50 protein-coding genes (2 of these 50 cut by a window edge) are annotated in these 57,671 nt (G+C 52.8%); 28 read left to right on the forward strand and 22 right to left on the reverse strand.

Going from position 1 to position 57,671, the window contains the following annotated elements:
- Nucleotides 1-3,715, forward strand: the 3' portion of a protein-coding gene (locus ON072_RS01065) for a calcium-binding protein (RefSeq protein WP_144128456.1). 3,293 nt of this gene lie to the left of the window's left edge; the window shows 3,715 of its 7,008 coding nt (coding positions 3,294-7,008); its start codon lies off the left edge, out of view; it ends in the stop codon at nt 3,713-3,715.
- Between the two features lie 258 nt (nt 3,716-3,973).
- Nucleotides 3,974-5,188, forward strand: a complete 1,215-nt coding sequence (locus tag ON072_RS01070) for an EAL domain-containing response regulator (protein ID WP_274625908.1) — start codon at nt 3,974-3,976, stop codon at nt 5,186-5,188.
- On the opposite strand, the gene menE is transcribed toward ON072_RS01070, so the two are convergent.
- From menE to ON072_RS01095, 5 genes are all read right to left on the reverse strand, one after another.
- Nucleotides 5,171-6,598, reverse strand: coding sequence for an o-succinylbenzoate--CoA ligase (gene menE, locus ON072_RS01075; protein ID WP_274625909.1), 1,428 nt, complete (start codon nt 6,596-6,598; stop codon nt 5,171-5,173). The two genes, ON072_RS01070 and menE, sit on opposite strands and share 18 nt — an antisense overlap.
- A 53-nt stretch (nt 6,599-6,651) precedes the next feature.
- On the reverse strand, nt 6,652-7,695 hold the full coding sequence (gene menC, locus ON072_RS01080) for an o-succinylbenzoate synthase (RefSeq protein WP_446741082.1): 1,044 nt from the start codon (nt 7,693-7,695) through the stop codon (nt 6,652-6,654).
- The gene (menH, locus tag ON072_RS01085; protein WP_274625911.1) at nt 7,695-8,483 is read right to left on the reverse strand and encodes a 2-succinyl-6-hydroxy-2,4-cyclohexadiene-1-carboxylate synthase; all 789 of its coding nucleotides are present in this window, start codon (nt 8,481-8,483) and stop codon (nt 7,695-7,697) included. The genes menC and menH overlap by 1 nt, the downstream gene beginning before the upstream one ends.
- The gene (menD, locus tag ON072_RS01090) at nt 8,483-10,204 is read right to left on the reverse strand and encodes a 2-succinyl-5-enolpyruvyl-6-hydroxy-3-cyclohexene-1-carboxylic-acid synthase (RefSeq protein ID WP_274625912.1); all 1,722 of its coding nucleotides are present in this window, start codon (nt 10,202-10,204) and stop codon (nt 8,483-8,485) included. Before menD ends, menH begins: the two co-directional genes overlap by 1 nt.
- Nucleotides 10,205-10,341: 137 nt before the next feature.
- The gene (locus ON072_RS01095) at nt 10,342-11,022 is read right to left on the reverse strand and encodes a LysR family transcriptional regulator substrate-binding protein (RefSeq protein WP_157771182.1); all 681 of its coding nucleotides are present in this window, start codon (nt 11,020-11,022) and stop codon (nt 10,342-10,344) included.
- 681 nt (nt 11,023-11,703) lie between these two features.
- On the opposite strand from ON072_RS01095, the gene ON072_RS01100 reads away from it, so the two are divergent.
- The 5 genes from ON072_RS01100 to ON072_RS01120 all read left to right on the forward strand — a co-directional run bounded on the left by ON072_RS01100 (nt 11,704) and on the right by ON072_RS01120 (nt 14,653).
- A complete protein-coding gene (locus ON072_RS01100) occupies nt 11,704-12,168 on the forward strand; it encodes a hypothetical protein (protein WP_025010743.1) in 465 nt (154 codons plus the stop codon).
- Between the two features lie 76 nt (nt 12,169-12,244).
- Nucleotides 12,245-12,706 carry a nitrite reductase gene (locus tag ON072_RS01105; protein WP_044735454.1) on the forward strand — a complete coding sequence of 154 codons (462 nt, stop codon included), beginning with the start codon at nt 12,245-12,247 and terminating at the stop codon, nt 12,704-12,706.
- Between the two features lie 12 nt (nt 12,707-12,718).
- Entirely contained in the window at nt 12,719-13,402 is a 684-nt protein-coding gene (locus ON072_RS01110; RefSeq protein WP_025010745.1) for a 4Fe-4S dicluster domain-containing protein, read from the forward strand.
- Nucleotides 13,399-14,340 (forward strand): cytochrome c nitrite reductase subunit NrfD, encoded by a 942-nt coding sequence (nrfD, locus tag ON072_RS01115; RefSeq protein WP_028780006.1) that lies wholly within the window; start codon nt 13,399-13,401, stop codon nt 14,338-14,340. The genes ON072_RS01110 and nrfD overlap by 4 nt, the downstream gene beginning before the upstream one ends.
- Nucleotides 14,341-14,362: 22 nt before the next feature.
- On the forward strand, nt 14,363-14,653 hold the full coding sequence (locus tag ON072_RS01120; protein WP_025010747.1) for a cytochrome c3 family protein: 291 nt from the start codon (nt 14,363-14,365) through the stop codon (nt 14,651-14,653).
- A 194-nt stretch (nt 14,654-14,847) separates the two neighbouring features.
- Here the strand turns inward: ON072_RS01120 and ON072_RS01125 are convergent, their stop codons facing one another.
- Nucleotides 14,848-15,273: an Lrp/AsnC family transcriptional regulator gene (locus ON072_RS01125; protein WP_028780007.1), complete on the reverse strand. Its 426-nt coding sequence runs from the start codon at nt 15,271-15,273 to the stop codon at nt 14,848-14,850.
- Between the two features lie 141 nt (nt 15,274-15,414).
- On the opposite strand from ON072_RS01125, the gene yjeH reads away from it, so the two are divergent.
- Entirely contained in the window at nt 15,415-16,680 is a 1,266-nt protein-coding gene (gene yjeH, locus ON072_RS01130; protein WP_028780008.1) for an L-methionine/branched-chain amino acid transporter, read from the forward strand.
- A gap of 22 nt (nt 16,681-16,702) precedes the next feature.
- Here yjeH and ON072_RS01135 read toward each other — a convergent pair whose 3' ends face one another.
- Complete coding sequence (locus ON072_RS01135) at nt 16,703-17,158, reverse strand: tellurite resistance TerB family protein (RefSeq protein ID WP_028780009.1); 456 nt, start codon at nt 17,156-17,158, stop codon at nt 16,703-16,705.
- Between the two features lie 184 nt (nt 17,159-17,342).
- Nucleotides 17,343-17,873, reverse strand: coding sequence for a DUF2780 domain-containing protein (locus tag ON072_RS01140; protein ID WP_096142126.1), 531 nt, complete (start codon nt 17,871-17,873; stop codon nt 17,343-17,345).
- 187 nt (nt 17,874-18,060) lie between these two features.
- On the opposite strand from ON072_RS01140, the gene ON072_RS01145 reads away from it, so the two are divergent.
- Entirely contained in the window at nt 18,061-18,765 is a 705-nt protein-coding gene (locus ON072_RS01145; protein ID WP_025888906.1) for a hypothetical protein, read from the forward strand.
- Nucleotides 18,766-18,808: 43 nt separating this feature from the next.
- Complete coding sequence (locus ON072_RS01150) at nt 18,809-20,221, forward strand: tetratricopeptide repeat protein (protein WP_045283296.1); 1,413 nt, start codon at nt 18,809-18,811, stop codon at nt 20,219-20,221.
- On the opposite strand, the gene ON072_RS01155 is transcribed toward ON072_RS01150, so the two are convergent.
- On the reverse strand, nt 20,218-20,517 hold the full coding sequence (locus ON072_RS01155; protein ID WP_025010750.1) for a hypothetical protein: 300 nt from the start codon (nt 20,515-20,517) through the stop codon (nt 20,218-20,220). The two genes, ON072_RS01150 and ON072_RS01155, sit on opposite strands and share 4 nt — an antisense overlap.
- 326 nt (nt 20,518-20,843) lie before the next feature.
- Here ON072_RS01155 and ON072_RS01160 point away from each other — a divergent pair, with 326 nt between their 5' ends.
- A complete protein-coding gene (locus ON072_RS01160) occupies nt 20,844-22,715 on the forward strand; it encodes a methyl-accepting chemotaxis protein (protein WP_107005797.1) in 1,872 nt (623 codons plus the stop codon).
- Nucleotides 22,716-22,739: 24 nt separating this feature from the next.
- Here ON072_RS01160 and ON072_RS01165 read toward each other — a convergent pair whose 3' ends face one another.
- Entirely contained in the window at nt 22,740-23,699 is a 960-nt protein-coding gene (locus ON072_RS01165) for a LysR family transcriptional regulator (RefSeq protein ID WP_025888907.1), read from the reverse strand.
- 113 nt (nt 23,700-23,812) lie between these two features.
- Here ON072_RS01165 and ON072_RS01170 point away from each other — a divergent pair, with 113 nt between their 5' ends.
- Both ON072_RS01170 and ON072_RS01175 read left to right on the forward strand, forming a co-directional pair.
- Complete coding sequence (locus ON072_RS01170; RefSeq protein ID WP_274625913.1) at nt 23,813-25,021, forward strand: multidrug effflux MFS transporter; 1,209 nt, start codon at nt 23,813-23,815, stop codon at nt 25,019-25,021.
- A 182-nt stretch (nt 25,022-25,203) separates the two neighbouring features.
- Entirely contained in the window at nt 25,204-25,794 is a 591-nt protein-coding gene (locus tag ON072_RS01175; RefSeq protein WP_025010752.1) for a tRNA-uridine aminocarboxypropyltransferase, read from the forward strand.
- Nucleotides 25,795-25,961: 167 nt separating this feature from the next.
- Here the strand turns inward: ON072_RS01175 and ON072_RS01180 are convergent, their stop codons facing one another.
- Nucleotides 25,962-28,064, reverse strand: a complete 2,103-nt coding sequence (locus ON072_RS01180; protein ID WP_234519127.1) for a putative bifunctional diguanylate cyclase/phosphodiesterase — start codon at nt 28,062-28,064, stop codon at nt 25,962-25,964.
- A 212-nt stretch (nt 28,065-28,276) separates the two neighbouring features.
- Here ON072_RS01180 and ON072_RS01185 point away from each other — a divergent pair, with 212 nt between their 5' ends.
- The 4 genes from ON072_RS01185 (at nt 28,277) to ON072_RS01200 (ending at nt 32,887) form a co-directional block, all read left to right on the forward strand.
- A complete protein-coding gene (locus ON072_RS01185; protein ID WP_025888910.1) occupies nt 28,277-28,630 on the forward strand; it encodes a hypothetical protein in 354 nt (117 codons plus the stop codon).
- Between the two features lie 72 nt (nt 28,631-28,702).
- Nucleotides 28,703-30,001: an amidohydrolase gene (locus ON072_RS01190; protein ID WP_274625914.1), complete on the forward strand. Its 1,299-nt coding sequence runs from the start codon at nt 28,703-28,705 to the stop codon at nt 29,999-30,001.
- A 127-nt stretch (nt 30,002-30,128) separates the two neighbouring features.
- Nucleotides 30,129-31,457 carry a M16 family metallopeptidase gene (locus tag ON072_RS01195; protein WP_274625915.1) on the forward strand — a complete coding sequence of 443 codons (1,329 nt, stop codon included), beginning with the start codon at nt 30,129-30,131 and terminating at the stop codon, nt 31,455-31,457.
- Nucleotides 31,458-31,513: 56 nt separating this feature from the next.
- Nucleotides 31,514-32,887: a M16 family metallopeptidase gene (locus ON072_RS01200; protein WP_446741083.1), complete on the forward strand. Its 1,374-nt coding sequence runs from the start codon at nt 31,514-31,516 to the stop codon at nt 32,885-32,887.
- A gap of 68 nt (nt 32,888-32,955) precedes the next feature.
- Here ON072_RS01200 and ON072_RS01205 read toward each other — a convergent pair whose 3' ends face one another.
- Complete coding sequence (locus tag ON072_RS01205) at nt 32,956-33,933, reverse strand: hypothetical protein (RefSeq protein ID WP_144218609.1); 978 nt, start codon at nt 33,931-33,933, stop codon at nt 32,956-32,958.
- Nucleotides 33,934-34,209: 276 nt separating this feature from the next.
- On the opposite strand from ON072_RS01205, the gene ON072_RS01210 reads away from it, so the two are divergent.
- Together ON072_RS01210 and ON072_RS01215 are read left to right on the forward strand one after the other, a co-directional pair.
- On the forward strand, nt 34,210-34,773 hold the full coding sequence (locus ON072_RS01210) for a hypothetical protein (RefSeq protein ID WP_234555672.1): 564 nt from the start codon (nt 34,210-34,212) through the stop codon (nt 34,771-34,773).
- Complete coding sequence (locus ON072_RS01215) at nt 34,730-35,269, forward strand: hypothetical protein (protein WP_274625917.1); 540 nt, start codon at nt 34,730-34,732, stop codon at nt 35,267-35,269. Before ON072_RS01210 ends, ON072_RS01215 begins: the two co-directional genes overlap by 44 nt.
- A gap of 1 nt (nt 35,270) precedes the next feature.
- Here the strand turns inward: ON072_RS01215 and ON072_RS01220 are convergent, their stop codons facing one another.
- The 3 genes from ON072_RS01220 to exaC all read right to left on the reverse strand — a co-directional run bounded on the left by ON072_RS01220 (nt 35,271) and on the right by exaC (nt 40,448).
- Nucleotides 35,271-35,735, reverse strand: a complete 465-nt coding sequence (locus ON072_RS01220) for a tRNA (cytidine(34)-2'-O)-methyltransferase (protein WP_025010760.1) — start codon at nt 35,733-35,735, stop codon at nt 35,271-35,273.
- Between the two features lie 131 nt (nt 35,736-35,866).
- Nucleotides 35,867-38,731 (reverse strand): TonB-dependent receptor plug domain-containing protein, encoded by a 2,865-nt coding sequence (locus ON072_RS01225; protein WP_025010761.1) that lies wholly within the window; start codon nt 38,729-38,731, stop codon nt 35,867-35,869.
- Nucleotides 38,732-38,927: 196 nt separating this feature from the next.
- Entirely contained in the window at nt 38,928-40,448 is a 1,521-nt protein-coding gene (gene exaC / locus ON072_RS01230; RefSeq protein WP_044735443.1) for an acetaldehyde dehydrogenase ExaC, read from the reverse strand.
- 247 nt (nt 40,449-40,695) lie between these two features.
- Between exaC and ON072_RS01235 the strand changes: the two genes are divergently transcribed.
- From ON072_RS01235 to ON072_RS01255, 5 genes are all read left to right on the forward strand, one after another.
- Nucleotides 40,696-42,498 carry a sigma-54-dependent Fis family transcriptional regulator gene (locus ON072_RS01235; RefSeq protein WP_274625918.1) on the forward strand — a complete coding sequence of 601 codons (1,803 nt, stop codon included), beginning with the start codon at nt 40,696-40,698 and terminating at the stop codon, nt 42,496-42,498.
- Nucleotides 42,499-42,706: 208 nt separating this feature from the next.
- Nucleotides 42,707-43,690: an acrylyl-CoA reductase (NADPH) gene (acuI, locus tag ON072_RS01240; RefSeq protein WP_107005790.1), complete on the forward strand. Its 984-nt coding sequence runs from the start codon at nt 42,707-42,709 to the stop codon at nt 43,688-43,690.
- 425 nt (nt 43,691-44,115) lie between these two features.
- Nucleotides 44,116-45,636 (forward strand): flavocytochrome c, encoded by a 1,521-nt coding sequence (locus ON072_RS01245; RefSeq protein ID WP_044735440.1) that lies wholly within the window; start codon nt 44,116-44,118, stop codon nt 45,634-45,636.
- A 26-nt stretch (nt 45,637-45,662) separates the two neighbouring features.
- Nucleotides 45,663-46,016, forward strand: a complete 354-nt coding sequence (locus ON072_RS01250; RefSeq protein ID WP_107111398.1) for a cytochrome c3 family protein — start codon at nt 45,663-45,665, stop codon at nt 46,014-46,016.
- A 266-nt stretch (nt 46,017-46,282) separates the two neighbouring features.
- Complete coding sequence (locus ON072_RS01255) at nt 46,283-47,527, forward strand: hypothetical protein (protein ID WP_274625919.1); 1,245 nt, start codon at nt 46,283-46,285, stop codon at nt 47,525-47,527.
- Between the two features lie 38 nt (nt 47,528-47,565).
- On the opposite strand, the gene ON072_RS01260 is transcribed toward ON072_RS01255, so the two are convergent.
- A complete protein-coding gene (locus ON072_RS01260; protein ID WP_025010766.1) occupies nt 47,566-48,432 on the reverse strand; it encodes a LysR family transcriptional regulator in 867 nt (288 codons plus the stop codon).
- 281 nt (nt 48,433-48,713) lie between these two features.
- On the opposite strand from ON072_RS01260, the gene ON072_RS01265 reads away from it, so the two are divergent.
- Nucleotides 48,714-49,229 (forward strand): TetR/AcrR family transcriptional regulator, encoded by a 516-nt coding sequence (locus ON072_RS01265; protein ID WP_370628954.1) that lies wholly within the window; start codon nt 48,714-48,716, stop codon nt 49,227-49,229.
- Here ON072_RS01265 and ON072_RS01270 read toward each other — a convergent pair.
- Together ON072_RS01270 and ON072_RS01275 are read right to left on the reverse strand one after the other, a co-directional pair.
- On the reverse strand, nt 49,207-50,574 hold the full coding sequence (locus ON072_RS01270) for an ATP-binding protein (protein ID WP_274625920.1): 1,368 nt from the start codon (nt 50,572-50,574) through the stop codon (nt 49,207-49,209). The genes ON072_RS01265 and ON072_RS01270 overlap by 23 nt on opposite strands.
- Complete coding sequence (locus tag ON072_RS01275) at nt 50,574-51,260, reverse strand: response regulator (protein WP_025010769.1); 687 nt, start codon at nt 51,258-51,260, stop codon at nt 50,574-50,576. The genes ON072_RS01270 and ON072_RS01275 overlap by 1 nt, the downstream gene beginning before the upstream one ends.
- A gap of 208 nt (nt 51,261-51,468) precedes the next feature.
- Between ON072_RS01275 and ON072_RS01280 the strand changes: the two genes are divergently transcribed.
- From ON072_RS01280 to ON072_RS01290, 3 genes are all read left to right on the forward strand, one after another.
- Nucleotides 51,469-51,984, forward strand: a complete 516-nt coding sequence (locus ON072_RS01280) for a Spy/CpxP family protein refolding chaperone (protein WP_101059633.1) — start codon at nt 51,469-51,471, stop codon at nt 51,982-51,984.
- A gap of 45 nt (nt 51,985-52,029) precedes the next feature.
- Nucleotides 52,030-52,899, forward strand: a complete 870-nt coding sequence (gene fieF / locus ON072_RS01285) for a cation efflux pump FieF (RefSeq protein ID WP_025010771.1) — start codon at nt 52,030-52,032, stop codon at nt 52,897-52,899.
- Nucleotides 52,900-53,034: 135 nt separating this feature from the next.
- Nucleotides 53,035-53,586, forward strand: coding sequence for a porin family protein (locus tag ON072_RS01290; protein ID WP_144220891.1), 552 nt, complete (start codon nt 53,035-53,037; stop codon nt 53,584-53,586).
- Nucleotides 53,587-53,658: 72 nt separating this feature from the next.
- On the opposite strand, the gene glnG is transcribed toward ON072_RS01290, so the two are convergent.
- The 4 genes from glnG to ON072_RS01310 all read right to left on the reverse strand — a co-directional run.
- Nucleotides 53,659-55,062: a nitrogen regulation protein NR(I) gene (gene glnG / locus ON072_RS01295; RefSeq protein WP_044735433.1), complete on the reverse strand. Its 1,404-nt coding sequence runs from the start codon at nt 55,060-55,062 to the stop codon at nt 53,659-53,661.
- Nucleotides 55,063-55,078: 16 nt separating this feature from the next.
- Nucleotides 55,079-56,137 (reverse strand): nitrogen regulation protein NR(II), encoded by a 1,059-nt coding sequence (glnL, locus tag ON072_RS01300; protein ID WP_025010772.1) that lies wholly within the window; start codon nt 56,135-56,137, stop codon nt 55,079-55,081.
- A gap of 115 nt (nt 56,138-56,252) precedes the next feature.
- Nucleotides 56,253-56,798 carry a DUF4124 domain-containing protein gene (locus tag ON072_RS01305; protein ID WP_044735432.1) on the reverse strand — a complete coding sequence of 182 codons (546 nt, stop codon included), beginning with the start codon at nt 56,796-56,798 and terminating at the stop codon, nt 56,253-56,255.
- Between the two features lie 71 nt (nt 56,799-56,869).
- Nucleotides 56,870-57,671, reverse strand: partial view of an iron-containing alcohol dehydrogenase gene (locus ON072_RS01310; RefSeq protein WP_208160230.1) — the 3' portion only. 356 nt of this gene lie beyond the right edge of the window; 802 of the gene's 1,158 nt are visible here — the last part of the coding sequence; the start codon falls outside the window, past its right edge — the gene reads right to left on this strand; its stop codon occupies nt 56,870-56,872.

Raw genomic sequence — 57,671 nt, forward strand, 5'->3', positions numbered from 1 at the left:
AGGCGGATCCGGTGATGACATCCTTAAAGGTCAAGGCGGCGATGATAGATTAGATGGTGGTATCGGTAATGATACGTTAGATGGTGGTTATGGCAACGATATTATTACCGGAGGTAAAGGTGATGATATCATTGAAGCTGGTGATGGCATAAATACCATTCATTTTGCTCGCGGAGATGGGCAAGATATAATTTCATATGAGTCAGAATTTAATAATTCTAGCAGGTCAAATCACCTAGTGTTTGCTGATGACATTTCAATTAATGATGTAAAGCTGTCAAGAAATGATGATGATCTGTTGATTGAAATCGTCAATTCGAATGATCAGATAACTGTCGAAAATTATTTCAGAACAATCGAACTTGATTATGGTTCTGTATTAGATGATATAGCCTTCTCCGACGGAACTATTCTTATCAGTACTGATATTCAGTTATTAGTACTCCAAGGCACAGATGGCGACGATAAGTGGCTGGTTGGCAATGAGTTAAATGATGTCATTGATGGTGGATTGGGGGATGATGTCATTGATGGATCATTTGGTCGTGATACATTAACAGGTGGAAAAGGTAATGATGTCGTAGATGGAAGCTTCGGTAACGATACTTATATTTTTTCTTTAGGTGATGGACAAGATGTCTTTAAGGACTCTGTTTATTATTCGGTGTTCGAATTAACGAGTAAATATTCTAGTTTAGAAGATCGAATCAACTTTACCGATATAAATTCTTTCGATGTACATGCAAAACAAGTCGGTGATGACTTGATTTTGACTTTTAATGAATCTAATGACCAGATTACTATTGAAGACCAATTTAGTCGTAGCTATTCAACTACAACTTATATCGAAGAACATGGGATTGAGTATTTTACCTTTTCCGATGGTGTAGAATGGAATATAGATGACCTCATTGTTCATTCATTAAGCGGAACTGAAGCTGATGATACGATTTATGGTTTCAACCGTGCTGACACTGTGAATGCTGGTTTAGGTAATGATATTGTTTATGGTGAATCCGGAGAAGATGTTATCCATGGTGGAGCGGGGAATGATTCCCTATACGGTGGTGATGACAATGATCAAATCTTTGGAGATTCAGGACATGACTCTATACATGGTGGACTTGGTGACGATCAACTATACGGTGGTGAAGGAAACGACACGATAAAAGGTGGCTATGGTCATGATATGCTCGATGGTGGTGCCGGTGATGATACCTTGATTTCCTTCGACGATATTTATGATACAAGTGGTAAGACCCTTATCGGTGGTACCGGGAATGATACAATTTACGGCTCATTTGGTAATGACACCTATCATTTTAATCTTGGGGATGGACAAGACCACATCATCGCCACCAGAAAAGAACAAGCTTATTCTAACTTTGCAGCCACTAACGATACCTTGATTTTCGGTGAAGGGATATCTGTGGAAGATTTAAGTTTTGAGCGACACGGTGAAGACATGGTAATTCAAGTCGGTAATGGTGGCGATAGCATTACTGTCGAGAATTGGTTCTTATCATATACCGATCACTTCTTGGTTAATAACTTCCAATTCAGTGATGGTACAAGCCTAACTGTCGCTGACATTAACAAGCTTGTGGTTCAATTAGGTACGAACGTAGGTGAACAAATCGTTGGTTCAGAAAATGACGATCGTATCTCGGGACTGGGTGGAGACGACCAACTTTTTGGTTTGGGCGGTAACGACACGATCAATGGGGGAGAAGGCTCCGACTACATAGATGGTGGCTCGGGCAACGATAATCTAGTTGGTGGCGTTGGTAACGATACGTTACGTGGCAACAGCGGTGATGACACATTAGTCGGTGGTTTGGGTGATGACGGTTACCTTATATATGCAGGTGATGGTCACGACACATTGGATGTGGGTGACGGTGGTGTAGATAATCTATTTCTTCAAGATATCAATTTTGCAGAATTGACTTTTAGCCAAGACGGTGACGATCTTTTAATACTCATTGGTGATGGTGTGAGTCAATCAATTCGAGTGCTAAATCATTTTGTTGGTGGCGAATTTGCCCTTGATCACCTAAAAAGCGCTGATGGCAGATGGCTAAGCACAATTGATATCAATGACCTAATGAATGTTGACCCAGACCCGACGCCAGACCCAGATCCGACACCAGACCCAGATCCGACACCAGACCCTGACCCGACACCAGACCCTGACCCGACACCAGACCCTGACCCGACACCAAATGTTGGCGGTGATGATGTCATTGTTGGCACAGACAATGGCGATATCATATTTGGTGGTGTTGGTAATGACAAGTTGACTGGAGGTAAAGGTGATGACGTGTTATTTGGTGGAGCAGGCAATGATGTCTTTTGGTTCGCTAAAGGGGACGGCCAGGATGTTATTGAAATTAGCACCGGTGTAAATGTTATTGAGTTTGCAGAAGACATTTCATGGCAAGATGTCGCACAAAACTTGTCTAAGTACGGCGATGATCTAATCTTAAAAATTGCCGGTGGCCCAGATCAAGTAACGATTTCTGATTTCTTTATTTATGGTGCGAATGTACTTAGCGATTTTAAATTTTCGGATGGAAGTAATTTAAGTCCTGCGCAAATTTTTGGCGCTTTTGGATTACCCGTCCCGAATGCAAAACCATCAACTAGTACAGAGACCATTTTTGGTGATTTAGACGACAATACTATCAATGGTACTGATGGTAATGACGTATTAAATGGACAGAATGGGAATGACACATTAGTAGGTGGTCTAGGTAACGACATCTTAATCGGTGGCTTGGGTAATGATACTTTCGTGTTAAGCAAAGGTGATGGACAGGATGTTGTGAATGCATCCGGAGGCGGCACTGATACCATTTTATTCAAGTCAGGCATTAGCTTTAATGACATAGCGTCTTCATTGATGAGAATGGGAGATGATTTGATACTTGGTAGTGGCGATAGCCAGGTTACTATTTCCAATTTCTTTTTAGGTGGAGACTACGCAGTTGATAATTTCGTATTCGAATCGGGTGGAAAGCTAAACGCGGCACAGATCTTTGGTGCTTATGGCTTAACGCTTCCTGATGTAGAAGAGTCTGATCAAAGCTTGAAATTGCCCGATCAACGAGCCTTCGCTCAAGTCATTAAGGGCAATGGAAGTAATCAAGGCCTTTTCGGTTCATCTGATGATGAATTGTTGTTAGGCGAAGGTGGTGATGATGTTCTCTCGGGAGGAGCTGGGAATGATACACTTATCGGCGGAAGTGGTAATGATAATTACTTATTTACATTAGGTGATGGTCAAGATGTGATTATAAACCAACACTCTGATACCGAAAGCGTTGATATATTGTCTTTTGGTACAGAAATCACCAGTTCACAGGTTAGCGTCTCTCGTCTAAATGATAACTTAGTTCTTCATATCGATGGAACTGATGACCAAGTTACAGTACAGGACTACTTTGTGAGTAACGGTGACAATATTCACAGTTTAGACTCCATAGTTTTTGCAGACGGCAATACCTGGAGCGTAGATGATGTATCACAAATGGTATCTCTCTCAAAGACCCTTAGTTCCGAAGTAAATGGTGTTTCCGAGGCTGCATCTCTCGATCAATCATTCAATTTGCTAGTTCAGTCTTATGCTGCATTTGATGGTGAAGCTGATTCTGACTTGAGTAATATTAAGGGGGATCACATGAACGTGTTACCTATAGTTGAACGCTACTAAAATTTAACATAGCTCTATAGACAAAAAGCCGTGCTGTTTTTCTCAGTACGGCTTTTTAATTTTTAATAGTGAAATTTAGCTCCTAGGACCACAATGGTTGTTGGTCGCGATTCAGCATAAATGATTTTTATGAGTTTTGGCGTCACTTTTTCTTGATATTTGTAACTCTGAATGCCTTATTGCATGCAAGTTTTCCGTTGGCCGACTTAACCTAAATAAGTAGTTGCCTGAACCATTATTACTTCTATAGGCAGACTCATGAATAAACTCAGGGTACTGATTCTTGAGGATCATCCGTTTCAACGCACTGTGCTGGAGCATAATCTCAAGTCGTTGGCCTGTGTGGATGTTGTTAGTTTCGGCAGTGCAACTGCAGCCTTCTCTTGGTTAACTCAGAATCGCGAAGTCGACATAGTCATCTGCGACCTGATGATGGCCGGAACCGATGGACTGTCATTTCTGCGTCAGGCAAGGACTAGGTTTAAAATTCGTGCCGTAGCGCTCTATAGCGATGTGGACAGAGAGTTGCGCCGGGCAGTATCGCAGATGGTCAAACTGTTGGGGTTTCAATATATGGGAGACTTGGCCAAGTCTCCCACAATTGAAAACCTGAGCTCAATGATTTGCCGTTATCGCGAGTTGAACGAACCTCGTCAGCAAACGCTTGAGCCTGAAAGACAAACCGACTGGGTATCTTTGAATTTCAAAGACTTCAAGGATGCAGTTATGGATCAGCAGTTTGTCGGCTTTTACCAGCCCAAGTTCCACGTATCTGATTTGCAGATTGAAGGCGCCGAAGTCTTGGCGCGCTGGAATCATCCCGTATTTGGTCTCTTGAGTCCGGCACTGTTTATTGAGCCTTTGATCCGCTATGGGCTGCTGGATGAAATGTTTCTGCAGCTATTCCGCCAGGGGATAAGGCTGCAAAAGCAATTGCTGGAACAAGATTATCGCTTGTCGCTGGCCTATAACCTGGATATTTCTCAACTGAACTCCACTGAGCTGGTATATCAGATCTCCAAGTTGATCCGTGACTACAAGTTGCCACCGAAATTGGTCACCATAGAGATCACCGAGTCCGGGCTTATCTCGGCACCGGCCCTCAATATGGAAAACCTGATCCGTTTACGCATGTTGGGTTGTGAACTGGCCATTGACGACTTTGGTGCAGCTTATTCTTCTATGGCTCGTCTGTGTGAGCTGCCTTTTTCACAAATGAAACTGGATGCCTGTTTTGTGGCTGGTCTGGATACAGAACCCAGATGCAAGGCAGCGATTTCCAGTGTAATTGCATTATCTGACTCGCTCGACATGCAGTTGGTGATTGAAGGTATTGAGACCGAGGCCCAGCTCAGATTGCTGCAAAATCTTGGCTGCAACCTGGGGCAGGGATTCTACTTTTCCAAACCCTTGAGTGAAGCCGATTTTTGCAAGCGTTTTTTGAATAGTCAGACCCTAATGCTTCGCGGCTGAGCTGACAGCCGCAATAAGCTGTTTACGCTGCACCTTGAGCCCATCTGCAACCACTTGCGGCCAGGGATAATAGTGCCTCGGGCGTTTAAAGCGGGCCAGCTTGTCTGCCAGGAAGGCGGTCAACTCGGCTTCGCTCGGTACTTCTATGCTTCGATATTGCAAAATGGCGGCCGGCAGTAAACCAAACTCGGGGTTATCTTCACCAAAGACGATGGCATCCATGATGGCAGGGTGCCGTTTCAGCGCCGCTTCCACCTCTTCCGGTTGAATATTCTCGCCGCCGCAGATAAACATATTGTCGAGCCGCCCCTGAATATGCAGTAGCCCATCATGGCTCCAAAAGCCTTTGTCCTTGGTGCAGAACCAACCGTCTTGGGTCTCTTTAACTATGCTGCCATCCGGCTGCAGGTAACCCATGAACAGGGTCTCACCCCTGACCCAGATAACTCCTTGTTCTATTTTGAGTTCGCGCCGGGGTAACAGGCGGCCACTACTGCCATCGCTGCGGGCCATTCCCGTGGTGATCTGCGAGCCCATCTCTGTCATGCCGTAACTGGTAAAAGCTTTCACCTTCAAGGGGGATAGCCTGTCCAGCAGGCCTTGGCCTATGGCGCCGCCGCCAAGTAGCAGGCACTTTACCCCCATAAGGCTTTCGGGGCTGTCGTCCAATAGGCGTTGCAATTGGGTGGCCACCAATGAGAGATGAGTGATGGCATCGCGCCTTAACTGCGCCGCCATAGTCAGCTTATTATCCGGCAGCACCACGGCTGCCGCAGCCAGGGCGCAGCGATTGAGGATTGCCAGACCACCGATATGGAACAGCGGCAACGAGAGTAACCAAGCATCACCACTCGTCAAAGGGATCAACTGCCGACTGCCATTGGCGTTGGCGATATGGTTGTTAAGGCTGTGGACTGCGGCCTTGGGGCTGCCACTGGAGCCTGAGGTAAGAATGATATTGAGCGGCGTATCGGCCGAGACAGTGGCTATCTCGGTAGAGGGACTGTTCAAATCTAAGCGGGTCGAATCTAAGGTGGCAAAATCCGCCTGCACTAGGGTGATATCCCGCGTTTGCCAAAGCTCATTCCGGGCGTTATCCGGACACCAGATAAAGCGAATATGAAAACGTTCAAGCAGCTCCTGAAGCTGACTATCCGGAAACTTGGGTGACAGCGGGCAAAAGAGCAGCCCCAGATCCAAACAAGCCCAATACAGCAACATCAGCTCGCGGCAGTTGGCGGCCACACAGGCCAGTTTATCCCCGCGCTGCAACCCCAAGGCTCGAAGCTCGGCGCCGAGCGCCAACACCTGCCGGCTTACTGCCTGATAACTATGGCTGATACCGCCCTCTACCAAGGCGATGGCATCTGGAGTCTGTTGGCCACTGAGGTGAAGGGGCGAGTAGGTCATGCGCTTTCCTGTTAATGAGATTGCTGGTTACAGAGGTTGTCTGAGCTTGGCAGTTACAGACAGGGCCACTGACCCAAGAGTTCCAGCTCGGCAAAGTCCAGACAAGGTTTGTGCCCTTGGCCGACAATAATATCGCGTCCGAAAGGCGCCTGAGTATCCAGTCCGGGGGCTTCGTTGGGGGTCAAGAGGACACTGACCGCCTCCAGATCGGTAATTCCCAGAGAAGATTCCAGGCTGGAACTCAACAGGGCGCGCACGCCGGCCGCTTCGGCCTGTTCGATCAGGGTTTGCAGTCTGGTTAAGCTGCCGAGCAACATGGGTTTAAGCACCAGCGCCGTGAGACCGCTCGCGAAGTCATTGCAGTCAGGTACAAACTCACGTTGCAGCAGACTTTCATCCAGGGCATAGCGGATCCCTGTGGCCTTGAATAGGGCCGGGTTATCGTCGGCGCGGCGGCAGGGTTCCTCAATATATTCAATGCTGGCCTTGGGCAGACAAGCGCAAAAATCCACTGCTTGCTGATACTCAAAGCCCTGATTGGCATCCAGCCTGAGTTTGAGATGAGGTTTGGCGGCCAATACACCATGGATCAGTCTGAGCTCCTGCTCCATGCTGGTCTGGGCGACCTTGATCTTGGCTCTGAGAGCCGTATCGGGAAGCGCCGCCAGCCTTTGTTGCAGCAGCGCCAGTGGCTCTTCTTCCCTGTGATAGATGAGTGGAATGGTTTCAAAGGCCGGCCAGCGCTGTGGCAGTTGTCCTTTGAGTTTGGCATCGAGCAGACTTAGCCCCCAGGCGAGCGAGGGATACTGACAGGCATCGGCCGCCTGACTCAACTCCAGCTCTTTGGCTGCCAGTGCTGGCATCAGCGCCAAGGCTGCTTCTGTCACCTCCGCCAGCGATTCACGGCTGAAACCCAGCAGTGGCTCGCCGTTGGCATCCAGGCCGCTCAGAGGAGCGACTTCTACAAAATGTTCTTCATTGCCGTAACAGGCCTTGATAATCAGCCCGGATCTCTGCTCGATTCTTTGCTTACCCACAGGTAGTGAGGTTTCCAGCGGCAGCCTATAGCGGGCCAGTGACAGTGAGTCTGGATGCATCATTCACCCCTTGAAATCGCGTTCAGGGCGCCTTTGAGCGCCGTGGCAAAAGCGCCGGGTTGGGCCTGATGGCTATTATGGCCCGCATCGGCAATGGTATGCAGCTTGAATCCGGCTTGTGGCTGCCAGGCCTTGGCGAAAGCGTTAAACTTGGCATCCTGCTCCCCTAGGTAGTAGTGGCTTGGGCAGGCAAGCTTGGCCGGCACCTGGCGCAGATCCTGTTGCAGTGCCAGTGAGGTGGCCTGGTAACAGTTGATTAGGCCAAGCGGCTGCTGATGGCGGCGTTTTTCGATTAAACGTTCACGCTCGGCGCTTGATAGGTCGGCAAATACCGCTTGCTGATACCAGAGGGCCAGCACTTGTTCAATCGGCATAGTGTTAAAACGTTCGGCCCACAGCTTATCGGCCATCGCCCTCTGGTGACGTTCATCATGGGATAACAGGCCCGGGTGACAGGACTCAAGATGCAGGCTCAGCAGCGCCTCGGGCCAGGTTTGAGCTAGATGCAGCGCGATACGGCCACCAAGCGAGTATCCCAATAAGTGAAAGCGTGGGATGCCAGCCTTGAGCAGTGTATGACGCAGCAAGGCAACACAGTCACTGAAGCCCGGGCTGTCGATTTGGATATCACCGCTGCGACCATGGCCCGGGAGATCGACCGCAATACAGTAGTAGTCTTGACTCAGGTGCGGCAGCAACTCGCGCCAATCATGGCTGCTGCCGAGAAAACCGTGCAGCAGCACCAAAGGCGGCTGGGTTGCTGAACCCTGAGTCGTTGTGGCTAACATCAGCTTTGCTTTACCCATTGGCCTATGCTGGCTATCTGGTCGCTGGCCTGGGTTTGGCTGATGCAAACCTCAATAACCGAGGCGCCGTTATAGTTGAGCGCTTCACTGTAGGCATCCATAAAGCCCTGGAAGTCTTCTACCCTATTGTAGGGCAGGCCAAACATGGCCGCGCCATAACCAAACTCCAGTCCGTGGCTTAATCGGTAATAGTGAGCCCTTACTTGCTCGTCCGGTACCGGCAGGATATTGAAGATATTGCCGCCATCATTGTTGAGTATCACTATCACTAATGGCCCCTGAGCCTGGCGTGCCAGCGCCAGAGAGTTGAGGTCGTGCAGCGCCGATAGATCGCCGAGTACCAAGGTGGTGGCCTGGCCCTTGTGGTTGGCGACGCCACAGGCACTGGCCAGCAGGCCATCTATCCCCGAAGCGCCGCGGTTGGTATAGGTGATGGCGGCGCAGCAACTGATGGGCGCGAACATATCATAAAGTCGCACCGGCAAACTGTTACCGATAAAAAGCTGCTGCTCGCCGGTTCGGATTGCCGCTATGGCCCTGATCACCTGGGCCTCACCGAACTCGCCGTTATCGATTTGGCGTACAAAGAGCTCATTGAGCGCCTCATTCTGGGCGGTGAGCTCCAGCGCCCAATTGGCGGAGGACGAGCGTGGCCACTCAAGCGCGGCTATCTGCTGTAGCTCTGCCAGCCAGATCTGCTTGGGTTTATGGCTGGGATCCAGGCGCATCTGCTGCGGCAATACTTGCCAATATTGGTGCCAGTTCTGCTGTTCAAGATAACTTATCAAGCGTTTCGACAGCAGGCGTCCACCAAATACCAGTGCCCGGTCGGCCTGTTGCAGCAGGGCTCGGCCCTTGGGGTTGAGCAGCAGTTGGTCGACATTGCCTATCGCGGCAGGATGTTGACGCAGCTGAGACTGGGCATCTGTCAGCAGCGGCCAACCGAGTTTGCTGGCCAGTTCGACCAACTTTTGTGGATTATCGGCACTATCCAGGGTGCCGGCGATGATAACACCCTTGCCGTGAACAAAACGCGCCATGGTATCCCAACTGGGGACTTGTCCCATGCCTACAACTGCATATTGGTTATAGGGTGTGCTTGCCTGTTGCCAGCTCGCCAGAGGTTGCAGGTAGTGCTCTATGGCCTGGCTTCTGGGGGCATCCAGGCTGCTTGGGTACAGCGGCTCACGATACATACAATTGATGTGGACCGGCATGCTTTGGTTGGCCACGGCTTCATCAATCTGAGTCAGCAGTGCCTGAGGGGCTATGGCCAGATCCGGTGTAGGCAGGTTCAACTGCTTGGCATATTGGCCGAAAATCGCCGGTTGGAGTATGGCTTGGTTGGCGCCGCAAGCTATCAGCTCAGGCGGTCTGTCGCCGGAGAGCACGACCAAGGGGACTTGAGTCAACCAGGCCTCAACGATGGCCGGATACAGGTTGGCAACGGCCGTACCCGAGGTGGTGATAATGGCCACCGGAGCCCGACTGGCCTTGGCGAGCCCGAGCGCCATAAAGCCCAGTCCACGCTCATCGAAGTGCAGGTGTTGTTTTAGTTTGTCCTGGCGGGCGGCTGCCAGCGTCAGGGGCGTGGAGCGCGAGCCCGGCGCCATGCACACATGCTGAGCCCCAAGGCGTGCCAGTTCTTCAAGTATGAGGGAACCCCAAAGGAGATTGAGTTCGGCGTGAGAATTGATTTGCATAAACAGCTTACCCAGTATCGAATGCTCATTAGTGTACCGCTTTTGGCAGCGCTATTGTATGAACTCTTGGGCAAATCTGTCTGTATACCTCAAGGCCAAAGATCGGCTGAGATCGGGTTCAGATTGATATGGCAAGCCTACAGCAAGGTTCCGCTCACCAAACGCAGTTGTGAGCGAATCCATTCCAGATCCGGGTCTTGCTGGCCGCTGGGGCTGAGCAGTGTCAGAGTCAGTGGCTCAGTGACATTGAACAGCCGGGTGGTTTCCATTTCCGACAGTTTGCAAAGGTGTAGCAGGGGTTCTTCGCCCAGCAGATCGAATACTGCCTTATAGGGCACCAAAGCCACCGCCTGAGAGGCTTCCAGATAGGCACTCAGGGAGGAGATGCCGGTGATGGTCATCTCGACATTTAAATCCAGATTGTTGATCCGGCAGTAGTCTTCAAATGGGCTCAGGCTGTTGGGCCCAAGGCCCAGGTCTGTATTGATATAGGGATACTCGGCTATGGTTTCCAGTGTCAGTTCACGGGACAACAGCGGATGATTCTTGTTGCAGATAAGGTAAAGGCTATCCAGCTTTCTCAAGGCTTCTATCTGTAACTTATTGCCGATTGCCAGTAAATCCTGCGGGTAATGGCAACTGCAAAGCCCGGCACTGATGTTGCCGTCTATTATTCCTTGCAATGAGTTGCAGCCCCAGGAGTTCAAATTGATATGCAACTGCTTGTTCTGTTGTTTAATGGCCTGCATCAAGGCTTTTGGGTAGGCGTAGGATATCAGCCCTGGGGTGACCAGCTCGAAGTTTTTGTTTCCAGCCAAGGTTGGGTTTCCAAGATGATTGAAGCCCTTGGCACAGTCGACTATTTCTTTGGCAATAGGGTAAACCTTGGCTGCAAATTCATTTGGAATAAGGCCATACTTCTTTCTTAAAAATAGCTCGTTACCAAAAATAGATCTGGCAGTTTTTAAACAACGGCTTATTTTTGGTGCGGGTACATTTAGAATTTTGGAAACATGTGTTGCAGACTTGTTCTCATATAAGCTAACAAGAATGGAAAGACTAAGAATATCCAGTTTTTCAAAGTCAATATGGTTCATCTGCAATACTCCTTTAGTGGTACCCTCGATATCTATATTAACCAGTTTTTTCAGAAAAAATAATTTTATTCGAAGCTATTTTTGATTCTGTATTCTAGATCACTAAATGCTGGGTTTTAGGTTAATTAAAGGTTGTATGTGAGAGGGATTCTCATTACGCCTGCATATTTCAAATAGTGAAATAGTGTATTTTCAAATATCGTTTTATCTAAATTCAATTTCTTATTTTTAGCAGTTTGTTTTCTAGAAAATGGCAATGTAGTCAGTGTCTTATGTTTTGTTTTTTCAGTCTTTCTCCGGATGGTTATTTGATGATGATCAAAATTTATATTGCTGTAGATAGTAATAATTCAACTGCGCAATAAGCGCATTAAAAACTAAAAATGATGTTTGGAGGGTTATATGGATACTTCAGTTATTCTAAGTTATGCCTTTATCTACTTCGTGCTTTTTATTGCAGTACCATTCGTGCTGGTGGTATTTGTGATGACATGTATCAAGTTCTTTAAGTCAGATGAAAAAAACGCCGAAGCGATAAAGCTCAAGAATCGGTTCTTTGACAAACAGAGTTTAGACTTTTTTAAATCTCTGAAGTCTTTAACCAATGGTCGATACGAAGTTTGCAGCAATGTAGCTTTGGAGTCAGTGGTTGATATTGACCCACATGCGCCTGCAAGTCACTCACGTCTGGACTATGTATTGATAGATCAGAATTCTTCAGAAATAAAAATGGTAATTTCAGATTTCAGTGATGCTGAAAGTGCCAATTCAAAGAGCCTACTCGAAAAACTCAACGTTCGCCTCATCGATATGAAACGCTCCAATCCCCTGGATGCACAGCATCTTGAGCAGATGTTGACGGCTTAGGCTGCAATAACGGGTGGCGGTGCTGCGCTGCCACCCTTGAGTCCCTGTTAGATCCAATTGAAAGTGAGGACCCGAGATGTCCAGTATTCGATGGCGTGCAATATTAGGCGCGGCCTCTTTGACTTGTTTGTTGGGAGTGAGCGGCGTTGTCTATGCCGAGACCGCGTTGAAAATTAACAGTGATCCCTGTGTGAAGTGCCACAAACGCAATGGCTTAATGCAGGGACACCATGGCCAGGATCAGCTCAATATGAGTTGCAGTACCTGTCATGGCGAAAAAGGAAACCATCCAAGAAAGCCCAATGATTTAAGGGTATTTACTCCTCAGGAAGGGATTGCACCTGCGACCCAGAATGCCACCTGTCTCAAGTGTCACCAGCCGCAGAAATTGGCTGAAAAAGAGTGGACCCACAATGTTCACGCCGACAAGTTGAGCTGCGCCGCCTGCCACAAGCTGCACCCGTTGGACGATCCAATGAAACAAGCAACAGGCAAACAGCACAGTAAGTTGTGCCGCGACTGTCATACGGCCAACTAAGGGGTAAGAGTAATGGAAAATTCCAGAAGACGTTTTTTAAAAGGGGGCTGTGCCCTGATGGCCGGTGCCTCTCTCTATCCATTGAGTGGCAATGAAGCGGTTGCCAGTGCCGATCATGACTCGGGGATCAATTATGCCCTGCTCCATGATGAAACCAAGTGTATTGGTTGTAACGCCTGTAGTGACGCCTGTCGGGAAGTCAACCAGGTACCTGAAGGGGTTTCCCGGTTGGAGATTATTCGCACCGGCCCTTACGGCGAATACCCGAACCAGTTTTATCACTTTAGCCGTAAGTCTTGTCAGCACTGTGAAGACGCTCCTTGTGTCAACGTCTGCCCAACAGGTGCGGCGTTCAAGGACAAGAAAACCGGCATAGTGACGGTCGACGCCTGGAAGTGTGTCGGTTGTCAGTACTGTATCGCGGCTTGCCCCTATCAGGTGCGCTTTATCAACCCTGTTACCAAAGCGGCCGACAAATGCGACTTCTGCCGAGAGACTCAACTCAAGCAGGGTAAACAGCCGGCCTGTGTGGAAGCCTGCCCAACCAAAGCCTTGGTATTCGGTAACCTGAAAGATCCGAGTTCAGAAGTGGTGCAGATGATTCGGGCCAACCCAACCCAGAGATCCAAGGTCGATCTCGGCACCCGGCCCAAGCTGTTCAAGATTGTGGCCAAACAGGGGGAGATTAAGCTATGAGTCCTTTTCATTTTGATACTTTGGTTTGGCACTGGCCCATTGCGTTTTATCTGTTCTTCGCCGGGGTTTCGGCGGGCGCTATGTTCTTTGCCGTGCTGTTGAAAAACCTTTGTCTGAAGCAGGATGCCTGGCGTTCCGGCTTTGTCCAGGCAGCTTGTTTGGTGGCGCCGATCACTGTGATGGCGGGCTTGGGGATCTTGGTAATCGACCTGACCAAGCCGTTCCATTTCTGGAAGATCCTGGTGTTCTATAACCCCACTTCAGTGATGTCCATCGGGGTGATGATCCTCATGGTTTACATGGTGTTCATGTTTGCCTGGATTGCCATGGTATTCCGTCAACCGATAGATGACTGGTGTGAGCAACGTTTCCCCGTGGTGCTTAAAGTGACAGGCTTTTTGGCCAAGCATGAGCCCAGTTTGACAGGTCTGTTGCTGATCTTCTCCCTGGCACTGGGGGCTTATACTGGCTTCCTGCTGTCGGCTCTGCCCGGTTACCCCATGCTGAAGAACCCGGTATTGCCTCTGCTGTTCCTGATCTCCGGTTTGTCTTCCGGTGCGGCGGCGTCTCTGCTTGGTGGTGTGCTGCTCAAGGGTAATCCTGACGGCAAGGAAGTGCACTTTATTCACAAGATAGAGATCCCTCTGATCCTGGTGGAAATTGCGGTGATCTTCACCTTCTTCGCCGGCTTGGTACTCACCGGTGGCCAAAGCAAAGTCGCGGCCTTCAATGCCATAGGGGAAGGTTTCTGGGGCTGGGTATTCTGGCTGGGGATCCTGGGTTGTGGCCTCTCTATTCCACTGGCCATGAATCTGTTTATGACCGCCACGGCCAAGCGTAAATGGTCTTATGTGGCTGCGACAGCAACCCTGAGTCTGTTGGGGGTCATTTTGCTGCGCCACTTCATCCTGTACACAGGACAAATGACGATTGCTTAACCCCCATAAAAAGGAAAATGTGATGTTGAAAAAAATGCTTCTGATGATGGCTCTGGGTTTCTCCGGTTCACTGCTGGCGGCCCCAATTGCCGATTCCCACACGGAAATGTCCGGCTGCGAAGCCTGCCATAAAGATGGTTCGCCTTCCGCCGACTATGCCTTTGAAAACGAGCAATGTGCTTCCTGTCACGGTGATATGAAGTCGCTCGAAGGTGAGGCTCACAAGAAACATGATGGCGTGCTCAGCTGTACTGACTGTCATACAGCTCACGAAGAAAAAGACCCGGCAGCGGGTTGCAAAGACTGCCACTGATAAGAGGTTAAGGAATGCGGCGGCTTTGCAGTCAATAACAAGCACCGCCGCATCCTGAAGCAGCGTTTTTACGTTGCTGACAAGGAAGTGATTGGGCAGGAAGCCACTTTGTTATTGCGCTTTTGACGCATTTCCCGATCCTCCACGGGACTCGCCACCTATTGAGCACGCGGGTGGCTTTTCTTGGTTTTAGTTCACTGGTTATTAATCCACTCGCTCATCACCACATGGGTTTTAATCTTCACTATCTCGGTGTGTGTGTCGATATATTCGCGGATCTCATGCAGCCGCCGCATGGATGGGGTTTTGACAAACACCAGCAGATCCATGTCGCCTGAGATACCATGACAGGTCACGACTTCCGGAATCGCGTGAAACACATGCACCACATCGCTGCAGCGGGGGCACTTATGCTGAATTTCAAAGTAAGCACTCACAGCTTCTTTTTGGGATTCGCTGAGTAGCAGCTGGTAACCGCGGATTACACCGTTTTGCTCGAGCTTCTTGATCCTGTCCGAGACAGCGCTGCGGGACAGCGACACTTCGGCTGCCACATCTGAAATGCTCCGACGGGCGTTTTTTTTAAGCGCATTAATGATTGCTTTATCGAACTTATCCATGCTACCTGACGTTTTGAGTGTTTTTTGCTGATTTGCCGTCATTTTGTCGGCCTAAAAGCCGTATTTGACGGAAACGAATGACAGAAAGTCTGCCGGAGAACGACTATACTGGCGCCATTCAAGATACTGATAATTTAGCAGATGAATCAAGTTACAGGAACCATAGGACGCTGGCAGGGCGCCGGCTTAATGGCCACCACATTGTTGGGTACCGGGGTGTTTATTTTGCCGCAGATGACGGTCGCCAAAGCCGGTAGTGGCGCCTTGTTGGCCTGGGCTTTGCTGACCCTGGCCATTATTCCAGTGACCCTGGTGTTTGCCCGTCTGGCCAGTCGTTTCCCTCACGCCGCCGGGCCGGCTTATTTTGTCGAACGAGCCTTTGGCCGTACCCTGGGTCGCACCATAGGCCTGAGCTTTTTGATGGCTGTGCCTATCGGTGCGCCCGCCGCCATTTTGATGACTTTCCAATTCGTTAATGCGCTGGTTCCCGTGTCCGGCTGGGTTCAAGTGGGCTGCGAACTCTTGGTTCTGCTCGGGCTCTGGCTACTCAATCTCAGGGGGATTCAGGTTTCTGCCAAGGCGCAATTTGCCCTGACACTGGGAATTGTGGCCGTGGTGGTAATGATGTTCGGCGCCGGTGGTGCCAAGGCCGGTGAATTGGTGTCTTTGACTGCTCATTCCACTCCCGATTATGACGGCGTGATGCTGGCGATAGGCATCGCCTTCTGGAGTTTCCTCGGTGTGGAGGCCATGACCCACTTGGCCAACGATTTTCGGCGCCCGGATCGGGACTTGATCCCCGCCATGGTGATAGGGGTGATTTTGGTCGGCGCGGTTTATTTGGCCTGTACCTTGCTGTTATTGCTGGTGGAAGTGGATACCAAGGTCGCCATGATAGGCGCATTCGATACCCTGCTCGGCGGATACGGTGCTCAGGTGATAGGTGTGCTGGGTATTGCCAGTGGTCTGGCGGCGGTTAACGTTTATGCCGCCAGTGTATCGCGGCTGCTTTGGAGCTTCAGTACCGAGGGGATATTGCCGGCCTGGTTCCGTGAGCGTAACAGTTATCAGGTACCGGTCAGAGCCTTGTCGGCCGTGCTGGGTGTGATGGGGCTGGTGATAGTGCTGACCTATATTTCAGGCCAACAGCTGGAGCAGCTTATTGCGTGGAGTAACGGGGTATTTGTGGTGATCTATCTCTTGTCTATGCTGGCAGCCATTCGCTTGCTGAGCAAACGCTACCTGCCTTTGGTACTGCTAAGCTGCGCGCTTTGTGTTTTGCTGGCGTTTGCACTCGGCAGCGCCATGGCCTACGCCCTGGGGTTGCTCTGTGTGCTGGCTGTGTTGTTGACACTGCAACAGCAGTGGCAGAAACGCCAATTGCCGCCGGTGATCCCTATGCAATAAAAGCGCGCAATAAAGGGCGGGTTCAGTCTGAGTTGCCAGTCATGGCCTGGTTGCGCAGCTGGATCAGCTCAGAGTGTTTGAGATACAGCAGATCGGCACAGCGGCGGATGATCTGGTCTTCGTAGCGGCACAGCTCGCCGTCGGCATAGGCCACACGCCACATCGCCAGGATCAGCTGCTGCTTCTGCTCAAGGGTAAAGCTATCATTGATGGCTGAGGTGAACTCAAACAGTGAGGTGGCATCGTGACGGCTTTGTTTTGCCTCAACTATCAGCTCGGCCGCCGCTTCGGCGGCTATACCCAGCGTTTGTTCCAGAAGTTCGGGTAACAGCTGGGCCTCGGTGCCGGACATCTCCTCATCGGCATAAACCACTTCCAACAACATGCTGGCGGCTGCCAATTCCAGTTGTTTCTGCTGTTCCTGCGGGGATTTGCTCTGCTGATGGGCATTCAAAAACTGCTTGAGTTTGGCGATCATAGGCTTCTCTTGTCAGTTGGCTCAGTGTTGGGCTAACCCTGTTGGCTCTGGGAGTGTCGGGCCGCGCGGTTTGCGGCTTGGGCAGGGTGAAAACCAGCCTTGCCGATGCGCGCTTTAACCGGGCGGCCACATTTTTTAGACGCCATCAGTGGCCGCGGGTTCCCCTTTGATAGTGTGAACCGCTTTACAGCAATGAGCCCAGCCCCTTGACCAGGAGATCGGCTGTGCCTTCGCCACCGCTACTTTGCAGGTAGTTTTTGACTATATCTATCATGGGCGCAGCCAGCTCTTTGGAGATCCCAAGTTTGGCAAAGGCATCATAGACCATGGCGCTGCCCTGTAGAGAGTTACCCAGGTCGCCGGCTTTTGACAAAAGGCCCGTCATCCCTGAGGTGCCATCCAGCTTGGGCGCTGCGGCCAGCAAGCCATCAATACCGGGAATGCTGTCGGCAATGGGAGAGAAAGATTCTTGCCCCAATGAAGTCTTGGCCAGTCCGAGCAGGCTGCCAAGGCCACCTTCGGCCTGGGTTTGAGTCAGACCCAGCTGTGACATCACGGTGCCAACCAGCTCACTGTTTTGAGTGGCGGTCTGAGTATTGGTGGCCGTATCGGCTTGTGTCTGGGTGTTGCTGGTGAGTTTGTCGAACCAACCGGCCTGCGCTGGGGCCGCCAACAGTGATCCCACGATTACGGCTGCAGTGATATAAGCTTTCATTTCTGCTTTCCTGTGCAAATAAAAGGTCTTCTGGGGCCATATTCTAGTCTTATCTCAGTCGTCGATGCACGGCTTTTGCGTGACAGGCGGTCGTTTTGCTGTATTTCATTTGTGCATTGGCGCGTGAATTTGGGTATCCTTGGCGTCTATCTTGATCCTTTAATTACAACCTTTTTGGGAAAGCTGCATGTCTCTGTCTGCCATCCTGACCGAAGCTTATAACTTCTTCCGTAATCATATCGTTCAGCTGGCGATGCTGACCGTTCCCTTACTGCTGTTGCAGGTGGGTATTCAAATGTGGCTCGGTGCCGAGCTGCTAAATGCCGATCCTGAAAATCCGCAGTTCGGCACTCCTCATATGCTGGCAGTGATCGCCTTGATGGTGATCTTCTCAGTGCTTATCGCGGCGTTGACGCTATTTATGGAGCTGCGTACCGAAGGCATGCAGCCCAGTACAGGCCAGGTGTTGAAATCCAGTCTGGCATTTGTGCCTGGGCTGATGTTGGCCGGAGTGTTCTCCGGAATGGCGATCGCGGCGCCGACTATGATCCTGGCGGCCATAGGGCCGATTTGGATCCTGGGGATGGGGATCAGCCTGTATCTGTTTGCCCGCCTGGCCTTTGTTAACTTTATGGTAGTGGTCGAGCGCATGAGCCCGTTGCAGGCCATCAAGGCCAGTTTTGAGTTCAGTAGCGGGCTCACCGGCACGACAATCTTGGTACTGCTGAGCTATTTTCCGCTGCTGCTCATCGGCAGTGTGCTGTCGCAACTGGGACAGGCTGGTGGTATGCCACTGCAGTTGGTGGTGGATACCTTTGTGGCTTTCATTGGTTTATTCGTCAATGTAGCCTTGTTCCGCCTTTATCGCGTTGCCCGTAAGGGCCGAGCTTGAATCTTCTTTGCTAGCCGCTCAAGCGGCTCTGTGAGGTCAGACTGTGCTGGATGATGTTGCCTTTATAGCCAGTGTGTCGGAAGACTTGGCCCGGGAATACCGGACTGCCAAGCGCTATGTGCAGGACGTGCCAACCCAGGCACTACTGCATGTTCGCAGCTTTGCCCACAAATTGACTGAGCTGTTGGCCGCACCGGCCAAGCTCAGTTTTGACAGCCCCAACCTTTATGATCGTATCGAACAGCTCAATCGCCAGCGGCTGATCGATGTGCGCATCACCCGGGCGCTGCATAGGCTGAGGGCCGATGGCAACCGCGGCGCCCATCCGGAAAAGTTCCACCTCACAGAAACGCAACTGCTGCAACTGGCCAAAAAGGCCATCGGCGATCTGTTGAAACTGATGGAACTGGCCTACCCCAGGCTGAAGGGCCGGGAAGCGCCAGAATACCACTTCGATGACTTTGATCTGCAGGCCGGACGCGAGCTCTGCTATCGGGCCGTGATGGAGGATGATGCCGAGGCGCAATATCTGCTGGGTATGGCGCTCAAGAATCGGGCCCTGATTGCCCGTGGCCAGGAGCAGGCCCTGCAAGATAAGGCCGACGAACCGCTCACGGGTGACTCGGCGCGAATGCTGGCCAAGGCGGCACACTGGTTTGCCGAGGCGGCGCCAACTGAACCCAAGGCGTTGTTTGAACACGGAGTGGCCCTTATTCATGGCTACAGAGGTGATGTTGATCTTGCTACCGGGCAGCAGGCTATTCGCCAAGCCGCTGAGGCCGGCGTGACCGATGCCATGGCGCTCTTGGGTTACTTCTATCTGGTGGGCAGTGGTGAGCTGGCTAAAGATGAAATCGAGGCAGAACGTTTCCTCAGTGCTGCTGCCGCCAACGAACAATCTGAGGCCATGGCCAATCTCGGGGTGCTCTGTTATCAACGCGGCGAGCTGCAACAAGCCTTTGAACACATAACCCGGGCGGCCAGAGCCGGCGATCCCCACGCTCAATACCACCTAGCCCTGATGTTGGCCCGTGGCGAAGGCTGTGAAGCCGACCCTGGTGCCAGTGAACAATGGTTGGCCGAAGCGGCAGAGCAGGGACAACTGGATGCCATGTTGGCGCGGGCGCAGCATATGCTCAACGATGACACCGCATTTGGCTCGGATCTGTCTCAGGCCGAAAGTTATTTAAGACAGGTTATCCGCTATGGCCACAGTGTGACCGCCATGATTGAATTGGCGATAGCCCTGACCGATGGTTGCCTTGGACGTATAGACATAGTGGAGGCTGTTGCTTGGTTGCGTCTGGCGCGAGAGCGCGCCGATGAGCGTGAACTGGAGGTGATAGGCCCCTTGTGGCAGTCACTGCAACAACAGGTTGAGAATGTATTGCAGCTGAGCCAATCGGCAGATGAGCGGCGTGCCCTGAAACGGGCACAGGAACTGCTCGCCGATTAGTCCGGTTCGTGCTCTATGATACGGCCCCTTGGGCTCAAGCCTGAATCCCGGCACAGGTTGGGATCCAGGTCGTAGAGATCTCTTTGTCTGCCTCTTTGGCGGCACTGGTGAATGCTGGCCAACTGGCGTTTCAAATAGCTGCGGCCAAACAGGCTCAAACACAGGAGTGTAGTCGCCGCCAGGATCAACACCAGGGGCATAAGCAAGAGTGCCAGGCTAAAGGCACTGAGACTCAGCAATGCTCCCGCCAAGGTTCTGGGATTGAGTGGCTGACTCTGCGCAAATTGTCGGTACATCTTTCTTCCTCCGGTCTTTGCTTGGGTCCAAGTGTGACCCCATCCCTGGCTCAGGTCACGTTAAATCTGCTTCATTATTCATCATGTTTAATACGACTTTATTAAGAAAGCGTTAAGAGGCAGGAGTTCCCCGAATAAATAATTATTCATCAACTGTGGTTTAAAACCCAAAAGCCAGAGTTTTTGTTGCAATTTTGACCTGTTTTTCAACTAATTGTGAACTATCACTCAGTCAAATCAGTAGAATATGCGATCATTTCGACAAAGCTGTAGGTCGCTACTCCGATGGTTGTCGGCCTTTTCTCAAATATCGGACCCCGCTGAAGATGAAACTCCGCTCATTGAAACACAAGTTGCTGGTGTGTGTGGTACTGGCATTGACTCTGGTTGTGGCTCTGCTTTCCTGGCAAAGCTACAGCACTCAAAAAACACAACTGTTGCAAGCCAGCCAGCAAGAGTTAAAGCGTATTGGTGATATGCAGGCACAGCGTGTCACCGAGTGGTTGGCGATTCGCACCAACGTGGTTTCATCCTTGCAGGAATACATAAGTGATGACTTTGTGCCTGCACTGCAGCAGGCCCGGGCGGCCGGCAAGCTGGAGTCTGTCTACTTCGGTGGCAGTGACGGCAAAATGCAGGATGCCGATCCCAGCGTGGACAACAGTCATTACGACCCCCGCAGCCGTCCCTGGTACCAGGATGCCATGGCCAAAGGCCGGGCCATTATCACCAAACCCTATATCGACAGCGGCTATGGTATTCAGGTGGTCTCTTTGGCGCAGCCAACCGCCAAAGGGGTGATAGGTGGTGACTTGGCAATTGATACTCTGGTGGCCGAGGTTAACAGCATGGCGATCCCGGCCGCGGGTTTTGCCGTCATGATGCATAACGACGGTACCGTAATCGCTTATAAGGATGGCAGCAAGGCGATGCGTCCGGTTGCCGAAATTGATGATGATCTCGGTGCGGGCATTCTGGCCAACATTCAAAAAACGGCGCAGTTGCAATCCCTGTATTTTGATGCCGATGGTCGGGACAAACTTGTTTGGGCAACGGCCATCCCGGATACCGACTGGCAGCTCTTGCTGCTGCTGGATAAGGCAACGCTTGAAGCACCGCTCGGCAAATTGCTTTGGACCCAGGTTGGCTTGGCGGCGCTTGTGCTGCTGGTGAGCACGGCGGCTATCTCTTGGTTTCTCGGACTCTTGTTGGCTCCGCTTGGGCGGGTATCCCAGGCGCTGGCACGGATTGCCGACGGCAATGGCGATCTGACCCAAAGGATCACTGTCGACAGCAATGATGAAGTGGCCGAGCTGGCCGACAACTTTAACCGCTTTGTCTCGGCCCAGCATCAACTGATAAGCCATATACGTCAGTTGGCGGCCGAACTGGATCTGGATGCCGAGCGGGGGTTGAATACTACCCAGAGCTCGGTTGTTGAGCTGCAAAGGCAGCAGCAGGAAGTAACCATGGTGGCTACCGCAGTTACCGAGATGGCCAGTGCCACTCAGGAGATTGCCGCCAACGCCGAGTTGACCGCTACTGCAGCGCAGCAATCTTCCTGCAGCTCGCAGCAGGGTAAGAGTCTGGTACTGCAGACCCGAGACTCGATACATTCATTGGCTGAGGAAGTAGGCCAAACCACCGAAGTGATCAATGAGCTCAATCGTCATGCCCAGGCTATCAGCGGTATTCTCACCGCAATTCAAGGGGTGGCCGAACAGACCAATCTGTTGGCGTTGAATGCCGCCATCGAGGCTGCACGCGCCGGCGAACAAGGGCGCGGCTTTGCCGTGGTGGCCGATGAAGTGAGGGTTCTGTCTCAGCGTACTCAGGATTCGGCCTCCGAAATCCACGACACCATAGAGGCATTGCAGCAAACCACCGCCAGGGCGGTAGCCTCCATGGAAAACAGCCGCCAGATGGCAGGCCGCAGTGTCGGCGATGCCGAAGAGGCCAGTAGGGCGCTGGAAGAGATAGCCGTTGCAGTGGCGCAGATATCCGATATGGCCGGGCAGATAGCCACGGCGGCGGAAGAGCAGACTCAGGTAACGGGGGAGATTACCCAAAACACCACGGCCATCAAGGACGTTACCGATGAGATCACCACCACCGCCATGGACGACCTTGAGCACGCCAAGGCGCTCAAGGTGCGTGCGACCGATCTCAATGCCAAGGTCGCGACCTTCGTGCTCTAATCACGTTTAACTCAAGACCGCTGCTCAGGCGGTCTTTTTACTACTCATGCTGTCACCTATCAGCTGCCGCATCCAGCGATGGCCTGGGTCGTCATTATTGCGCTCATGCCAGAGCAACACATAAGCCATGGGCATAAAGTCTATCGGCAGTGGCAATTGCTGCAGCGAGTAAAGCTTGCAGGCGTGCAGTGCAAAACTGGATGGCAGGGTAAACACCAAGTCACTGTGAGCGCAAATACTGGCAGCACCGTAGAAGTCGGGCACTGTAGCACTGAGGCGGCGATGATGACCGAGATCCGCCAGAAAGTAGTCCAGTGCCCACCAATCATTACCCTCACAACGCACCTGTACATGGGGTAGCGCCAGGTAGGCTGCCAGATCCCAGACCTTGTTCTTTTGAGCTTGAAGCGCCGGGTGCCCTTCGCGCACCAGACACACTTGATGATCCTGAAACAGAGTTTGGTACAAGATCCCTTCAGGCAACTGGCTGAAGTGAAAGCTGGAGCTGGGCTGCAGATCCCTTCCCGAAATTCCCAAATCTATCTGCCCCTGCTGCAGTGCCTGCATGGATTTTTCGGTCCAGACATAGGAGTCGAGCCTGACATTAGGGGCGTTGCTGAGCAAGCGACCGATAAAACTGGGCAGCAGAGTTTCATAGGCGCTTTCTACCATGGTGAGCGAAAACTGCCGGTTGCTGCTGGCCGGGGTAAACACGGGAGGTTGGGTCAGTTGATGCAGACTCTGTAAGGCGATAGGCAGATGTTGCGCTAACTGTTCGGCGTGAGCCGTCGGCTTGAGGCCGTGGGCGGTGCGCTGAAACAAAGGATCGCCCAACATGTCGCGCAGGCGGTTGAGGCTCTTGCTCAATGCAGACTGACTCAGGTGCAGTCGATTGGCGGCGCGGGTCACGCTGCGCTCTTCCAGCAGCACCTGCAACATGACCAACAGGTTGAGGTCGATACGGGCCAGATTATCCAGATTCACCCTGATATTCCTCAGAGGAAATTATGTTGTGAGATTATATCATTTCTTTTCATACCACCAGTTCATTAGAATGTGCCCCATCTCAGTTTTCACTCAGGATTGAACGACAACCTATGGCAAAAAACCTCCTGCCTATGCTGATGGCCATGGTGCTGTTAAGCCCACTGGCTATCGATATCTACTTGCCCTCTTTGCCGACTATGGCGATTGAATATGGCGTCAGTGCCGGCGAAGTCCAGTCTACTCTGGTGCTTTTCCTGTTCGCCATGGGGGTAGGGCAGATCCTCATAGGCCCTTTGGCTGACAGATTTGGCCGCAGGCCTGTGGCATTGGGGGGGATTTCTCTCTATGTGCTCAGTGCGCTGTTGGCTGTGGTTGCCATGGAGTTCGAATGGTTACAGATTGCCAGGGTATTGCAGGGGTTGGCAGCTTGCTCCACTTCTATTGTCGTCTTCAGTGCAGTGCGTGACTGTTACGCACCGGCTGAAAGTTCCCGTATCTACAGCTATCTCAACGGCGCGATTTGCGTCATCCCCGCACTGGCGCCAACGCTTGGTGGCGTGATGGCGATGCAATTCGGTTGGCGTTCAACCTTTGGACTGATGGCTGTTTACGGCTTGGTGATCCTGCTGCTGGTGAGTATGCGTTTTCCAGAAACCCGGCCGCAGAATACCGTCAGCAGTGGGCCGCTGTACCGCTGGGGTCGCTATCAGCCTGTATTGGCCGAACGCCACTTCCTGTTTTATGCCTTCTGTTGCATGGCCGGTATGGCCTCAATATTGAGCTATGTTTCCTACGCACCTGTGTGGCTGATTGATCATTTGGGTATGTCAGAGCTGGCATTCAGTGGCCTGTTTGGACTCAACGCCTTGGTGAACATTATTGCTTGCTTTGCCGCCCCCATGGTCACCAAACGCCTTGGAAATCGCGCGACCGTTGTGTTTTCGCTCTGGTTGCTGCTGGCTTCTGCCGCGATGCAACCTGTGATGCAGATCTATGGCCCTCAACAAGGTATGGCTGCCGCCATGAGCTTTATGTTGCCCATGATGTTGCTGTGTGTCGGATTCGCCTTCCTGTTGGGTCCGGCAACCAGTATGGCGTTGGCGGCCTTCGGAGAGCGTGCCGGTACTGCGGCAGCCTTGCTCGGTTGTATTCAGATGAGCGGCGCCTCTTTACTGGCCGGTCTGGTGCAGCAAACCGACCTCAGTGCGCCATTCGCCGTGACCCTGGTGATGGGCAGCCTGTCTATGGTGCTGCTGCTGATCATGGCCCAGCGTCGTTTCAATGCCTGGCATCAGGAGCAGCAGTTTGCGCATCACTGAGTTTTAACAGATTTAAGCATCACCCTTGGCCCGTTGCAGTTGACCGCTGCCGCGGGCATTTTTTTAGTGCCAGGGTGGTGCATGGGGGCAATGCCGGTTGCTGGCAGGGGTTGTGTTACCATAGCTGGCGCTGTGGTAGGTCCGCAGTCTTAAAAGTGTTGAATCTCTGATAGAGAAGACCTATGTCGCGCCCTTACTGTGAACAATGTGGTTACCCGCAAACGGCCTGTGTTTGCGGGGCCGTGTCTGCTATATCTCCACGCAGCCGGCTGTTGGTATTGCAGCATCCCTCCGAGGTGGAACATGCCAAGAACAGCGTGCGTTTATTGCAGTTGGCGGTGCCGAGCACCAGAGTGGTAGTGGGCGAAACCGAGGCGGACTTTGCCGAGCTGAGAGCCGAACTGACAAGGAATAGCATGCCGACTTTCTTACTCTATCCCTCTGATGAGAGTCAGCTATTACAGGCGGCTGAATCATCTGAAGCGGTACGGCTTATCCTGCTGGATGGCACCTGGCGTAAGACCTTGAAAATGTATCGACTTAACCCTTGGTTACAGGCCTTGCCCCAAAAGCATTTGTCACTGACGGCGCCGACAGCGTATCGCATTCGCAAGGCCAGCCGCAGCGATAGCCTGTCGACACTCGAGGCGGCAGCAGCGGCCCTGTCTCAGTTGGAGCCTGGGCTGGATGTGGCGCCTATGCATGGGTTACTGGCTGAGCTGGTGGCGCAGCGGCTGCGACGGATGCCGGCCAAGGTGCGGGAGCGGTATTGAGTAAGCGGTAGCGAAAATTTCGTGTAGATCACGACATTTATAAGCTAATCCGGTTTTAATTAGCGTACATCATCCCTGATGATGGAGTGGGACTGTCGGCTTACCGCTTTTGCAGGGGAGTGGTAGCAGAATGACTCTGTTGCCGGCAGTCCTGTTCACTCCGCTGACTAAAGCTGAAAATGTGCCAGGGCAAACTGTTCTGGATGCAAGGGATAACCGAAAAAGAACCCCTGTGCCAGCCCGTCACCCATCTGCCGCACCATATCATTTTGATCGGCCGTTTCTATTCCCTCGGCAACAAACTTGAGCTCCAGTGCCTGTGACAGCTGCACTATGGCCTGACACAGACGTTTGCCTTTCTGATGCTCCAGCTGTTCGGCAAATTCACCGGCAATTTTCAGCCCATCCAGGGGCAGGCTGCCTAAACGGCTCAGTGATGACAGCCCGGTACCGAAATCATCGAGGACGATTCTGACCCCCAGCTCCCTGAGTTGTTTGAGGGTTTGTTTGGCCTGGCGTGGATGGCCCAGCAGTGCCGATTCTGTGATCTCCAAAATCAGTGCTTCGGCGGGAAGCTGATGATGTTGCAGCGCCGATTTTACCTGCTGGTAAAAGTCCAGGTGCTCCAGTTGCAGCGGCGACACGTTGACCGAAATAATAAAGTCGTTGTCCTGTTGCCGCCAAAGCGCCAGTTGCCGGCAGGCTTGCTCCAACACCCAGTTGCCGACAGTGACTATTAGACCGGTTTCTTCCAGCAAAGGCACGAAATCGGCCGCTTCCAGTAGTTCGTGTGGACTCTTGTGCCAGCGCAGCAGTGCTTCGGCGCCGGCCATGCGGTTATCCTTGAGCCTGACTATGGGTTGGTAAAACAGGCTCAGTTGCCCCAGCCCCAAGGCATGACGCAGATCGCCGAGCAATTTGAGTTTATGTTCGGCGGCCTCACTCATGGAGCTGTCATAGAAATTGATATGACTGGCGCTGCGTTTGGCACTGTACATGGCGGTGTCGGCCTGGCTCAGCAGCTCGGAGGGATCTATCTCCCGGTCGCCAAACAGGCTGATACCTATACTGGTACCCAGGTAGAATTTCTGTCCTTCCAACTCAAACGGCGTCTCGAACAGGGCCAATATCTGCTGCGCGAAACGGTAGATATCTTCTCTGTCGCGGCAATGCTGTAACACCAAGGTAAATTCATCACCGCCCATGCGGGCGATGTCGGCTCTCTCTATGCAACCGGCTTCCAGCCTGGCGGCGACCAATTGCAGTATTCTGTCACCCATGGAGTGGCCAAAGCTGTCGTTGACATGTTTGAAGCCGTTGAGGTCGAGAAACATCAAGGCACCTGTGGTTGGTTTTCCTTGGTTGGCTGCTTCGCGACTGGCGCTGAGGGCCTGGCGCAGTTTGCGCTTCATATGACGACGATTGGGAAGTCCGGTGAGCATGTCGAACATGGCTTGTTCTGTCAGGCGAGACTCCAGTTGCTTGCGCTCGCTGATATCGCTGAAGATGGTGACCAGATAACAACCGGATTCGGTCTGCAACCTGCGACTGCTCTGCCAGGCGGGAAAGTGACTGCCATCGACTCGGGTATGGCTGACCTCGCCCTGCCAGAAGTCCCGCTGCGCCAAGGCGGCGCGGCATTCTCTCTGTTTGGGGTCGTTTGCGGTTTCGAGGATCTGCAGTTGCTGGCCTATCAATTGTGCCTGGCTGAAACCGCAAAGGCGGCAGAGGGCCCGATTGACTGCGAGGATTTTGCCCGAGGTATTACTGATGACTACGGCTTCGGCACTTTCTTCAAGAATGCCCGCCAATACGCTGCGGGGCAGCAAGCCAAATACGTCCTGAGCTTCACCTCTGGGGCCCAGGCGACGATCCAAGGCTTCGAAACGCACCAAGATCATCCTGTTACTGTCTATTCTGACTGGTTCCAGGTAGAGGCGGGTTGGCAGTTCTTTGCCGTGGCGATTGAGATGCAGCCACTCCTGCACCTGGGACTTAGCCGTAGCGGCCTGCAGTAGTTTTTTCGCCAACTCTATGCTGCTCTGGCCGCCCAATTGCAGTCTGGGGGCAAAGTCATAGAGAGTGGCATCGAGAATTTCCTGGTGGACACAGGCGAAGTAATCCAGCGCGGCCTGGTTGGCTGCGAAAATTTTACTCCCTCTGAACAGTGCCAGAGGTGTCGAGTGTGGATCGCTGCGCCAGAGTTGCAACTGGGGGCCAAGCTTTGTGTCAGCCACCAGACTCTGCAGCAGTTGTGTCCATCGGATCATCCAGGATACTCCCTTGTCGTTCTCCCGCTGAGAACCACTTCCCTTTGTCAATACTTCAATCCTTTGGTTTTAAAACTAAACAGATCTACTCTGTGGCTCAATCAAAATTTCGTTTTGTTGCTAAAAATGTTCATTATCGGTCAAACTGGTGAAAAAATGTGTGATAGTCCTTGGAAGATGGATTTTTGTTCTCTCTCATGCAGGAGTGAATTATGGCGAGATTAATACTGTTACTGAGCTGGCTGCTGGCCTTTGGCGTGAGTGCGGCCGATTTGACTCAATTGAGTGAAAAAGCCAGTGAAGATGCCCGGCGTCTGGAGCAGGAACAACTGGAAAAAGCCAGGGCCGCAGCCAAGGAAACTGCCGAGCGGGAACAGAAGGTGCTCAAACGCCAGCAATCCGGTGAATGGCAGGAAGAGCAAAGGCTAAAAGCCAGTAAACAGTTTGATGAGAGGGCGCAGCGGGAACAGAAATACTTGCAGGAAGCCAAAGAGGCTGCGGCCAAAGAGCGCAAGATCGAAGAGCCCAAGATGAAGAAGCTGAAACAGAAGCAGATAGAACCTTAAGCCAGAGCTGTATTTCAGCCCCCAAGCTAAAGTGCTTGCCGTCCAAACCATTCAGACTAACAGGGAGATGTTATGAAATCTTTTGTCTCGGGACTGAGCCTGGTTCCCGCCTGTTTGTTGCCATTTGCCGTATTCGCTGCCGACCCTAATGTGCTGGCGCAGCAGCAAGCCGCCAAGTTGGAGCCAAAAGTGATTGAATGGCGGCGGGATCTGCATAGGCACCCTGAGTTGTCCAACCGTGAGTTTCGCACGGCCGCCAAGGTCAGTGAGCACCTGCAATCTTTGGGATTGGAAGTACAGACGGGTGTGGCTCATACCGGTGTCGTTGCCTTGCTCAAGGGCGATTATCCCGGGCCCTTGATCGCTCTTCGGGCCGACATGGACGCCTTACCTGTTACTGAAGCCGTGGATCTTCCCTTTGCCTCCAAGGTTAAGGCCGACTACCGTGGGCAAGAGGTGGGTGTCATGCATGCCTGTGGTCACGATACCCACGTGGCCATCTTGATGGGGGTGGCCGAAGCCCTGAGCAACTTGCGATCTCAGCTTCATGGTGAGGTGATGTTTATTTTCCAACCGGCGGAGGAGGGAGCGCCTGAAGGGGAAGAAGGCGGCGCCGAGTTGATGCTGAAGCAGGGGCTGTTTGCCGCCAAACCCGAACGTGTTTTTGGGCTGCATGTAACCTCGAATCTCCCAACAGGCATGATAGGGCTCAGAGCCGGGCCAACCATGGCCAGTGAAGACTCTTTCAGTATCCAGGTTAAAGGACGTCAAACCCATGGCTCCCGTCCCTGGAATGGCGCCGACCCCATAGTGGCCGCGGCACAAATTGTCAGTGCCTCGCAAACTATTATCAGCCGCCGCACGGATTTGACTGCCGGCCCCGCAGTATTGAGCTTTGGTGCCATCAACGGCGGGATACGTTCGAATATCATTCCCGATGAGGTTGAGCTTATCGGCACCATAAGAACCTTTGATCAGCCGAGCCGGGCCAATATCAAACGGCAACTGAGCAAGACCGCCGAATTGATAGCGCAAGCCAATGGCACTGAGGCGAAGACAGAGATAGTCCAGGGTTATCCTGTGCTGGTGAACAGTGCTGAATTGGTGGCCGAAGTCAGGCCCTTGCTGGAGCAAGTGGTCGGCAAGGGGAGGCTGGTGGAACCCGGGCTTATCACAGGGGCTGAGGACTTTGCTTTCTACGCGCAAGAAACCCCGGGGGTTTTCTTCTTTCTTGGGGTAACCCCAGAGGGGACTGACCCGGCAACGGCGGCCAGCAATCACTCCCCCTATTTCTATGCCGATGAAGCAGCGTTCAAGACGGGGGTAGAGGCGTTGACCACACTGGCACTCACCAGCTTAAGCGGCAAATAAACCGTACGGGATAAAGCATTTTGCTTACAAAATCTGACAATTCCGTATCACTTGTTACTTGATTTACAGTGCTTTTTTACCCGATATTGGATCTTTTGAAATCAGCAATCAGCCAAGGAGCGACCCAATGAAGCGTACGCTGACCGCCCTGCTGATGTCAGCCAGCCTTCTTGGGGCGGCGACAACACAGGCGACCACGGCCGAAGATATTCAGAGTTTTACCCTGAATAACGGCATGAAAATCATGGTATTGGAGGATTCATCCATTCCCAATGCCAACATGTATCTGTTTTGGAAGGTGGGTTCACGCAACGAGGTGCCCGGGATCACAGGGATTTCCCACTTCTTCGAGCATATGATGTTCAATGGCTCCAAGAAATACGGCCCCAAGATGTTTGACCGTACCATGGAAGCGGCCGGTGGCGCCAACAACGCCTACACTACTGAAAACGTGACCGTTTATACCGACTGGTTCCCTTCCAATGCTCTGGAAACCATTTTTGATCTGGAAGCCGATCGGATTGCGGCGCTGGATATCAATGCCGAGATGGTAGAGAGTGAGCGTGGCGTAGTTGCCTCCGAGCGTACCACAGGGCTGGAAAACTCCAACTGGCGTACCCTGCAGGAAGAGGTAAAAGGTGTGGCCTTCAGGGCGCATTCCTATAGCTGGTCAGTGATTGGCCATGAATCTGATATTGCGGCCTGGACCTTGGAAGATCTGGTGCAGTATCACAAGACCTACTATGCCCCCAACAATGCGGTTGTGGTGATTGCCGGTGACGTTAAGCTGGCCGAGGTCAAGCGTCTGGCCCAGCGTTACTTTGGCCCTATCCCGGCGCAAGAGCCACCCAAGGCGGTGAAGACAGTCGAGCCGCTGCAAAAAGGGGAACGACGGGTCTTCGTCAAGAAGGAGTCTGTCAGCACGCCCAATATCATGCTGGCCTATCACGTACCGGCCACCACCAATAAAGACTATTACGCGCTGGATCTGCTGACCTCGATTCTGAGTGAAGGCAACAGCTCGCGACTCTACAAGGCTTTGGTGGACAAGCAGTTGGCGATTGCCGCCGAGACTTATATGCCCATGTCTTTTGACCCCAACCTGTTGTACATCCTTGGGGTGGCGGCCCCAGGTGTCAGCGCCACCACTCTGGAGCAGGCATTGATCGAAGAGGTCAACCGTATTGCCCGTGACGGCGTTAAGGTTGAAGAGTTGGAAAAAGCCAAAAATATCAAGCTGATGGATTTCTATCGCAGTATGGAAACCATCAATGGCAAGGCCAATACCCTGGGCACCTACGAACTTTATTTCGGTAGCTTCGACAAGCTGTTCCAGGCACCGGATGCCTATAACCGGGTCACAGTGGCCGACATTCAAAGGGTGGCAGAAACATACCTGCGCCGTGCCAACCGCACTGTGGGGGTACTGGCTGCACAAGAGGAGGCGGATCAATGAGCAAGGTTTTTTCTCTCAAGGCCTCTCTGGGCGCCATGGCCATTGCCGCAGCCTTGATGGTTTCAGGTTGTCAGTCTACCCAGGTGAATGTGAGCCAGGATACCGGCCACTTTGTACTGCCAACTTATGAAAGAGTCACTCTGGGTAACGGCCTGACGCTGATGCTGATGCCGCAGAAAGAGGTGCCGTTGATCACCCTGAACGCTGTGGTGAAAGTCGGCAGCGTCAATGACACCACAGCCGGTGTGGCAGAGGTGACGGCTCAGGGCTTGTTGCTCGGCGCCGCCGGTCGCACCAAGGCCAGCATAGAGCAGGAGGTGGACTTTCTCGGTGCCAGTCTGAATGCCGATGCCGGCCGTGAGGGCAGTTACCTCAGCGCCGATTTTATGGCCAAAGATGTCGATACCATGCTGGGATTGTTTGCCGATGTGCTGACCCGTCCCGACTTTGATGCTACCGAGTTTGATAAACTCAAGAGCCGCAGAGTCGCCGAGTTGGCGCAGGAGAAAGAGAGTCCCAAGTCCGTGATTGGGCGCTACTTCAACAAGTTGGTCTTCGGTCAGCATCCTTATGGCAATGCCACTTCGGGAACCAGTGAGTCTGTGTCCCAGTTGACGGTCAACCAGCTGAGAGCCTTCCACAAGGGCTACTATCAACCGGCCAATACCGCTATCAGCGTGGTGGGCGATTTCGACCCGGCGCAGATGAAGGCCAAGCTGCAAGCGGCATTCGGTCAATGGAGCAACAGTGAATCGCTGCGTGCCGTCGACCTCAAGCAGGGGCTGCCGACCCTGTCTGCCAGCCGAGTCTTGCTGGTGGATAAGTCGGACGCGATAGAGACCACCTTCACCATAGGTGGCCTGGGTGTGACTCAGGATAACCCTGACTATGTGGGCCTGACTGTGGTCAACACCATACTCGGTGGCCGTTTTACCTCCTGGCTCAACGATGAGCTGAGGGTGAATGCCGGTTTAACCTATGGCGCGCGCTCGGGTTTCGTTCCCTATCGTGACTCAGGGGTGTTTATGATCAGTACTTTCACCAAGTCGGCTACTACAGAGGAAGCCATTGACTTGGCACTCAAGACCTACAGTCGCCTGTGGCAGAAAGGGATAGATCAGCAGACTCTGGATTCGGCCAAGGCCTACGTCAAAGGCCAGTTCCCGCCCAAGTTTGAAACCAGTGGTCAGTTGGCCGGTCTGCTGTCAGACATGTACTTGTACGGTTTTGATGAGTCTTATATCAATCAATTCCAGCAACGGGTGGATGGGCTGACTCTGGCGCAGACCAAGCAGTTGGTTGATAGCTACTTCCCCAAGGATAAGTTGCAGATGGTGCTGATTGGCAGTGGCGACAAGATAGCCCCGATAGCGGCCAAGTATGGCGAGGTGACCCGGGTCGATATCAAGGATGTCGGTTTCGGCGGTTAACCCGACCAACTTAATCAGACAGCCACCTCAATTGAGGTGGCTTTTTATATCATTCTGCATACGCGCTTTTACTTTGGGGCTTGAACTTCACACAAGTTCAGCCTGCGTTTGTCGTTCACGACAAACAGCCTGTCATCCATAAAGCTGACCTGAGCCTTGGCCGGTTTGATGTCACCGAGACTTTGAACCTGGGTTAGTGCCAGTTCAAAGGCGCTTTGATCCTCGGCCAGTGGATGACACTCGAAGCGATTGTTGCCCTTGGTTCTTAACCACAGCTGTGGCCCACAATTGCTGAAACGGGCGCTGCCGGGCGCCAGAAGGCGAGACGACTGCAAGAGCAGATCTTTTTCCTGACCACTGCCGAGCATTTTGGAAAGCTTGCCAAAGAGGCTGTCCGGCAGGCCATATCTGTACTCTGCCAATATTGTCTCTTGACTGTCCGCTGCAGACTGCCCCTGACAGAGGCAGAAAATCTGCCTGTCACATACCTGGATCTCTTCCAGCCAGTGTGGGCTGCCCGGCTTTAAGGCGGTGAGCTCAGGTTCGTCCGGCTCCTTGTATCTGTTGACCAAGTGACACTGATCATCCTTGATAAATAACCAGGAAATGGCTCGGCCCTTACGGGTATTGGGGGAACTCATTCGCAGCAGCAGTTGATTGTCATCCAGCGGGCAAAGCTGCAATGGCAGAAAGTGGAAGTGTTGCTGCTCCACAGTCATGGAAAGCACATCCGGATTGGCAAAGGGGTAGTGCTGCGCCTTATCTTCTGTCAGTGAATCCCAGATCCAGAGCCCGGTTTCATCCACCAAGGTGAGTTGTTGATGCCAGAGGCAGACCTGGGGATGCCCCTTAAATTGGGTGAGATCCAGCAGCAAGCCGGGGGAGTCCGCCTCGGTAGGCCAAATGGCCAGCAGCGGCTTACGCTCTGACTCGTCCCACAGAGTCAGCGCCAATAACTGCGGTGCCAGGAAGCGTGCGGCCTCCAGCAACCAGCCTTTGTGGTTGAAATCCCACTCTCTGATGATACGGCTCTTGAGTCTGTGCATGAGATCTCCGGCAATAACAGCATTGGCATTGATTGTCGCAGAAACTGTGCAATAGATCTGCTACGAAAACAGAAATTTATCGGCTTGTTTATCGGGAAACTTTGTTCTGAGCCAGGTGCTGTTCGACTGTGGGATTTGGCGGAGTTAAAAAGCTTCCGGGCACTAACGCATAGTCACGACACCGGGTTGCCGTTTGCCGGCCGCGCCAGGTAAGAGGCAAAAGGCGTTTTATGTCCTAAACTTCTTTATGCCTGCCACTCAGCCACAGAGATCCCCATGACCATGACAGATAACAAGCAGCTCGAAACGCCCACGACTCTGGATTCACTCGATTCGGCCCAATGGCTGCATATTTCGGAAACGGTAAAACTCTTGTTGTTGTCGATAGCTCAGATAGAGTTGACCCTGACTGACGGTGAACACAATGTCACCGGTTTAGGGAGTCTGTTTACCGACATGGCGGAGCAATTGCGTGAGGTGAATGCTTGGTTGGAAACTCAGGAGAATACTCCGGCCGAGATCCGCGATCATGGCCGCCATCTGGCCGGTAAGGTCAATGAAGGCATAGTGGCTTTTCAGTTCTATGATCGCCTGTCACAAAGGCTCAACCATGTGGTGACCGGGCTGGCGCTGACTGAGGAAGTTCTGCGGGATGAGCATAGTCGCACCTCGGAACATGCCTGGAAAATGTTACAGCGTACGATTAAGTCGACATACTCGCTGGACTGTGAACGCAAAATGTTTGATCTTGTGCTGCAGGGAATGCCACTACACGAGGCTTTGAGCCAGTATCAAGATGAACATCTCAAGCAAAACAACAACGATATCGAACTCTTCTGATTTTCTACGCCTGTTTATTATTTCCCTGGCCTTGGCCTGGCAACCCGCCTGGGCCGGCAAGGCCTCCTTTAGCCAATTCTGTGAAGCGCTCAATGGCCATTGGCAGGGGGATGGCGCCCAAAGCGGACAAACACCGAAGCAACTCAGCCTGGATGCCATCTGCAGTAAAGACAAGCGTCAGTTGTTACTCAGCGTCAGTGAAGGGGCACGCCATCCCCTGAGTGAAACCTGGTGGTTCAGAGACCAAGACCCCAGCGTGGGGCTCTGGTACTTTGATGGTGTGACCGAAGAACGCTTTCAATCCTTCACTCTTTACCATCAGGGCCGCGGATTTTCCCTGTTGGGTGAAGGGCAGTCCGGCGGACGCCCGGCGTTGATCCAACTGCTATTCGAAGCCGACAATGACGGCTGGCTCTGGCGCCAGAATTTGCACTATCTGGATGAGGACTCGGATAGCTATCAAACCTACAGAGCCATCTCACTGCAACATCGCTGATTTATTTAGCGCCGCTGAAACCCTGTTGACGCCATGCTTCATAGCTGATGATAGCCACTGCGTTGGAAAGGTTCAGGCTGCGGCTGGAGGGCACCATAGGGATCCTCAGTCTGTGCTCTGCAGCAATGCTCTGCAATATTTCCTGAGGCAGGCCGCGGCTCTCTGGGCCAAACAAGAGCACATCACCTTGCCGATACTCGAGCTCAGAATGTGGCCGGCTGCCCTTGGTGGTGCAAGCCAAAATGCGTTTGCCCGCCATGGCTGCGAGAAAGTGCGGGAAATCCGGGTAACGGTTTACTCGGGTCAGATCGCCATAATCCAGCCCGGCCCGGCGCAGTTTTTTCTCTTCCAGATCAAAACCCAAAGGCTCTATCAGGTGTAGCTCGCAGCCGTTGTTGGCGCAGAGACGGATAATGTTGCCGGTATTGGGGGCGATTTCGGGTTCATAGAGGGCGATGTGGAACACGGGTTTACCTTATTGCATGCAGATGCGGGCATTATACCATTCCGCTAAGGAGTGTACTCTCTCAGTGAGAATGCAAAGTCGCTAGAAAGTAAAAAAGCCCCTTACGGGGCTTTTTCAGGCGAGGTAATCGCTTACATCTCGTATTTGACAGTCAGGTAGAAGAAACGACCTATGTTGTCATAGCTGGCACTGCCTGCACCTGTACCAGTGGTGCTGCCTGGCAGATCACGGTCGAACACATTGTCCACCCCGAGACCGAACTCCAGTCCATTATCCATGGCATAGGTGGCATACAGGTCTGTAACACTGTATGAACCATAGCTCATAACATTGGAGTAAGGCACGTCATAGTTGGCGCGGAACTGTGGTGTATACAGATCTACCGAGTCCAGATAACGTGTCTTCCAGTTCAGGTTCCAGGCGTCGTAGCTGTAGTTCAGCACCAACTGACCTTGCCACTGTGCTTCACCCAGAGTGCCGGCATACTCTTCAAAATCGGTCGCATCATCCTGGAAAGGATACTCGTTGCGTTCAATCAGATAAGTACCCAGCAGGTTGGTGCGCAGATCGCCGCCAAATAGTGGGAAGTCATAGCCGACTTCAAAGTCGACCCCTGAAGCTTCCTGCTTGGCTACGTTCTGCACAATCTGAGTGATGTTAGTGATCTCGTGTGAGGTGGGATCACGGGTGATCAAGTCACAGTATTGGTTGTTGATACCTGTGGGTGAATCCACGCAGCGATCGATAATATTCTGTGCAGAGATATTGGCGATAGCATCTGTGATTTCAATGTTCCAGTAATCCACAGTCATCACCAGACCTTCAACGAATGAAGGCTGGAAAACCAGACCGACAGTGTAGCTGTCAGACTCTTCAGGCTCCAACTGGTCATTACCACCTGAAACTCCTTCTAGGGTGGCGCTGTCATAGTTGGAATCGAAGTCAGCCGGAATACCGAGAGCGGCACAGTTGGCTGCACGAATCGCCTGCTGATCCGGGCTCAGACCCGACAGCTCACTGGCTTTACAGCTATCATCAACACTGAAGAAGTTCTGGCCTTGGGCACCATAGTATTCACCAATGTTAGGTGCACGCAGAGCGGTAGACAGGGTTGAACGCAGACGCAGTGAATCTATGATGGTCCAGTCCAGACCCAACTTCCAGCTGGTGGCATCGCCAATAGTGGAGTAGTCGGCGTAACGGATAGCACCATCGACCGTCAGGTTCTGGATACCAGGCAGGTCTTCCAGCAGTGGTACAGAGATCTCGGCATAGATTTCTTTGACATCGAAATCACCGCCTTCACTTTGCAGGGCGTTGAAGAAGGTGGCGCCGGTGGCGGCAAATGGATCTTCTTTACTCTTACTCTTTTCCTTGCGGTATTCGATACCGGAAGCGAAACCAACCATACCGGCAGGCAGTTCAAACAAGGCAGAGTTGGACATAGAGCCACCAATGACATACTGCTCAATCTTGGCGGTACCTTCAGTGGTAGTGCTGAACCAGTCGGCAGCTTCGCGGGTTACTGCTCCATCGCCAAACAGATTGACTGGCACACAACCTGCGGCCTGGGCATCTGCGTCACGACAGACGATTTCGCCGCTGACAGGATCGCGGATGGCATCGACTGACTGCTGGAAGTTTTCAAAGATCAGGTTGTTGTAGTTGGTACGGGTCTGCTCTGTCTGGCCATAGATGGCATAGGCTTCCATCTCCCAGTCTTCCAGTACAACGCCGTTTAGACCTATCACATACCTTTGAGTGGTACGCTCGTCATCTTCGGCACGAGGCCCCATATCGGTCATAAAGCGGTTAACCACAACATAACCTTCTCCGGCCTGATCCATCAAAGCACCCAATTCATCAGAGATGTAGGGGTTATCACGGGTAACCAGAGTGTTGTCCGGATCGAAGAAGAAGAACGCCGGCTGCCCTGAAGTGGTGGCGTTGGTTCGGCTCCACTTGGCTTCAAAATAACCATTCAGGCTGTCGGTAAAGTCGTAGTTGGCCTTGAAGTTGATGGTGGTACGATCAAACTCAGGTTGCAGCTCTTCCCACTGACGCAGGTTGATATAGTCACAGCCTTCACCGGCACAGAGTACACCGTCGGTGAATTCACCTGTTCCTACTTCGACCGGCGTGCCATCTGGCTTGAAGGTATAAACACCTGGGGTGCCACCGTAGAAGCCAACGGTACCTGCATTACTGATACCCCAATAACCGGCATTCTGGTACAGGGTCTTGTAAGTATCACTACCGGGTGGGTTGGTCAGTGAAGACCATGAGATAGCGGTTTGGTCGCGATCCAGCATCTCCAGGCGGTCTTGCTGAGCGTATTCGACCGAGATGGCGGCGTTACCACGATCGTTATCAAAGTTGGAGCCATAGGCCAGGCTAAAGCGCTGGTTATTGTAGTCGCTGTCATCGGCGATACCGGCGGCGGCTGAGGCTGTCAGTCCTTCAATCTTCTTCTTCATCTTGAAGTTAACAACACCGGTAACCGCATCGGCACCATAAATGGCCGAGGCACCACCCGTGATGATTTCAACACTCTCAACCCACTCGGTTGGAATGGTGTTAACGTCAATAGAAGAAGTACCTGGGCTACTGGCTACATGACGCTTGCCATCGACCAGTACCAGAGTCCTGGAGGCGCCCATGCCACGCATATCCAGCAAGTTCAAACCGGCAGTACCGATAGAACTTCCTGAGTTGGCCAGTGAGTAAGTGTTTGCCAGAGCTGGCAGTTCGTTGAGTGCTTCACCTATGTTCACGGCCCCTGTTTTGATCAGAGACTCGCCTGAAATTACGGTAACCGGGCTTGGTGCTATCGCACCTTCACGCAGAATACGTGAGCCTGTTACCTGGATTTTTTCAATCTGCTGCTCATTTTGTTCCTCTGCCATGGCCGGAGAGGCCACTGCCAGAGAAGCAAAACCCGTTGCTGCAAAAAGTGAAAAGCGAATGGCGTTCGCCAGCAATTTCTCTTTTAACATACCAACTCCCTATGAAATTGTTTAGATATTGTTATTTATGTTTCTTGTTGTAGCTAAACAATACTAGTATTTGTAAAAATCTCTTTCAATAGTTGATTTACTGGTATGTTTTGTATTCGTAAATGTTAATTTACTGCGTTAAATTTGTGTAATAAAAAACCCGGCAGAAGCCGGGCTTGTTTTTACTGTGTTTGGTTTAGAAGAAACCCAAGGGACTGGTGGAGTAACTCACCAGCAGATTCTTGGTATTTTGGTAGTGAGACAGCATCATTTTGTGGGTCTCCCGGCCGATACCTGACTTTTTGTATCCTCCGAAAGCGGCATGTGCCGGGTAGGCATGATAGCAGTTGATCCAGACCCGTCCTGCCTGGATCCCCCGCCCCATCCGCTGCGCCCGATTCATATCCCGGGTCCAGACGCCGGCACCCAAACCATACTGAGTGTCGTTGGCAATGCTGAGAGCTTCTGCTTCATCTTTGAAGGTGGTTACAGCAACGACTGGGCCAAAGATCTCCTCCTGAAATACCCGCATCCGGTTATGGCCACTGAGTATTGTCGGGGTAACATAATAGCCCTGACTCTGGGAGCCCGGCAGATTGTTGGCCTGACCGCCAAGCAGTACTTTGGCGCCTTCATTGCGGCCAATTTCCAGATAGCTGAGAATCTTATCAAACTGCTCCTGTGACGCTTGAGCGCCGACCTGAGTGTCGGTATCCAGCGGATCTCCCTGTTTGATACCCTGGGCTCTGGCGATGACCCGCTCGATAAATTTGTCGTAGATGGACTCCTGGATCAGTACCCGGCTGGGACAGGTGCAGACTTCACCCTGGTTGAAAAAGGCCAGCAACATGCCTTCGACCGCCTTATCCAGATAGTCGTCTTCCTGTTCCAGGACATCGGCGAAATAGATGTTGGGGGATTTCCCGCCCAGCTCCACGGTCGAGGGGATTAGTGACTCGGCGGCGCACTTGAGTATGTGGTAACCCACTTCGGTTGAACCCGTGAAAGCCAACTTGGCGATGCGTTTGCTGGTGGCCAGCGCTTGACCCGCCTCGGCGCCAAAGCCGTTGACGACATTAAGCACCCCGGCAGGCAGCAAATCTTGAATCTGCTCCAGCAGTACCATGATGGAAACCGGTGTCTGCTCCGCTGGCTTGAGTACGATACAGTTGCCGGCCGCCAGTGCCGGGGCTATCTTCCAGGCCGCCATTAAGAGTGGAAAGTTCCAGGGAATGATCTGCCCAACCACGCCCAAAGGTTCGGGAAAGTGATAGCTGACCGTGGTGGCATCAATATCGGCAGCGCTGCCTTCCTGCGCGCGAATACAGCCGGCAAAGTAACGGAAGTGGTCCACCAACAGGGGTAAGTCGGCATTGAGGGTTTCCCTGACCGCCTTACCGTTTTCCCAGGTTTCGGCCACTGCCAGCATCTCCAACCTCTGCTCTACTCGATCGGCAATGCGCAGTAACAGATTGGCCCGTTCGGTGACTGAAGTCTTGCCCCAACTCTCTTTGGCGGCATGGGCCGCATCCAGCGCCAACTCGATATCCCGGGCGTCAGAGCGGGCGGCCTGACAGAAGACTTCGCCGGTGACCGGGGTACGGTTATCAAAGTATTGTCCGCCAACCGGCGCGAGCCACTTTCCACCAATAAAATTGTCGTACTTATCCTTGAACTGCAGCAGGGCACCCTGAGTGCCGGGTTGGGCATAAATCATGGTGAGTTTCCTCGTCTTGTTGAAAGATTTTTCTTGTATTTATCTGTTCGGCCACAGCGGCCTTGGCTCAGGTAAACGCAAAGGCCGGGCCAGTGTGAGCCTGCTTGTTCATTTATTGTGCTAACAGTATGATGAAAAACTAAATTTGCGATTGCTGTATCTTGGCGTGGTGCCGGGTACTCGAGTTGTCTATCGCGCAAACTGTGGCAAAAAGGTACACACAGGTGTACCAGAATGGAGCAGGGCTATGACACTCAAGACCCATTCCCAATCCTGGTTATCAGCTTCCTGGCAACGTTGCCAGGGGGCCGGGCTCAATCCCGCCGCCATACCCGATGAACTCAGGCTCAATACTGCAGCCCTTGATGAGCGGCGCCAGCGCCATGGCCGGCTGCTGCAAGCCGTGGAGCACAGTGCACTGCCACTGTTCAATCAACTTATGGGGCGAACCCAGAGCCGGCTCATCCTCTCGGATCCTCAAGGTTTTGTGCTGCATCACTGGGGCGTGAGCCGCTACTCACAAAAGCTTGCCAATATTGCCCTGGATACCGGGGTCAACTGGATGGAGCAATACAAGGGGACCAATGCCATAGCCGCGGCACTCAGCGAACGCCAGTGTGTTTCGGTTATCGGTGAGCAGCACTTTATCAAGAGCCACAGATTTATGAGTTGCACCGCCAGCCCGCTGTTTTCCCCGGACGGTGAGTTGCTGGGAGCCTTGGATATCACCAGTGAGCAGCAAATCCATACCCCAAAGACAGCCATCTTGGTGTCCAGTTTGGCGCAGCAGTTGGAGCTGGCCTTATTGTGCCGACTCCCCGGCGCTGCTGTTCGATTGGATCTGGCGCCGCAACAAGCCCTGTTGCATTCAGGCTGGCAAGGCGTATTGGTGCTCGACCTTGATGGACGGGTGCTGGGCGCCAACCCTATGGCAAGGCAGTTGCTCAAAGGCATCAACCTGGGCCAAATTCATCAGGCCTTGTCCCCTCAGGTATTGAGCCGGGGCAGCGGCCGCTTGCAGCAGGGATTGGTGTTCAGAACCCAGGCGTTGGAGCTGCCTCAACATACCAAGCCTGTGGTTCGAGCGAGCCAGAGCAGAGAAAGCCAGAGCAGAGAAAGCAGCGCAGCTTTTAAAGAACCCAGGTTGGAGCAAGCCTGGCAGCAGGCGCGTAAGGTGTTGGCACGAAATATCCCTTTGCTGATCCTGGGGGAAACCGGAGTGGGCAAGGAGCAGTTTGTCAAACAGCTGCATGTGCAAAGTGCCAGGCATCAGCAGCCTTTTGTGGCGGTCAACTGCGCCGCGATCCCGGCGGAGCTGGTGGAATCAGAGCTGTTTGGTTATCAGGCGGGTGCCTTTACCGGAGCTTCCAGGCAGGGATATGTCGGCAAAATACGTCAGGCGCACCAGGGCTCCCTGTTTCTGGATGAAATAGGCGAGATGCCCCTGGCGGCCCAGAGCCGTTTGCTTAGGGTGTTGCAGGAGCGCGAGGTGGTGCCCATTGGCAGTAATCAGGCACACAGCGTCGACATTCAGGTGATTGCCGCCACTCATATGGACTTACCAGCATTGGTGCAGCAGGGGGCCTTTCGCGCCGATCTCTATTACCGGCTCAATGGCTTGCAGGTCACACTGCCTGCATTGCGCCAGCGAAGCGACCTGCGGCGTCTGATCCACAAATTGCACCAGCGCTATCGAGTTCGGCCCCAGAGCCTGTGTCCTGTGCTGGAGCAGCGATTGCTGCAATATCATTGGCCGGGAAACCTACGGGAGCTGGATAACCTGATGCAGGTAGCCTGTTTGATGGCCGAAGAGTTCCCTGAACTCAACTGGCAAACGCTGCCTGAGAGCCTGCAGCAGACCTTGGGTACTGCAGAAGAGGCGATTGCCGGCTTGGCACCCGCGCCGGGCAACAATCTGCACAGCCAAATGCAGACGCAAATTCGCGACACCTGGCTGGCCTGCAATGGTAACGTCAGTGAAGCGGCACGCCGTTTGGGGATTAGCCGAAACACCCTATACCGTAAGCTTAAGGCGTTGGCGCTGAAGTAGTTTTAGATGTTGATATTTTGTTAATATACTCGCAGTAGTACAGTCAATGATTGAGGCCAGTGCAACAGATTGGGATTATTGAATGTGAACCAAGCCTCGAAATAGCCCATGAGTTGCACGCCTCGACACTCTGCGAATTATCCGATGTCTCGGCGGTGGTTTTTCCACTAGTCTTGAATCCATATTTTCAACAGCAGGAGCGGTAATCATGTTTAAGGCACTCGTATTGACCCAAAACGATAAACGGACCCAGGCCCAGATAACCCAATTGGAGGACAGCGATCTGCCTGAGGGGGATGTCCTGGTCGATGTTGCCTACAGCTCACTGAACTACAAAGACGGCCTGGCGGTAACCGGGCTTGGCAAGATTATCCGTCAATTCCCCATGGTGCCGGGTATCGACTTTGCCGGTGTGGTGCGGGAGTCAGCCCACCCGGATTATGAGCCAGGCGATGAGGTTATCCTCACCGGCTGGGGCGTTGGCGAAAATCATTGGGGCGGTATGGCCGAGAGTGCCAGAGTCAAGGGTGACTGGCTGGTGCCTATGCCACTGGGTTGCACAGCCGCCAAGTCGATGATGATAGGCACCGCCGGTCTCACGGCCATGCTGTGTGTACAAGCGCTGCAGCAAGCTGGGATCAAACCGGAAGATGGCGAGGTGCTGGTAACAGGTGCCAGTGGTGGGGTCGGCTCGGTGGCCGTGACGCTGCTGGCTAAACTCGGCTTTAAGGTTGTCGCCGGTACAGGTCGCCTGGAGCAGAATGCGGCTTGGCTCAAGCAGCTTGGCGCCAGCGATTTAATTGAGCGCAGCGAGCTTGAGCAGGATGCCAGACCATTGGATAAGCAGCGCTGGGCCGCCGTAGTGGATACCGTAGGGAACAAGGTGCTGGCCAGCGCATTGTCACAGCTGAATTATGGTGGGGTTGCCGCGATTTGCGGCCTGGCGGGTGGCTTTGCCCTGCCAACCACGGTAATGCCCTTTATTCTTCGTGGCGTCAGCCTACTGGGAATAGACTCGGTGCAGTGCCCGGCCGCCAAACGCCGCGCTGCCTGGGAGCAGATAGTGGCTCTGTTGCCTGAGAGTTACTATCAAGAGGCTTGCCATGAAATCACTCTGGAGCAGGTACCCGAGGCCGCAGCGCAAATCGTTAAAGGTGAAATCAGCGGCCGCACTCTGATTAAAGTCGGCTGATCCTCGCCTACAAAAGGGGGCCTCTGGGCCCCCAACAGTTTGTTGTGACTTGTCCTGAATACAGTTAGGCCCCAACAATACGGCTCCAACCCAGCTTTTTTGTTGATATTCCCTCTTATTGAGTCGGTGCTTGGCTAACTTTGACTTAGATTAGCTTTTGAGTTTGAGAAAGAGCCAAAGTCATAGCGGTTTATCAGTCGCTCTCATTTCCCCCTGATTTCTTGCCTGTCTTGTGGGCTGTGGCGAAGTTTGGAAACCGTTCCAAAAAATGTCACTTGTCCAGCTTTGCGGTTAAAACCCAAGCCAGATGTCATTTTTAAATGTTGCCCTTTTGTTTAAAAAGCAACTGACGCTTAACTCCCGTTTTGGAATTGATTCCATCCCTAAGATGCCAGTGTCGATTAAAACGAAAAAGGTGATGACAGATGAGCAAAGTAGATCTGCTGGGACGCCGTAACTTTATTAAGGGCGTTGGCGCCGCTGCCGGAGTTGCCGTGGCTGCTCCCGTGTTGGCTGTATCGGAAAAAGCCACGGATGTGAGTTGGGATAAAGAAGTTGAAGTGCTGATTATCGGTTCAGGGTTTGCCGGTTTGGCAGCGGCCATTGAGGCGACCCGCAAAGGCGCCAAAGATGTGCATATCTTTGAAAAAATGCCTTATTTCGGTGGTAACTCTGCCATTAACGGTGGCTTGTTCGCCGCACCGGGTACACCTATGCAGCAACAGGAAGGTGTCAAGGATTCAGTAGAACAGATGGTTGCCGATCAGTTGAAATCGGGCCGGGGTATCGCCGATGAGGAACTGCTGCGTCATGTGGCTTCACACGCGGTGGAAGCCTTGCAGATGACCCTGGATGCCGGCGCCGAATACCATCCTTACCTGCAACAATTGGGTGGTCACTCGGTTGCCCGTACTTATCAAACCGCGGTCAGTTGCGGCGCAGGTATTACCCAGCCTTTGTATAAAGAGTGCCAGCGTATCGGAGTCAAGACCCATAACCGCTCCAAGTTTGAGGGCTTTGTCCTCGGCAAGGATGGTCGCGTCGAAGGGGTGAAGATGCGTCAGGGTTATTACTTCGGCGAAGAGGACTCTGGCAAGTTGGTGTATATCAAGTCCAAGCGTGGTGTCTTGATGGCAACCGGTGGCTTTGCCCAGAATATCGGCCTGCGAATGGCGCAGGATCCGACTCTGACCCATGAAGTGGGTTGTACCAATACTCCCGGCGCCACAGGTGAAGGTATGTTGGAGATGTTCCGTCTCGGCGCTGTGCCTGTGCATCTGGCACATATTCAGTCCGGGCCCTGGGCCTCTCCCGATGAGGGCGGTTTTGGCTATGTTTCCAACTATTCCATCTTCAACTTCCCTCATTCAATTGCGATTAACCGCATGACAGGTAAGCGCTTTATGAATGAAATTGCCGACCGCAAGACCCGCGCCGATGCCGAGTTGGCCTGTCGCGACGCCAAGGGAGAACCGCTGCCACCTATCTTGATCACCAGCTACAAGGACTCCAAACAGCACCCCAATACCGCCAAGGTGCTCAAATACAATGTGGGGTGGAAGTTTGACTCACTGGAGGCACTGGCCAAGCACTTTGAGGTGCCTTTGAAACCACTCAAGGCACAAATCGAAGAGTACAACCGCTACGTCAAGAGCGGTGAAGACAAGCAGTTTGGCAAGAATATGACCAAGGCAAAAGATAAGTATATTGAAGCGCCTTTCACTGTGGTGCGTCTATGGCCCAAGGTGCACTACTGCCAGGGCGGAGTTCAGGTTAATACCAAGGCTGAAGTCAAAGACAGCCTCACAGGTAAGCCGGTTGCCGGACTCTATGCCGCAGGGGAAGTCTGTGGCGGCATCCACGGCGTTAGCCGCCTGGGAAGCTGCTCTATCCCCGAATGTATGGTGATGGGTATGACTGCGGCCCGCAGCATGATGCAAGCCTGAATTGAACGGTGAGAGAGGACTCAATAATGAAGAAAGCAAACTTAGTATGGGCACTGCTGTTGGCAGGGCTAACTTCGGTATCGGTTCATGCCGTTCAGCAGCGCGATTATCACAAGGCAGTGATAGGCAAGGATTGCAAGGTATGCCACGACCAAGGGCTTAAGCAGTACCCTTCAGATGGTGCCTGCCTGAAGTGCCACGATGTCGATGAGCTGGCAAAAAAGACAGCCCGCAGTGGTGAGGACAGATGGCAAAATCCCCATGACAACTTGCATTATGGTAAAGACCTGCCTTGTCTTGAGTGCCATGGTGAACACCAGCCTAAAAAACCTCTGTGCAGTAATTGCCATACCTTTAAATACGATAAACATAAGGAATAATGAAAGGGTTTATATGCTGCCTCAAGTTTCCTCCACCGGCAGCATGACCCGTAAATATCTTTGATTAAAATAGTCCCTGCAACTGCTGTTTTAATTCAATGATAGGCTCACTTGATCACAAGTGGGCCTTTTTTGTTTGCTGGCTCACAACTCTTTTTCATTCTGTTATCTTTTTTGTTGCCTGTGTTCAGACAACATTTTTGGAATGGATTCCAAGTATATGCTTCGCCTGATATTTACTCTAAATATAATTGAGGTTCCAGGTGATGAATAAGAAGCTAATACTAATTTCACTGCTGATTTCCAATACAGCGATGGCAGAAAAGTTACCGGATTTTTTAGACCCGGCTGATATTGAAAATGCAAGCTTTGTTTGTTTGGGTGAAACGCCAGAGTATTCCAAACAAGATCAAAAATATATCGATATTCTCTGGGATGAAACCTTGCGTTATTTAAATGGCTTTGCCCAGGCGCTCACCAATGGCGAGCAAGCTCATTGCCTGAACTCGGATGAGGCTATTTACGACACCAGCGCCGGTGGACAAAAGTTCTGTGTAATGGATCGCCGCGATATGCAGCTGATGGTGAAAAATATCTATCAGGTATTGCACAATCCTCAAAGTGCCAAAACTTGTTTCGGGGCTCGCCGTGATGTCAATTGGATCTACAGCCCAGGTGGGGAACTGGAGCAAAAATCCCCCGTGGCTCAGTGGGCGAAACGCATGAGCTTTAATGAATTCTTCAAGCAGAAAGTCACCAATAAACAGGTGCAAAAGCAGGGAAAAATCTTTACTGATAACTTCTACAAAATGGTCACAGGTGATGAGGTGAAGATGCCATCGGCTTTCCCCTATGACATCAGCGCCAACGCCTTGCCCAACCTGTGGGCCGCTGCCGGTTGGTTCCCCATGTATGCCGAAGAAAGCAAGCGCAATGACAGGAACTTCAATAATGTTCGTGGCGGTTATGCTTATGCAGAGATCTTCGGTCACTGGGGACTACTGAGAATTGACAGCATCAATGGTGAGAAAGTCGGCGCCGAAGTAGGTATGACAGTACAGTCGGTCGATACTCTTTACCCGTTTCACAACCATGCCATTTCTGAAATGTACTACAACATGAGGCTGCCGGCTTGCACCAATCAGTTCAAGAGCCTGGCAATTAAAGCCGATTCACCTTTGTTGGAAACTGTAAAAGAGAATGACAAGATGCGCCGGGTCCGCTTCGATGCCGGGCAACCCAATGTCGATGCCATGTGGCTTTCCGGCAGCAGCGAACGCGATCCCCTGTTGTATTTTCACCAGAACACCATCCATGCCTTCGATGTTGATGGCAGCTGTGAAGCCAAGCCGGAAGAGAGAGCGATAGTCTCGGTTTGGGCCAGAAGCAATGCCCACGACAAACGCAATGACTATGGTACAACACTCTTGTGTGAATCAGTGCAGCAGCCGGGCACACCGGCCAAAAAGGGCGAAACCATTCAGTGCGATCTGAGTAAGCTCAAGTGGTAGTTAATCAAGATGAAAGCCGGCATTAGCCGGCTTTCATCTTATTCTACGGTCGTGTTTCTATTTTTGAGATTGGCCTTCAACAGGGCGATGAGTTGATTGCAGGCTTCAGTCTGGCTCTCCGGATTGAGATAGAGAGATTCATTAAACACGGGCAAGGGAGGGAGATCATGCTCTATGGGATCGAGGATCTGCATCTTGTCGTTGATCCTGAATTCGGCAATCGGAGCTATGCTCAAATCATTTTCAACCGCCATGCACAAGGCTTGGGGAGAGGGGGTAGAAAGCAGCACATTGATGGGCCGCATCGACAGTTGGTGGTTGGCAAACACCTGAGCTCTGATGGGGCAGTTTTCCGGGTAAAGTGCCATGGGAATCGTTTCCCGTTTATGAGCACTGCCGTTCTTGGCGGCCACCCAATGAAAACGTCGTTCGAACAGGAGCTCTCCCTGCACCGGAGGCTGCCAATGGGTCGCCACTATCAGGTCGAATTCCCCTTGATGCAACCGCTTATACAGATTGCCGCTGACATCTGTGTCTATGACCAACTCAATACAGGTGAACTCACGGACAAATTCCAGCAGGCAGTTGTCCAGATAATAGGTAATATAATCTGTGGGAACGCCAAGGCGAATCACTTCGCGATTCTGGCAGTCTTTCAGCTCATCCAGGGCCTGGGTGTTGAGTTGCATCATCTTATAGGCGTAGTTGAGCAGGGTATTGCCGGATTCGGTCAGCACCACGCCTCGATTGTCTCGGAGCAACAGCGGTTGACCGACACTTTCTTCCAGCTTTTTGATCTGTAAGCTCAATGCCGACGGGGTGCGACAGACTTTTTCTGCAGCCTTGGATAAATTGCCGCATTCGGCCACAGCAATAAAACTCTCGAGCAATTCTATTTTTAACATTGGCTATTGGCGTGACTCATAATGGTATCAGTATTACTCAATATCGCAGTCGCAGAAAGCTTGTTACTATTTTATTGTGAAGTTGGGAGAGTTTGTATTTAAGCTTTGCTCAGGAGTGGCCAATGGGAAAATGGGAACGACGGGGAAACTATTTGGTTGAAGTGGCGCAACGTTGTTTAAGAGGACAGAAGACTTTTGGTTTATGTCGTTCTCATCTTGTTGAAGCCAGCCAAATATCCAAAGGCACTGTATATAATCATTTCACTACAGAAGCCGATCTCATGGTGGCAGTAGCTTGCAGTGAATATGAGTATTGGCTCAAGCAGGCCAAACAGGATGAAATACAATATAAAGACCCTCTGGAAAGGTTTATATTTCATCATTGTCAGCGGCTCTATGAAGTCTTGTCGACAAATAAATTTGTCATTGAGCGGATAATGCCGAATCAAGCTCTGTTGTTGTTGGCGACCGAGTTTTATCGGCATGGTTGTGAAAGACGTTTCGATGAATATATGCAGTGGAATGCCAAGACCATTTCCGCTGTGGGAGAGGTGCCTGGATTCGATCGGGTCGAGCTGGTGATGAGTTATCTGCGTGGCGCCATGATCAATACCGACGATGCCTGCAAGGCCCACGACGACCCACAGCTCTATTACCAGTTCAGTTATGCGCTGATCCATCTGATGGGGCACTCAGATAAGCGCAGCCCCTCCAAGCAACAGTTTGCCGCCTGGCTAAGCCGCCAACCCAGTCTGGAGTATGAGCCTGAAGGTCTCAGGCGTGTGGTAAATGGATGACGACCTCGAGCCCACCTTGGACGCGATTGCTTGCCTGGATTTTGCCGCCGTGGGCTTGCACTGCGGCATCGGCAATGGCCAATCCCAGCCCCCAACCGCCACTCTCTCTTTCCCTGGCTGAATGCGGTCGATAGAAGGGCTTGAAAATAGCCTCCAACTCAGACTCCTCAATACCCGGGCCGTCGTCAGTAATGCTTATCTCTACCCATGGCCCCTTGGCCTCGGCGCAGATATTTACCTGGGTACGGCAGTAGCGGATGGCGTTGCGCAGCAGGTTTTCAATCGCCCGTGATAGCGGTCTTGGGTAGATGGGCAGCTCCAGCTCTTCCGGTATCAGGATGCTGAGTTCCTTTTGCTGCTGTTCGGCTTCAAATTCGGCATCGTCCAGTACCTGGCTCAGTGATTCGGCCAACCCCACCTTCAGCTTGTTATCCTGTGCCTTGAGCTTCACCCGGGAAAGCTCCAGCAGCTCGGCAATCATTTTTTCCAGTTGGTCGGCCTCATAGGCGATACGTTCGGCTTCATCTCCGGCCATCCCCTTCTTGCGCGCCAGAGCCAGCGCCAATTGCAGCCTGGTCAACGGAGTTCGCAGCTCATGGGAGATGTCGCTTATCAGTCGCTGCTGATTATTGACCATGGTTTCGATGGCGGCCGCCATGCTGTTGAAGGCCTGAGCCAGTTCGCCGATTTCGTCGTGACGTCCGGCCGTGGCATCGTCGACCCGGCTGTTCAATTGCCCCAGCGCCAGAGCGTTGGCACTCTGTTTCAACGAACGCAGCGGCTTGCCCAGGTGCCAGGCCAACAAACCACAGAGCAACCCTGAAAGCAGAATCGCCAGCGACAATGTCAGTAACTTGTGTTCAATAAAGAAAAAGAACCAGGGCATGGGGTGGTGATCCGGCAACCGGCCATAAAGGGCATAGGGGGTGCCGTTAACCTTAAAATCGAACGGGCCGAATATCAGTTCATCGCGAAACTGGTGTGAAATGGGTGCGTTGGCTTCCTCCGCCATCAACATAAAGCGGCGCATGCCTTTGGACACTCTGTGAGTGTTGATTATCTGTCCCTGCACATTGACCAGATAGATGCGAATTGGCTTGCCTTCCATGCTGCGTCTGCGCTCCCAATGGTGCAGAAAGCGGCCATTCAACTTGGCCGGTTCCTGTTGCAGCTCATCGGCGACCTGAGACAAGACCTCCCGCAGTTTAGGCGGCATTGGGGCCCTGTCATGGTTTTGCTGCAGCAGCGGCAGCATGCCAACAGCAAGAATGATCAGGCTGCTGCAGAGCCAAAAGCCCAGCAGCAGTTTGATAAAGAGGCGATTGGGCAGGGAAAATGACTTCATCAGGGGATCCAGATATAGCCTTTGCCACGTATGGTCTTGACCCTGGGACGACCGTCGCTGCGTTCCGGCAGTTTCTTGCGCAGGTTGGAAAGGTGCATGTCCAGGCTGCGGTCAAAGGGCATCAACTTTTTGCCCAGCACGGTTTCACTCAGTTCGTCTTTACCTATCAGTTCACCGGCTTGATTGGCCAGGGTATAGAGCAGGCTGAACTCAGTGCCGGTCAGCAGCAATAACTGTTCATTGCAATAGGCTTCCTGACGGGCAGAGTCCAGGCTGAGATCGCCTATGGTTTGAATACCGCTCTGGGGAATGTCCTGCGGGGTGATATTGGCGCGGCGTATGATGGCGCGGATCCTGGCTACCAGTTCCCTGTCATTGAAAGGCTTGGGCAGATAGTCGTCTGCGCCTATCTCCAGGCCAACCACTCTGTCTATCTCATCACCGCGGGCGGTAAGCATAAGCACAGGGGTTTGTTTCTTGCCACGCAGTTCCCTGAGCACTTCGAAGCCATTGAGCTTGGGCAGCATCACATCCAGCAGGATCAGGTCGTAATCATTGGCAATCGCCAGTTCCAGGCCGCTCTGACCATCATGGGCTAGTGTCAGCTCAAAGCCTTCCAGCTCCAGTAATTGCCCCAAGAGTTCGGCCAGGCCCAGGTCATCGTCTATCAATAAAATCCGGCTCATTTATACGCCTCACACAATTTCTCTCTGCCGAGTATACCCGCTTTTGAGTCAACTGCGGTTTAGCTGTGTAAGTCTGGGTAAAGATACGGATCTTCAACCCGGATAACCAAGCTTTACAGTGCTTTACTCAGTTTGAACCCACACTTACACATAGAGGACTAGACTGGAAGACGTCAAATACTTCCCGACCGAGAACGAGGATACTCTTATGAAGACTTCAATCAAAGCAAGCTTGCTGGCCCTGATTGCCGGCACCACTCTGATGGCTGGCGCGGCACAAGCCGGTAACGGCTACGGCGATTGCCCACACCGTGACGGCGACCGTGGTTATCATCACATGAAGGGCGAGCGCGGCTATCACCATATGAAAGGCGGCAAGGGCCATTTCGGCATGTTTGGCCTACGAGGTCTGGACCTGACCGACGCCCAGAAAACAGAGATTAAGGCGTTGATGGACCAGCACAGAAGTAGCATGTCACGTCCTGACAAGGAAACCCGTGCAGCGCACAGAGCCGAAATGCAGGCACTGATGACCTCAGGCAACTTCGATGAAGCCAAGGCCAAAGAGATTATCGAGCAGCGTCAGCAGGTGCGTGAACAACACATGCTGGAGCGGATGAAGCTGCACAACCAGATCTATAACCTGCTGACTCCGGAACAACAAGCCAAGTTCAAGGAGCGTATGGATAGACGTGGTGAGCGCCCTGAGCCTATCCAGGATTAAATCTGCTACTATGGGCTCAGTGACTCCCGACCGCTGAGCCCTTGAATGACAACGACTTCCCGCTACGAGTTTTGGGTTAAATTGGCGAGCCGCGCCGCAGTGGCGACCGCGATTACCCTGATCCTGATAAAACTGGCCGCCTGGCTCTGGTCCGGGTCGGCCAGTATGCTGGCCTCTCTGACCGACTCCTTTGCTGATGCCCTGGCTTCTATAGTCAACTTTATTGCCATTCGCTATGCCTTGGTGCCTGCCGATCAGGAGCACAGGTATGGTCACGGTAAGGCTGAGCCGCTGGCGTCTTTAGCCCAATCGGCCTTTATTATGGGGACGGCATTCCTGCTGCTGTTTCACGGCGGCGAGCGCCTGGTCAACCCCATGCCTTTGACCCATGCCACTTTGGGCGTTGTGGTGTCCATTATTGCCATAGTGCTGACCTTGGCCTTGGTCATGCTGCAGAAACGGGCGCTGGCGGCCACCAAGAGTACAGTGGTCGAGGCCGATGCCCTGCACTATAAGTCAGATCTGTTTCTCAACGGTGCCGTGCTGTTGGCGCTGGTTTTGGCGCAATACGGCTGGTGGTGGGCCGATGGTCTGTTTGCGGTATTGATCGCCCTTTACATAGGTCAACAAGCCTGGTCGCTGGGGTATCGCTCGATTCAGGCCTTGCTCGACCGGGAGCTTGATGATGAAACCCGGCTGCGTATTCGGCAATTGGCCGAGCAGGATACTCAAGTGCGTGGCATTCATGACTTGCGTACCCGTCAGGCGGGCAAGACCACCTTTATTCAACTGCATCTGGAGCTGGACAAAGACCTGAGCCTGCAACAGGCCCATGCCATAGCTGTGGCCACAGGCGAGCGGATCCGCGCCGACTTTGACCATGCCGAGGTGATCATTCACCAGGATCCTGTGTAGCGGGCGGCCATGGCACATTAGGGTTTCTGGCTGAACGCCTGCTGACAAAAAGGGTTTAATTTTGCAGCAATATTGTTGCAACTGTTTGTTTCTATTAATATCACTGCGACTTTCAATCGCTAAAAGGATTTATCAATGAAACAAGCAGCACTGGCTTTAGTGGTCTCTATGGCGGCCGCACCTTTGGCTCAGGCTCAGGACGACTCAGGTTTTTATGTAGGCGGCCAGATTGGCCAGGGAAAGCTTGAGCTCAAGGATAGTAACTTCAGCGAGTCCGGAGTAGGCTTCGGCGCTTACGGTGGTTACCGGTTCAACTCCTGGTTTGCCCTCGAGGCCAACCTCTTGGTGGCAGACAACCTGGATAGCGACAATCTGGATATCCTCAGCGGTTACACCAGCATAGCGCCCAAGTTTACTTGGCAGCTTAATGACACCTTTTCCCTCTATGCCAAGGCGGGTATTGCCCGCGGATTGGTGCGTGTCGATAACGGTTACTGGGAAGAGGATTTTGACGGCTATGGTTGGCTTTATGGTTTGGGGCTGGACGCCGCTCTGACAGAGAGCCTACATCTGCGTCTGGGTTATGAAATGCTCAAGGTAGAGCTGGATTCTGAATTCAATTATGGCGCCCGCGATCTGGACACAGACATGTCCAACCTGGCGTTGGGGCTACACTGGCAGTTTTGATATCGTTGCTCAGTTAAAAAAGGATGCCAAACGGCATCCTTTTTTATTGCGGGAAGGTTCCCGACGCAGGGGTCAGTCCATTGCCAGCTCTTTAAGCTTGCGGGTCAGGGTATTGCGGCCCCATCCTAGGCGTTTGGCGGCTTCCTGTTTGTGCCCTTGGGTATGCTCCAGCGCGGTTTCCAGCAAGATGCGCTCAAACGCGGGTTGGATTTCGGTCAGCAGATCGCTCTCGCCCTGTGACAGGCGCATATCCAGCCACAATTTCAGGGCGTTTTGCCAATCCTGGGATGGGCCGGCACTGCCTTGAGGTGCCTTGGGCTCCTTGAACAGCTCAGGCGGCAGATCCTGAGGGATAATTTCCTGGCCCGAGGCCATCACGGTCAACCAGCGGCAGGTATTTTCCAACTGACGCACGTTGCCGGGCCAGGGTAGTTGCTGCAGCTTTGCGGCGGTTTCCGGGGTGAGTATTTTGGCCTCTACCCCAATCTCTTTGGCAGCACTGGCCAGGAAATGGCGCGCCAGCTGCGGAATATCTTCCCGCCGCTGTGATAGCGGTGGCAGATGGATTCGAATCACGTTCAGGCGGTGGAACAAGTCTTCCCGAAAGCCCCCCTTGAGTACCAGTTGCTCCAGATCCTGGTGGGTTGCGGCAATGATCCTGACATCGACCTGCACCGGAGAGTGGCCGCCGACCCGATAGAATTGGCCATCGGCCAGCACCCGCAGCAGCCGGGTCTGTACGTCCAGCGGCATATCGCCTATCTCATCGAGAAACAGGGTGCCGCCATTGGCCTGTTCAAACCGGCCCTGACGCACATTGGCGGCGCCGGTGAAGGCGCCTTTCTCGTGGCCGAACAGCTCGGATTCGATCAGCTCCTTGGGGATGGCCGCCATATTGAGGGCGATAAAGGGTTTGTCTTTGCGTGGACTGTGTTTGTGCAGCGCCCCGGCAACCAACTCTTTACCCGTACCTGACTGACCGTTGATCAGCACACTGATAGATGAGCGCGACAAACGGCCTATGGCGCGAAACACCTCCTGCATCGCGGGGGCTTCGCCTATGATCTCAGGTGCCTTGACCTGAGGCTCGGCGGCCGCAGGTGCCTGCTCTGTGGCATGGTTGAGCGCCCGCTCTACCAGGGCAATCGCCTCATCTATGTCGAAGGGTTTGGGCAGATACTCGAATGCCCCGGCCTGATAGGCGCTGACGGCGCTGTCGAGATCTGAATGGGCCGTCATTATGATCACCGGGATATGGGGATAATGCAGGCCGATACGCTCCAGCAGGGTGAGGCCATCGGTTCCCGGCATGCGGATATCCGAGACTATGACTCTGGGCTGGGAGATTTCCAGCGCCTGCCACAGTGACTCGGCGGCGGCAAAGCTGGCGCAGCTGAGTTTGGCGCCTTGCAGTGCCCGTTCCAGCACCCAACGAATTGAACTGTCATCATCGAGGATCCAAACCTGTTCACTCATATTGTTTCCTCTCTTGTTAGCCGCTGTGGTTGTTGATCGGCAATGTCAGGCTGAACTCTGTGTGCCCCGGGGCCGAATCGCAGTCGATACGGCCGCCGTGGAGCCTGGCAATATTGTGGGCGATGGATAGCCCCAGGCCGTTGCCGTCCTTGCGGCCTGTGACCATGGGGTAAAACAGGGTATCCACCAGTTCCGGGGCAATACCCGGGCCGTTGTCTATGATTGACAGCACCAGCACCAACTTGTGTCTCTGGTTGCCTATGGTGACCTGATGGGCAGTGCGGGTGCGGATCATGATATCGCCGCCCTGATGCTCCAAGGCTTGTACTGCATTTTGCACTATGTTGAGGATTGCCTGTTGCAGTTGATCTTCATCCATAGGCAAGTCCGGAATCGAGGGGTCGTAATCCTGGCGCAGATGTATCTGTTGCGGCAGGGTCACACTCACCAGACTGATCACCTTTTGCAGCACCAGATGGATATTCTGCAGCTTGTGCTGCGATGGTTTCTGCGGCCCCAGCAATCGGTCGACCAGGGCGCGCAACCTGTCGGCCTGCTCTATGATGAGTGTGGTGAACTCCTTGAGCTGCGGCTCGCTAAGCTCGCGGGACAAGAGCTGCGCCGCGCCGCGCAGTCCACCCAGCGGGTTTTTAATCTCATGGGCCAGATTGCGCACCAGATATTGAGCCGCCTGCTGCTGGGCATCCAGGGTCAACTGCTGGTGAATGCGCCGCTGCTGATCCACCTGTCTGAGTTCCAACAGGCTCAAGGGTTTGAGCTGTTCTCCCTGCTCCAGAGGGATCAGTGTCATATCCACAGTGTGATGCTGGCCATCCAGGCTGATGAGCTGGGCGGTATTGACCGTCAACCCCTGACGTTCCAGCACCGCGCTTTGCAGCACTCTGGGTTCAACTCCTATGGCATGCAGATGCTCTGTCAGTACCTGCTCCTGCAACCTGTGGCTGGAGACGCCCAGCAACTGCTCGGCAGCGGCGTTGGCATAGCTGGGAAGCAGGTCACTGTCGATGACCAGAACGGCAGTTGCCAGATGATTGAGCAGGATATTTGTGTCCATTGAGTTTCCCATAGCAGGATTGCACCATAATGGTGCACCAATTCGGTGCAGGCCGCAAGCCAACAACTCTGTGGACTAACTCGAAAAGCAAAGTAGCTAATTTATTGAAATAACGTTAGTTACTTGGCTTTGGGCCTTTCCCGGGTGCCGGGAAGGCGGGTTGCATCAGTCCGGCTTGGTGCAGAAAAATGGTTATGGGACTACTGGATGCAAGGACTTTGCCGTTTTGTTGCACTGCCTTGAGTTGCAGTGTGTGTTCGCCGCGGTCGATGTCCTTGAGCTGGAAGAGATTGCTGCGCTGAGCGTCGCTGGAGGAGATGCCATCTATGTAGAGTTGCAGAAAATGACCCGAAGCCAGCTCCGGCTCTACCTCTACCTGAACCTGAAAATCACCGGCGTTATCGCGAATGGTTTCCTCATGCTGTGGTGAAAGTATCTTTAACGCATAGCCGACCTGTTCCACTTCTATGGGATCGGGCAGAGGTTTAGGCGTTTCCAGGCTTATTTGATTCTGGGTCTTGTCGGTGAATTCCACTGCCTGGGCTTGGGGGTTGGGCTCATCGCTGTAATGCACCTTGCCATCTTTATCGACCCACTTATAGACAGTCGCCTGGGCAACCAGCGACAGCAATGCCAGGCTGATTATCATCAGAGTACGCATAAAGACTTCCCTTGTTATGCAGTTGTGAACTTGCTTCAGATTAGCCTGTTTATTGGCAAAAATCACTGCCTTTAAAGGCTGGCCTGAAAAACCTGTCGGCTCAGCTCAAGGTCGACCCGGCCGTCCTCCCCCAGTTGGGTCAGCCCCTGGCGCTCAAGGTTCTCCAGCAGCGGCGCTATGGCCTCATGGCCTATGCCATAGTCACTGAGGTGAGTCTGGAGCCCCATGGATTCGAAGAACTGCCGGGTCAGCTCTATGGCTGCATCTATGCGTTGCTCCTCGCTGCCATCGCTGAGTTGCCAAACCCGCTCGGCATACTGCAGCAGCTTGGCGTGTTTGGCGACCTTTCTCAGGCGCAGCATGGCCGGCAGCAGTATGGCGAGGGTCACGGCATGATCCAGGCCGTGGCGCACCGTCAGTTCGTGACCCAGCTTATGGGTCGACCAGTCTTGCGGAACACCTGTGCCGATCAGGCCGTTGAGCGCCATGGTGGCGCTGAACATGATATTGGCGCGCACCTGATAGTTTTCGGGCTCTGCCAGCGCCTTGGGGCCTTCCTCTATCAGAGTGAGCAGCAGGCCTTCGGCAAACCTGTCCTGCACCTTGGCGTCGACGGGGTAAGTCAGGTACTGCTCGGTCACGTGCACAAAGGCATCCACCACACCGTTGGCAATCTGTGGTTGCGGTAGGCTGAAACTCAGTTGTGGCGCCAGCACAGAGAAGCGGGGAAACACCGAGGGATGACGAAAGGAGCGCTTGAGGCCAAGAGCGCTATTGCTGATCACCGCGCAGTTATTCATCTCTGAGCCCGTGGCCGGCAGGGTCAGCACAGTACCGAGCGGCAGAGCTTGGTCAATGTGGCGACCGTCGGTT

This window comes from Shewanella sp. K8 (assembly GCF_028823715.1).
GTDB classification, from domain to species: Bacteria; Pseudomonadota; Gammaproteobacteria; order Enterobacterales; family Shewanellaceae; genus Shewanella; species Shewanella algae.

Bases quoted from the DNA above. Each gene is read 5' to 3' on its own strand.
- ON072_RS01250 (WP_107111398.1), top strand. From the start codon at position 45,663: ATGAAGAAAGCAAACTTAGTATGGGCACTGCTGTTGGCAGGGCTAACT.
- ON072_RS01105 (WP_044735454.1), top strand. From the start codon at position 12,245: ATGTCCAGTATTCGATGGCGTGCAATATTAGGCGCGGCCTCTTTGACT.
- glnL (WP_025010772.1), bottom strand. From the start codon at position 56,137: ATGGACACAAATATCCTGCTCAATCATCTGGCAACTGCCGTTCTGGTC.
- glnG (WP_044735433.1), bottom strand. From the start codon at position 55,062: ATGAGTGAACAGGTTTGGATCCTCGATGATGACAGTTCAATTCGTTGG.
- menC (WP_446741082.1), bottom strand. From the start codon at position 7,695: ATGCATCCAGACTCACTGTCACTGGCCCGCTATAGGCTGCCGCTGGAA.
- ON072_RS01155 (WP_025010750.1), bottom strand. From the start codon at position 20,517: ATGTACCGACAATTTGCGCAGAGTCAGCCACTCAATCCCAGAACCTTG.
- fieF (WP_025010771.1), top strand. From the start codon at position 52,030: ATGACAACGACTTCCCGCTACGAGTTTTGGGTTAAATTGGCGAGCCGC.
- ON072_RS01235 (WP_274625918.1), top strand. From the start codon at position 40,696: ATGACACTCAAGACCCATTCCCAATCCTGGTTATCAGCTTCCTGGCAA.
- ON072_RS01205 (WP_144218609.1), bottom strand. From the start codon at position 33,933: ATGCACAGACTCAAGAGCCGTATCATCAGAGAGTGGGATTTCAACCAC.
- ON072_RS01305 (WP_044735432.1), bottom strand. From the start codon at position 56,798: ATGCGTACTCTGATGATAATCAGCCTGGCATTGCTGTCGCTGGTTGCC.
- yjeH (WP_028780008.1), top strand. From the start codon at position 15,415: ATGAATCAAGTTACAGGAACCATAGGACGCTGGCAGGGCGCCGGCTTA.
- ON072_RS01110 (WP_025010745.1), top strand. From the start codon at position 12,719: ATGGAAAATTCCAGAAGACGTTTTTTAAAAGGGGGCTGTGCCCTGATG.
- ON072_RS01135 (WP_028780009.1), bottom strand. From the start codon at position 17,158: ATGATCGCCAAACTCAAGCAGTTTTTGAATGCCCATCAGCAGAGCAAA.
- menD (WP_274625912.1), bottom strand. From the start codon at position 10,204: ATGCAAATCAATTCTCACGCCGAACTCAATCTCCTTTGGGGTTCCCTC.
- ON072_RS01215 (WP_274625917.1), top strand. From the start codon at position 34,730: ATGAACATCTCAAGCAAAACAACAACGATATCGAACTCTTCTGATTTT.
- ON072_RS01125 (WP_028780007.1), bottom strand. From the start codon at position 15,273: ATGGATAAGTTCGATAAAGCAATCATTAATGCGCTTAAAAAAAACGCC.
- ON072_RS01195 (WP_274625915.1), top strand. From the start codon at position 30,129: ATGAAGCGTACGCTGACCGCCCTGCTGATGTCAGCCAGCCTTCTTGGG.
- ON072_RS01070 (WP_274625908.1), top strand. From the start codon at position 3,974: ATGAATAAACTCAGGGTACTGATTCTTGAGGATCATCCGTTTCAACGC.
- nrfD (WP_028780006.1), top strand. From the start codon at position 13,399: ATGAGTCCTTTTCATTTTGATACTTTGGTTTGGCACTGGCCCATTGCG.
- ON072_RS01140 (WP_096142126.1), bottom strand. From the start codon at position 17,873: ATGAAAGCTTATATCACTGCAGCCGTAATCGTGGGATCACTGTTGGCG.
- ON072_RS01255 (WP_274625919.1), top strand. From the start codon at position 46,283: ATGAATAAGAAGCTAATACTAATTTCACTGCTGATTTCCAATACAGCG.
- ON072_RS01245 (WP_044735440.1), top strand. From the start codon at position 44,116: ATGAGCAAAGTAGATCTGCTGGGACGCCGTAACTTTATTAAGGGCGTT.
- exaC (WP_044735443.1), bottom strand. From the start codon at position 40,448: ATGATTTATGCCCAACCCGGCACTCAGGGTGCCCTGCTGCAGTTCAAG.
- ON072_RS01265 (WP_370628954.1), top strand. From the start codon at position 48,714: ATGGTGGCAGTAGCTTGCAGTGAATATGAGTATTGGCTCAAGCAGGCC.
- ON072_RS01290 (WP_144220891.1), top strand. From the start codon at position 53,035: ATGAAACAAGCAGCACTGGCTTTAGTGGTCTCTATGGCGGCCGCACCT.
- menE (WP_274625909.1), bottom strand. From the start codon at position 6,598: ATGACCTACTCGCCCCTTCACCTCAGTGGCCAACAGACTCCAGATGCC.
- ON072_RS01200 (WP_446741083.1), top strand. From the start codon at position 31,514: ATGGTTTCAGGTTGTCAGTCTACCCAGGTGAATGTGAGCCAGGATACC.
- acuI (WP_107005790.1), top strand. From the start codon at position 42,707: ATGTTTAAGGCACTCGTATTGACCCAAAACGATAAACGGACCCAGGCC.
- ON072_RS01170 (WP_274625913.1), top strand. From the start codon at position 23,813: ATGGCAAAAAACCTCCTGCCTATGCTGATGGCCATGGTGCTGTTAAGC.
- ON072_RS01145 (WP_025888906.1), top strand. From the start codon at position 18,061: ATGTCTCTGTCTGCCATCCTGACCGAAGCTTATAACTTCTTCCGTAAT.
- ON072_RS01175 (WP_025010752.1), top strand. From the start codon at position 25,204: ATGTCGCGCCCTTACTGTGAACAATGTGGTTACCCGCAAACGGCCTGT.
- ON072_RS01120 (WP_025010747.1), top strand. From the start codon at position 14,363: ATGTTGAAAAAAATGCTTCTGATGATGGCTCTGGGTTTCTCCGGTTCA.
- ON072_RS01225 (WP_025010761.1), bottom strand. From the start codon at position 38,731: ATGTTAAAAGAGAAATTGCTGGCGAACGCCATTCGCTTTTCACTTTTT.
- ON072_RS01275 (WP_025010769.1), bottom strand. From the start codon at position 51,260: ATGAGCCGGATTTTATTGATAGACGATGACCTGGGCCTGGCCGAACTC.
- ON072_RS01160 (WP_107005797.1), top strand. From the start codon at position 20,844: ATGAAACTCCGCTCATTGAAACACAAGTTGCTGGTGTGTGTGGTACTG.
- ON072_RS01210 (WP_234555672.1), top strand. From the start codon at position 34,210: ATGACCATGACAGATAACAAGCAGCTCGAAACGCCCACGACTCTGGAT.
- ON072_RS01270 (WP_274625920.1), bottom strand. From the start codon at position 50,574: ATGAAGTCATTTTCCCTGCCCAATCGCCTCTTTATCAAACTGCTGCTG.
- ON072_RS01100 (WP_025010743.1), top strand. From the start codon at position 11,704: ATGGATACTTCAGTTATTCTAAGTTATGCCTTTATCTACTTCGTGCTT.
- menH (WP_274625911.1), bottom strand. From the start codon at position 8,483: ATGTTAGCCACAACGACTCAGGGTTCAGCAACCCAGCCGCCTTTGGTG.
- ON072_RS01280 (WP_101059633.1), top strand. From the start codon at position 51,469: ATGAAGACTTCAATCAAAGCAAGCTTGCTGGCCCTGATTGCCGGCACC.
- ON072_RS01180 (WP_234519127.1), bottom strand. From the start codon at position 28,064: ATGATCCGATGGACACAACTGCTGCAGAGTCTGGTGGCTGACACAAAG.
- ON072_RS01185 (WP_025888910.1), top strand. From the start codon at position 28,277: ATGGCGAGATTAATACTGTTACTGAGCTGGCTGCTGGCCTTTGGCGTG.
- ON072_RS01190 (WP_274625914.1), top strand. From the start codon at position 28,703: ATGAAATCTTTTGTCTCGGGACTGAGCCTGGTTCCCGCCTGTTTGTTG.
- ON072_RS01260 (WP_025010766.1), bottom strand. From the start codon at position 48,432: ATGTTAAAAATAGAATTGCTCGAGAGTTTTATTGCTGTGGCCGAATGC.